At 39.9% G+C, this 57,671-nt stretch carries 44 protein-coding genes and 2 riboswitches (2 of these 46 cut by a window edge); of the genes, 21 read left to right on the plus strand and 23 right to left on the minus strand.

The window, feature by feature from the left end:
- Positions 1-315: the 5' portion of a Fe-Mn family superoxide dismutase gene (locus GQR54_RS11195; RefSeq protein ID WP_024611616.1), read on the minus strand. It extends 267 nt beyond the left edge of the window; 315 of the gene's 582 nt are visible here — the first part of the coding sequence; it begins with the start codon at positions 313-315; its stop codon lies off the left edge, out of view.
- Positions 316-581: 266 nt separating this feature from the next.
- Between GQR54_RS11195 and GQR54_RS11200 the strand changes: the two genes are divergently transcribed.
- The 4 genes from GQR54_RS11200 (at position 582) to GQR54_RS11215 (ending at position 9,016) form a co-directional block, all read left to right on the plus strand.
- Positions 582-920 carry a Grx4 family monothiol glutaredoxin gene (locus GQR54_RS11200; RefSeq protein WP_166377666.1) on the plus strand — a complete coding sequence of 113 codons (339 nt, stop codon included), beginning with the start codon at positions 582-584 and terminating at the stop codon, positions 918-920.
- A gap of 775 nt (positions 921-1,695) precedes the next feature.
- Positions 1,696-2,490, plus strand: a complete 795-nt coding sequence (locus tag GQR54_RS11205) for a 2OG-Fe dioxygenase family protein (RefSeq protein ID WP_166377667.1) — start codon at positions 1,696-1,698, stop codon at positions 2,488-2,490.
- Positions 2,491-3,133: 643 nt separating this feature from the next.
- Positions 3,134-7,591, plus strand: a complete 4,458-nt coding sequence (gene gltB, locus GQR54_RS11210; RefSeq protein WP_166377668.1) for a glutamate synthase large subunit — start codon at positions 3,134-3,136, stop codon at positions 7,589-7,591.
- Between the two features lie 9 nt (positions 7,592-7,600).
- Entirely contained in the window at positions 7,601-9,016 is a 1,416-nt protein-coding gene (locus GQR54_RS11215; RefSeq protein ID WP_166377669.1) for an FAD-dependent oxidoreductase, read from the plus strand.
- A gap of 60 nt (positions 9,017-9,076) precedes the next feature.
- Here the strand turns inward: GQR54_RS11215 and GQR54_RS11220 are convergent, their stop codons facing one another.
- A complete protein-coding gene (locus GQR54_RS11220; protein ID WP_166377670.1) occupies positions 9,077-9,613 on the minus strand; it encodes a hypothetical protein in 537 nt (178 codons plus the stop codon).
- Positions 9,614-9,880: 267 nt separating this feature from the next.
- On the opposite strand from GQR54_RS11220, the gene GQR54_RS11225 reads away from it, so the two are divergent.
- A complete protein-coding gene (locus tag GQR54_RS11225; RefSeq protein ID WP_346766084.1) occupies positions 9,881-10,900 on the plus strand; it encodes a GGDEF domain-containing protein in 1,020 nt (339 codons plus the stop codon).
- Positions 10,901-10,925: 25 nt separating this feature from the next.
- On the opposite strand, the gene GQR54_RS11230 is transcribed toward GQR54_RS11225, so the two are convergent.
- The 4 genes from GQR54_RS11230 to nadK form a co-directional block, all read right to left on the minus strand.
- Positions 10,926-11,246: a hypothetical protein gene (locus GQR54_RS11230; RefSeq protein WP_166377672.1), complete on the minus strand. Its 321-nt coding sequence runs from the start codon at positions 11,244-11,246 to the stop codon at positions 10,926-10,928.
- A 62-nt stretch (positions 11,247-11,308) separates the two neighbouring features.
- Positions 11,309-12,982 carry a DNA repair protein RecN gene (gene recN / locus GQR54_RS11235; protein ID WP_166377673.1) on the minus strand — a complete coding sequence of 558 codons (1,674 nt, stop codon included), beginning with the start codon at positions 12,980-12,982 and terminating at the stop codon, positions 11,309-11,311.
- Between the two features lie 75 nt (positions 12,983-13,057).
- Positions 13,058-13,615: a hypothetical protein gene (locus GQR54_RS11240; protein WP_166377674.1), complete on the minus strand. Its 558-nt coding sequence runs from the start codon at positions 13,613-13,615 to the stop codon at positions 13,058-13,060.
- A 271-nt stretch (positions 13,616-13,886) separates the two neighbouring features.
- Positions 13,887-14,771: an NAD(+) kinase gene (gene nadK, locus GQR54_RS11245; RefSeq protein ID WP_004335384.1), complete on the minus strand. Its 885-nt coding sequence runs from the start codon at positions 14,769-14,771 to the stop codon at positions 13,887-13,889.
- A 154-nt stretch (positions 14,772-14,925) separates the two neighbouring features.
- Between nadK and GQR54_RS11250 the strand changes: the two genes are divergently transcribed.
- Positions 14,926-15,891, plus strand: a complete 966-nt coding sequence (locus GQR54_RS11250) for an HrcA family transcriptional regulator (protein ID WP_166377675.1) — start codon at positions 14,926-14,928, stop codon at positions 15,889-15,891.
- Positions 15,892-15,949: 58 nt separating this feature from the next.
- Positions 15,950-16,561 carry a nucleotide exchange factor GrpE gene (gene grpE, locus GQR54_RS11255; protein ID WP_007375833.1) on the plus strand — a complete coding sequence of 204 codons (612 nt, stop codon included), beginning with the start codon at positions 15,950-15,952 and terminating at the stop codon, positions 16,559-16,561.
- A gap of 34 nt (positions 16,562-16,595) precedes the next feature.
- Here grpE and GQR54_RS11260 read toward each other — a convergent pair whose 3' ends face one another.
- Positions 16,596-17,798 (minus strand): Bcr/CflA family efflux MFS transporter, encoded by a 1,203-nt coding sequence (locus GQR54_RS11260; protein ID WP_166377676.1) that lies wholly within the window; start codon positions 17,796-17,798, stop codon positions 16,596-16,598.
- Positions 17,799-17,995: 197 nt separating this feature from the next.
- On the opposite strand from GQR54_RS11260, the gene GQR54_RS11265 reads away from it, so the two are divergent.
- On the plus strand, positions 17,996-18,793 hold the full coding sequence (locus GQR54_RS11265) for a M48 family metallopeptidase (RefSeq protein WP_166377677.1): 798 nt from the start codon (positions 17,996-17,998) through the stop codon (positions 18,791-18,793).
- Between the two features lie 72 nt (positions 18,794-18,865).
- Here the strand turns inward: GQR54_RS11265 and GQR54_RS11270 are convergent, their stop codons facing one another.
- From GQR54_RS11270 to GQR54_RS11280, 3 genes are all read right to left on the minus strand, one after another.
- Positions 18,866-19,882: an alpha/beta hydrolase gene (locus GQR54_RS11270; RefSeq protein ID WP_166377679.1), complete on the minus strand. Its 1,017-nt coding sequence runs from the start codon at positions 19,880-19,882 to the stop codon at positions 18,866-18,868.
- A gap of 161 nt (positions 19,883-20,043) precedes the next feature.
- The gene (locus GQR54_RS11275) at positions 20,044-20,832 is read right to left on the minus strand and encodes a nucleoside-binding protein (RefSeq protein WP_166377681.1); all 789 of its coding nucleotides are present in this window, start codon (positions 20,830-20,832) and stop codon (positions 20,044-20,046) included.
- Between the two features lie 135 nt (positions 20,833-20,967).
- On the minus strand, positions 20,968-22,281 hold the full coding sequence (locus GQR54_RS11280) for a Na+/H+ antiporter NhaC family protein (protein ID WP_024607544.1): 1,314 nt from the start codon (positions 22,279-22,281) through the stop codon (positions 20,968-20,970).
- Positions 22,282-22,653: 372 nt separating this feature from the next.
- Between GQR54_RS11280 and dapB the strand changes: the two genes are divergently transcribed.
- The 6 genes from dapB to ribB all read left to right on the plus strand — a co-directional run bounded on the left by dapB (position 22,654) and on the right by ribB (position 31,263).
- Positions 22,654-23,457, plus strand: coding sequence for a 4-hydroxy-tetrahydrodipicolinate reductase (dapB, locus tag GQR54_RS11285; protein WP_166377683.1), 804 nt, complete (start codon positions 22,654-22,656; stop codon positions 23,455-23,457).
- 362 nt (positions 23,458-23,819) lie between these two features.
- On the plus strand, positions 23,820-24,956 hold the full coding sequence (gene carA, locus GQR54_RS11290; RefSeq protein ID WP_166377685.1) for a glutamine-hydrolyzing carbamoyl-phosphate synthase small subunit: 1,137 nt from the start codon (positions 23,820-23,822) through the stop codon (positions 24,954-24,956).
- Positions 24,957-24,972: 16 nt separating this feature from the next.
- A complete protein-coding gene (gene carB, locus GQR54_RS11295; RefSeq protein WP_024610350.1) occupies positions 24,973-28,191 on the plus strand; it encodes a carbamoyl-phosphate synthase large subunit in 3,219 nt (1,072 codons plus the stop codon).
- Positions 28,192-28,239: 48 nt separating this feature from the next.
- A complete protein-coding gene (gene greA, locus GQR54_RS11300) occupies positions 28,240-28,716 on the plus strand; it encodes a transcription elongation factor GreA (protein ID WP_024610351.1) in 477 nt (158 codons plus the stop codon).
- Positions 28,717-29,050: 334 nt separating this feature from the next.
- Positions 29,051-30,109, plus strand: a complete 1,059-nt coding sequence (locus GQR54_RS11305; protein ID WP_166377687.1) for a S66 peptidase family protein — start codon at positions 29,051-29,053, stop codon at positions 30,107-30,109.
- A gap of 80 nt (positions 30,110-30,189) precedes the next feature.
- Positions 30,190-30,363: riboswitch (FMN riboswitch) on the plus strand.
- 246 nt (positions 30,364-30,609) lie between these two features.
- The gene (gene ribB, locus GQR54_RS11310; RefSeq protein WP_166377728.1) at positions 30,610-31,263 is read left to right on the plus strand and encodes a 3,4-dihydroxy-2-butanone-4-phosphate synthase; all 654 of its coding nucleotides are present in this window, start codon (positions 30,610-30,612) and stop codon (positions 31,261-31,263) included.
- 71 nt (positions 31,264-31,334) lie between these two features.
- Here ribB and GQR54_RS11315 read toward each other — a convergent pair whose 3' ends face one another.
- Entirely contained in the window at positions 31,335-31,988 is a 654-nt protein-coding gene (locus GQR54_RS11315) for a nitroreductase family protein (RefSeq protein ID WP_166377689.1), read from the minus strand.
- Positions 31,989-32,163: 175 nt separating this feature from the next.
- Between GQR54_RS11315 and GQR54_RS11320 the strand changes: the two genes are divergently transcribed.
- Positions 32,164-33,102 (plus strand): LysR family transcriptional regulator, encoded by a 939-nt coding sequence (locus GQR54_RS11320; protein WP_166377691.1) that lies wholly within the window; start codon positions 32,164-32,166, stop codon positions 33,100-33,102.
- Positions 33,103-33,114: 12 nt separating this feature from the next.
- Here GQR54_RS11320 and GQR54_RS11325 read toward each other — a convergent pair whose 3' ends face one another.
- The 3 genes from GQR54_RS11325 to GQR54_RS11335 all read right to left on the minus strand — a co-directional run bounded on the left by GQR54_RS11325 (position 33,115) and on the right by GQR54_RS11335 (position 38,566).
- Complete coding sequence (locus GQR54_RS11325) at positions 33,115-34,005, minus strand: dienelactone hydrolase family protein (RefSeq protein ID WP_166377693.1); 891 nt, start codon at positions 34,003-34,005, stop codon at positions 33,115-33,117.
- 230 nt (positions 34,006-34,235) lie between these two features.
- Positions 34,236-37,385, minus strand: a complete 3,150-nt coding sequence (locus GQR54_RS11330) for an efflux RND transporter permease subunit (protein WP_166377695.1) — start codon at positions 37,383-37,385, stop codon at positions 34,236-34,238.
- A 2-nt stretch (positions 37,386-37,387) separates the two neighbouring features.
- Positions 37,388-38,566: an efflux RND transporter periplasmic adaptor subunit gene (locus GQR54_RS11335; protein ID WP_166377697.1), complete on the minus strand. Its 1,179-nt coding sequence runs from the start codon at positions 38,564-38,566 to the stop codon at positions 37,388-37,390.
- 170 nt (positions 38,567-38,736) lie between these two features.
- Here GQR54_RS11335 and GQR54_RS11340 point away from each other — a divergent pair, with 170 nt between their 5' ends.
- Positions 38,737-39,000, plus strand: a complete 264-nt coding sequence (locus GQR54_RS11340; protein ID WP_166377699.1) for a YkgJ family cysteine cluster protein — start codon at positions 38,737-38,739, stop codon at positions 38,998-39,000.
- Between the two features lie 159 nt (positions 39,001-39,159).
- On the opposite strand, the gene GQR54_RS11345 is transcribed toward GQR54_RS11340, so the two are convergent.
- Complete coding sequence (locus tag GQR54_RS11345) at positions 39,160-41,025, minus strand: TonB-dependent receptor (protein ID WP_166377701.1); 1,866 nt, start codon at positions 41,023-41,025, stop codon at positions 39,160-39,162.
- Positions 41,026-41,213: 188 nt separating this feature from the next.
- On the opposite strand from GQR54_RS11345, the gene GQR54_RS11350 reads away from it, so the two are divergent.
- A complete protein-coding gene (locus GQR54_RS11350) occupies positions 41,214-41,711 on the plus strand; it encodes a peptide-methionine (S)-S-oxide reductase (protein WP_166377703.1) in 498 nt (165 codons plus the stop codon).
- Between the two features lie 676 nt (positions 41,712-42,387).
- Here the strand turns inward: GQR54_RS11350 and GQR54_RS11355 are convergent.
- The 4 genes from GQR54_RS11355 to GQR54_RS11370 form a co-directional block, all read right to left on the minus strand.
- Positions 42,388-42,939: a DUF4136 domain-containing protein gene (locus tag GQR54_RS11355; RefSeq protein WP_166377705.1), complete on the minus strand. Its 552-nt coding sequence runs from the start codon at positions 42,937-42,939 to the stop codon at positions 42,388-42,390.
- Between the two features lie 108 nt (positions 42,940-43,047).
- A complete protein-coding gene (locus GQR54_RS11360; RefSeq protein ID WP_166377707.1) occupies positions 43,048-45,825 on the minus strand; it encodes an ATPase in 2,778 nt (925 codons plus the stop codon).
- Complete coding sequence (locus GQR54_RS11365; protein ID WP_166377709.1) at positions 45,822-46,385, minus strand: hypothetical protein; 564 nt, start codon at positions 46,383-46,385, stop codon at positions 45,822-45,824. Before GQR54_RS11365 ends, GQR54_RS11360 begins: the two co-directional genes overlap by 4 nt.
- A 5-nt stretch (positions 46,386-46,390) precedes the next feature.
- Positions 46,391-47,662: a hypothetical protein gene (locus GQR54_RS11370; RefSeq protein ID WP_166377711.1), complete on the minus strand. Its 1,272-nt coding sequence runs from the start codon at positions 47,660-47,662 to the stop codon at positions 46,391-46,393.
- Between the two features lie 222 nt (positions 47,663-47,884).
- Here GQR54_RS11370 and nhaD point away from each other — a divergent pair, with 222 nt between their 5' ends.
- Both nhaD and lysC read left to right on the plus strand, forming a co-directional pair.
- A complete protein-coding gene (gene nhaD / locus GQR54_RS11375) occupies positions 47,885-49,132 on the plus strand; it encodes a sodium:proton antiporter NhaD (protein ID WP_007375803.1) in 1,248 nt (415 codons plus the stop codon).
- A gap of 101 nt (positions 49,133-49,233) precedes the next feature.
- Positions 49,234-49,406: riboswitch (Lysine riboswitch) on the plus strand.
- A 75-nt stretch (positions 49,407-49,481) separates the two neighbouring features.
- Complete coding sequence (lysC, locus tag GQR54_RS11380; RefSeq protein ID WP_166377713.1) at positions 49,482-50,885, plus strand: lysine-sensitive aspartokinase 3; 1,404 nt, start codon at positions 49,482-49,484, stop codon at positions 50,883-50,885.
- Between the two features lie 72 nt (positions 50,886-50,957).
- Here lysC and GQR54_RS11385 read toward each other — a convergent pair whose 3' ends face one another.
- On the minus strand, positions 50,958-51,716 hold the full coding sequence (locus GQR54_RS11385) for a 4'-phosphopantetheinyl transferase superfamily protein (RefSeq protein WP_166377715.1): 759 nt from the start codon (positions 51,714-51,716) through the stop codon (positions 50,958-50,960).
- 141 nt (positions 51,717-51,857) lie between these two features.
- Here GQR54_RS11385 and GQR54_RS11390 point away from each other — a divergent pair, with 141 nt between their 5' ends.
- On the plus strand, positions 51,858-53,180 hold the full coding sequence (locus tag GQR54_RS11390) for a sodium-dependent transporter (protein ID WP_166377717.1): 1,323 nt from the start codon (positions 51,858-51,860) through the stop codon (positions 53,178-53,180).
- A 94-nt stretch (positions 53,181-53,274) separates the two neighbouring features.
- Here the strand turns inward: GQR54_RS11390 and GQR54_RS11395 are convergent, their stop codons facing one another.
- Positions 53,275-54,255, minus strand: coding sequence for a 2-hydroxyacid dehydrogenase (locus GQR54_RS11395; protein WP_166377719.1), 981 nt, complete (start codon positions 54,253-54,255; stop codon positions 53,275-53,277).
- A 116-nt stretch (positions 54,256-54,371) separates the two neighbouring features.
- Positions 54,372-54,932, minus strand: coding sequence for a glutathione peroxidase (locus GQR54_RS11400; RefSeq protein WP_166377721.1), 561 nt, complete (start codon positions 54,930-54,932; stop codon positions 54,372-54,374).
- Positions 54,933-55,053: 121 nt separating this feature from the next.
- On the opposite strand from GQR54_RS11400, the gene GQR54_RS11405 reads away from it, so the two are divergent.
- A complete protein-coding gene (locus tag GQR54_RS11405; RefSeq protein ID WP_166377722.1) occupies positions 55,054-55,935 on the plus strand; it encodes an NAD(P)-dependent oxidoreductase in 882 nt (293 codons plus the stop codon).
- Positions 55,936-56,392: 457 nt separating this feature from the next.
- On the opposite strand, the gene sbcB is transcribed toward GQR54_RS11405, so the two are convergent.
- On the minus strand, positions 56,393-57,671 hold the 3' portion of the coding sequence (sbcB, locus tag GQR54_RS11410; RefSeq protein WP_166377723.1) for an exodeoxyribonuclease I. 167 nt of this gene lie beyond the right edge of the window; 1,279 of the gene's 1,446 nt are visible here — the last part of the coding sequence; its start codon lies off the right edge, out of view; it ends in the stop codon at positions 56,393-56,395.

Below are 57,671 nucleotides of genomic sequence, written 5' to 3' on the forward strand. Positions count from 1 at the left end.
ATCAAAAGAACCCCATTTAGCGTTGATTGCATCAGCAACTGCGCCAGTAGGCTCGCCGCCGCCGTTTGGAGATAAGCTGTTCCAGTAAAAAGTATGGTTCCAGATTTGTGCTGCGTTGTTAAATACGCCGCCTTCTGATGAACATACGATCTCTTCTAGAGATTTGTTTTCAAACTCAGTACCAGGGATTAAACCATTAAGCTTAACCACGTAAGTGTTGTGGTGTTTGCCATGGTGAAACTCTAGTGTTTCTTTTGAAATATGTGGCTCAAGTGCGTCGATTGCATATGGTAGTGACGGTAGTTCAAATGCCATTTTTTTATCTCCATCTTCTTTGGTTGATAGTCCATTTGGTAATACGTAATGCCTGTTGGAACAGACCAGTTACCTATACCAAGCGGTAATATAGTGTTACTATAATTGTTGAGTATTTTACTCAAGTTTAAGCAAACAGCAATGCTATTGCGAAAGACTATTTCAATTGCGGCTTTATTTGCCCATATTAAGTTATATATTTGTGGTCACGATGAGTTATTTTCAAGACCTAAATATATTTAGCTATCGTTACTTTGAGGTTGTAGATGGAAACCATTGATAAAATTAAACAGCAAATTTCAGAAAACCCAATAATCCTTTTCATGAAAGGGTCACCAAAATTACCAAATTGTGGTTTTTCTTCACAAGCATCGCAAGCGTTAATGTCATGTGGTGAACCATTTGCATACGTTGATATTTTACTTAATCCAGACATTCGTGCTGAGCTTCCAGCATACGCAAATTGGCCAACATTCCCACAACTTTGGGTAGATGGCGAATTAGTTGGTGGTTGTGACATTATTATCGAAATGTTTCAACGCGGTGAATTACAGCCGTTAATTACAGAAACTGCTGCTAAATATAAAGAAGCTGAAGCAGAGTAATTTATTAGTCAACCTGCTATCAGGTTATTAAGCTCTTTAAACACAAAGCCACTTTTTAAGTGGCTTTGTTGTTTTTATAAATGAGGTATTACCAGCACTATAATTTTTACTATAAACCTTTACTTAGCCCACTTGGTTACAAGCCTTACGCCGCAATTAAATCGCCCCTTGATTGAACAAACTCCAATCCACAAAGAACAACACGCTCTGGTAGCGTGCCAATTATTAAAGTATTGAAATTCAGACGGTTTTATTTTTTCGAGATTATTAATATGTACGCGGACATAAATAGTGTCCGTTGCAGTTAGGTTAGTAAATAAAATTCACTATTACAAGAATAACACGCTTAGTATCAATTTCATCTATACCCAAACCACACTCAAAGTGTAAGTTTTAACACCAATCCTTTGGCGTTTCACAGGCACTTACTTTCGGCGTTTTGCTTCTTAAAAGGATCACCTTGATATTAAGCCCCTGTGAGACGCTGCGCTCTGCATCTCTAGGTGGTTTCGGTATATGATGCTTTGCATAACTATCTATATACAACTTATTTTTTATCAACTTCTTATACCTGCTTGAATAAATATTTTGACAAACGAAACAGTGCTTTAATTGAATGAATTTTAACCCACGCAGAACATCAGATCTTACCGCTTTACTGTCGTTTTTTATTTTTTGTACCTTTTATGTAATAAAATTCACAGCGTTAATTTTAAGTTAACACTGTGAACTTTAGATAAGCAATGTTGCTTGTCATCTATATAAGTGGGAAAAAATGAAAAACATTAATTACGAACACGTAAGAGTAACAAGTGTACAACCTCTACCGAACTATTACTCATACTGGCCACAACATGTAACCCAAGATATTTTGCAAAGAAGTTGGAGTAAAGTAGATATCAATGAGCATATTAACTTAGCTGAATGGCAACGTTACCTAGAAGACTTACCGAGAGATAGTTATGTTGACGCGCGGTGGAAGAGGATGTCGTGGATTTACTTGGATCAATCAGGCGAAATTAATACCCTTGATGGTTGCCCTATGGCGCAAGGTGGAAGCTATAATGATGCACAAACAATGGCAGACAAATTACGGTATTATCCGGCTTTAGATAGGGGTTTTTTAGCGCGAAATGATGTGCAATCATTTGTAAAAGCATGGGCTGCGCTTTGGGGTATTAATCCCAAAGAACCAATTTTAATACAGATAAATGGTATAAAAGGGGCGACGTCGATTGATCCTCTTCAAGGTCAAGGCACTCACCAAGATGGTAGTCATTTTTTAAGCATACTGGTGGTAAGCAGAGAGAATGTAACTGGAGGGGAGAATACGCTTTATGAGGATAAAGCTGGACAGCGTAAAATAACCCACACAACCTTAGTACCGGGTGAAATAATGCACATTAGAGATAATGAAGTCTTTCATAATGTATCATCTATAAAGCCTTTAAAAGATGATATCCCTTTTGAACGGTTTGTTATTATTATAAATTGCCGTTTCAACGACTCTTTCCAAAATAAGATATTACGCCAATATTTCCCAGATGTTGTGCTTAATCAAGTTAGTTAAAAAGTTAGTAAAGTTGGCTAGTAAAGCTAAGCTAACGATCTCTAAATAGTGTATTTCTATTAATAGGGATACACTATTTAAATAGCATATTGGTCATGTGAATAATATCTCAACTTAGATTTGTGTGTTAAATAATTGAAATTTATTTTTAATATGAATTTAGGGCTATAGCTGAACTTTTTAAATTTACTTAGTAAATAAAAATTTATTATTAATAGATTAAAAATGCCGCAAATTACAGTAACTATACTCATCATCATCAAAATAGGGGGAGGTTAAACCTAAAATTTACAAAAAGAGAATAAAACTATCTAAATGTTAACTGAATAGCTTATCTGTAATTGAATACTTATTCACTTACGCCCTGCTTTACGTTTACGTAAGCTGTCACTATGAAGGCTCTTGTTTTTACAATATGTTAAACTTGACACCAGTGTCATGAAAAAATAGTGGTTAAAATAACGCTAAATGTTAAAAATAATGATAAAAAGAAATCTTGCTATGAAGTGAGAAATATTCAAGAATGTGAATATGTATTCAAAGTGCTATTGACTCTATTTAAGATAGAGGCTAGTTTTGTCCGTCTGTTAGCAAATCGTCGAGCAGTTCATCCACGCTAACAGTGCAGCAAGGGGAGGGGTCTATGTTATACGACTCAAAGTTAGAAAAAGAAAATTGTGGCTTTGGCTTAATTGCCCAAGTTAATGGCCAGGCTAGTCATAGGCTTATACGTACTGCTATTACAGGGCTGGATCGCATGCAGCACCGTGGTGGTATATCTGCCGATGGTAAAACAGGTGATGGCTGTGGTTTATTATTACAAAAACCAGATAGCTTTTTCCGTGCTATTGCTAGTGAACATAACTGGCACTTAGGCAAAAACTACGCAGTGGGAATGATATTTTTAAATTCAGACCCTGTCTTAGCACAGGCTGCAAAACAAATACTTAGCGAAGAATTAGAAAAAGAAACGTTAAATATTTTAGGTTGGCGCGTTGTGCCAACCGACCCATCTATGTTGGGTCCTATTGCTGTACAGCAATTACCAGGTTTTGAACAAATTTTTGTTAGCGCGCCAGAAGGTTGGCGTTCTAAAGACTTAGAGCGTCGCTTATATGTAGCACGCCGCCGCGCTGAAAAGCGCATTGTTGATGACGAAGCTTTCTATATTGCAAGTCTATCTGGTTTGGTAACTATCTATAAAGGCTTAATGATGCCTGCAGATTTACCAAATTTTTACCTGGATTTAGCTGATATTCGTATGACGAGTGCGATTTGTGTTTTCCATCAACGCTTTTCTACTAATACTCAGCCGCGTTGGCCTTTAGCTCAACCTTTCCGCTATTTAGCACACAATGGTGAAATTAATACTATTGAAGGTAATCGCCAGTGGGCACGCGCACGTTCATACAAGTTTGCGTCACCGCTTATTCCTGATTTACAAAGCGCAGCGCCGTTTGTAAACGAAACCGGTTCTGATTCATCAAGCCTAGATAATATGCTTGAACTATTTTTAGCTGGTGGCATGGATTTATTCCGCGCTATGCGTATGCTCGTACCACCTGCATGGCAGAAAAACCGTGCAATGGACGACGATTTACGTGCATTTTACGACTTTAACTCTATGCATATGGAACCATGGGATGGCCCGGCAGGTATTGTTATGTCGGATGGTCGTTTTGCGGCTTGTAACCTTGACCGTAATGGACTTCGCCCAGCGCGTTATGTAATTACACAAGATGGCTTTATTACGCTTGCATCAGAAGTGGGTATTTGGGATTACACTGCCGATGAAGTAGTTGAAAAAGGCCGTGTTGGTCCAGGTGAATTATTAGTTATTGATACTAAGCTTGGCAAAATTTGGCACTCAGATGAAATCGATCAAGATTTAAAATCTCGCCACCCTTACAAGTCATGGCTTGAAGAAAACGTTAAGCGTTTAGTTCCATTTGAAGAACTTACTGAGCAAGACGCCGGTAATCGCTCATTTGATGACGAAACGTTAGTTAAATATCAAAAAATGTTTGGTTATACCAACGAAGAGCTTGATAGCGTTATTCGTGTAATGGGTGAAAACGGCCAAGAAGCAACCGGCTCAATGGGTGATGACACACCATTTGCTGTGCTTAGTGAAGGGCATCGGTCGTTGTATGATTACTTCCGCCAAAAATTTGCGCAAGTAACAAATCCACCTATCGATCCACTGCGTGAAAACCATGTAATGTCGCTTGCGACATGTATTGGTAGCGAGCAAAATGTATTTAACGAAACAACAGGCCACGCTAAGCGCCTACAGTTTGATACGCCAATTTTAATGTACGCAGACATGCAGCAGCTATTAAATGCTGATGAAGCGCATTACAGCTACTGTAAAATTGATATTACCTACACAGTTGAAGAAGGTTTAGAAAATGCGGTAACGCGTATTTGTGACCAAGCACAAGAAAAAGCAGCCGCTGGTTGTATCATGCTTATTTTAACTGACCGTAACTTTGATGAAGCAAATTTGCCGATTCCAGCAGCTATGGCTGTAGGTGCGGTACAAAAACGATTAGTTGATAACAATCTTCGCTGTGAATCAAACATTATCATTGAAACTGGTAGCGTGCGTGATGCGCACCAGTTTGCTGTGTTATTAGGCTTTGGTGCTACGGCAATTTATCCATACCTTGCGTATGAATCGTTAGTTGCGATGAGCGACAGCAAAATTATTAATAAGTCGTATTGCGAAGTAACTCTTGCTTACCGTAAAGCCATTAACAAGGGCTTATACAAAATCATGTCTAAAATGGGCATAAGTACGGTTGCGTCATATCGTTGCTCAATGTTGTTTGAAGCGGTTGGTTTATCTGACGCTATTGTACAAATGTGCTTTAAAGGTGTGGCAAGTCGCATACAGGGCGCATGCTTTACCGACTTTGATGACGATCAGCAAAGCTTACACAAACTCGCTCTAAGTAAGCGTAAATTATTAAGCCACGGCGGCTTGTTTAAGTACGTACATGGCGGCGAGTATCATGCTTATAATCCTGATGTAATCCAAACCCTGCAAAAAGCAGTTCGTTCTGGTGAATACAGTGATTACAGTGAATATGCAAAACTTGTTAATACGCGTCCTATTGCCACTTTACGTGACATGCTTGCGCTTAAAATTCCAGAGCAAGGCATTAGCATCGATGATGTAGAGCCTGCAGAAAACCTATACAAGCGTTTCGATTCAGCAGCAATGAGTATTGGTGCACTATCTCCAGAAGCGCATGAGGCGCTAGCAATTGCAATGAACCGCTTAGGTGGTTGTTCAAACTCTGGTGAAGGCGGCGAAGACAAACTACGTTATGGTACCGAGAAAAACTCGCGTATTAAGCAAGTCGCTTCAGGTCGATTTGGCGTAACGCCTCATTACTTACGTAGCGCCGATGTTATCCAAATTAAAGTAGCGCAAGGTGCAAAACCAGGCGAAGGCGGTCAATTACCGGGTGAAAAAGTAACCCCATATATTGCTAAGCTTCGTTATTCGGTACCAGGTGTTACGTTAATTTCGCCACCACCACATCACGATATTTACTCAATTGAAGATTTAGCACAGCTAATTTTCGATTTAAAACAAGTAAACCCTAAAGCACTTATTTCTGTAAAACTGGTTTCAGAACCAGGCGTAGGAACCATTGCGACAGGTGTTGCTAAAGCGTATGCCGATTTAATCACTATTTCTGGCTACGACGGTGGTACAGGCGCAAGCCCACTTACTTCTGTTAAGTATGCAGGTAGCCCGTGGGAGCTAGGACTTGCCGAAACACAGCAAGCTCTTGTTGAAAATGGCCTTCGTCACCGTATTCGCCTACAAACAGATGGTGGCTTAAAAACAGGTTTAGATATAATTAAAGCGGCAATTTTAGGTGCAGAAAGTTTTGGCTTTGGTACCGGCCCAATGGTTGCGCTTGGTTGTAAATACCTACGTATTTGCCACTTAAATAACTGTGCGACCGGTGTTGCTACACAAGACGAAACACTTCGTCAAAAGCATTACCACGGCTTACCAGAAATGGCGATGAACTACTTTAAGTTTATAGCGCAAGAAGCACGTGAAATCATGGCAAGCTTAGGTGTTGTAAACTTAACTGATTTAATCGGTCGTTTAGATTTGCTTGAAGCAATTGAAGGCAAAACAGCAAAACAGAAGAAAATTGATTTATCGTCTGTAATTGCTCAGCCTAATAACCCAACAGGTGAAACACTTTATTGCAGTGCGCCTAATAGCTCGCATTATTTAGGAAAACTTAATGAGAGCCTACTTGCTAAGGCGCAAGAAGCAATTGATGCTTCAAGCGGTATTTCACTAGTAAGTCGTATTTGTAATACGGACAGATCGGTGGGTGCAATGCTTTCTGGCTATATTGCCGATAAATATGGCAATCAAGGTATGGCGGCTGACCCTGTAGCAATTGAGCTACACGGTACTGCGGGTCAATCATTTGGTGTTTGGAATGCCGGCGGCCTTGAAATGACACTGGTTGGCGATGCAAACGATTACGTAGGTAAAGGTATGGCGGGCGGTAAGCTAGTTATTCGTCCACCACTTGGCTCGTCGTTCGAAAGCCACAAAGCCACAATTGCAGGCAACACATGTTTATACGGTGCAACAGGCGGCAAACTGTTTGCTGCAGGTTGTGCAGGCGAACGTTTTGCAGTACGTAACTCAGGTGTGCAAGCGGTTGTTGAAGGTGTAGGTGACAACTGTTGTGAATACATGACCGGTGGCGTTGTATGTGTACTGGGCAATGTAGGTGTTAACTTTGGCGCGGGTATGACAGGTGGTTTTGCTTATATTTTAGATGAGCGAAATGATTTTGAAAAACGCATTAATCCAGAGCTTGTCGAAATAGTAACACTAGACGAATTAACGTCGCATCAAGAACATTTACGCGGCTTAATTGCTGAGCATTTAGAGCTTACGGGTTCGTGCCGAGCAGAAAGCATTTTAGCTAACTTTGAATTGTACTTACCGATGTTCAAATTAGTAAAACCAATATCAAGCGACGTAAAAAGTTTACTCGGGCATCGCGCTCGCAGTAGTGCCGAACTACGTGTTCAGGCGCAATAAGGGGGCAGTATGAGCGAAAATGTATATCAATTTATAGACGTGCAGCGTGTAGACCCACGCAAAAAACCAATCTCGTCACGTAAAAAATCTTTCGTAGAAATTTACGAACCCTTTTCAGAGAATCAGGTTAACTCACAAGCTGACCGTTGTTTAGATTGTGGTAACCCATACTGTGAGTGGAAATGTCCAGTACATAACTACATTCCACAATGGTTAAAGTTAATACGCACGGGCCGTATTATAGAGGCGGCTGAGCTTTCTCATCGTACAAATAGCTTACCAGAGGTTTGTGGGCGTGTTTGCCCACAAGACCGCTTGTGTGAAGGCTCGTGTACGCTCGATGAAGAGTTTGGTGCTGTTACAATTGGTAATATTGAAAAATACATTACTGATGAGGCATTTAAAATGGGCTGGAAGCCTGATATGTCTTATGTAACATGGACTGACAAAAAAGTAGCCATTATTGGTGCAGGCCCTGCAGGTCTAGGATGTGCTGATATTTTGGTGCGTAACGGCGTTAAACCAGTAGTGTTTGATCGTCACCCTGAAATAGGTGGACTACTCACATTTGGTATTCCTTCTTTTAAACTTGAAAAATCAGTAATGCAAAAGCGCCGTGAAATTTTCACTGAAATGGGCGTAGAATTTAAGTTAAATGTTGAAGTAGGTGTTGATATTACACTTGATCAAATTTTAGCTGATTACGACGCAGTGTTTTTAGGGGTTGGTACGTATCAGAGTATGCGTGCAGGCCTTGAAAACGAAGATGCGGCGGGTGTTCACGATGCATTGCCGTTTTTGATTGGTAACACGAATCGTGTAATGGGCTACGACGAGAAAAAACAACCGTGTATTGATATGGCTAATCAAAAAGTAGTTGTACTTGGCGGTGGTGATACAGCGATGGACTGTGTGCGTACGTCTATTCGACAAAATGCTGCAAAAGTAACGTGTGCTTATCGTCGTGATAAAGAAAATATGCCAGGCTCTAAACGCGAAGTTAAAAACGCGAAAGAAGAAGGCGTGATATTTACGTATAACGTTCAGCCTAAAGGCATTGTATTGAACGATAAAGGTAAAGTGACCGGCGTTAAAATGGTTAAAACTAAATTAGGCGAACCTGACGCAAAAGGCAGAAGCCGTGCTGAAGAAGTACCTGGTTCTGAACATGTTATCGAAGCTGACCAAGTTATTATGGCGTTTGGTTTCCAGCCTCATAAAATGGACTGGTTAGAAAAATACGATGTAGAAATAAACAACTGGGGCGGTATTAACGCACCAGAGCAAGGTGAGTTTACACATCAAACAACTAATCCTAAAATATTTGCAGGTGGCGACATTGTACGTGGTTCAGATTTAGTGGTAACTGCTATTTTTGAAGGACGTAACGCTGCAGAAGGTATTATGGATTACTTAAAAGTTTAATTGTTTGTATTGGCAAAATGATACTTGAAGCAAGCCAAGTGGCTTGCTTTTTCATTTGTTTTATTCGAATGTAATGTCAACGTAATTGGTGACAAATGGGACTATATTAATATCACCTGTTGCATAGCTTTCTTTAGCAACACCTTCCGTTCTTACCTTCATATAGTAACTACCAGAAGGAACTACCTTGTCATAGTGGGTTGTTCTTGTTTCGAGCCAAATACGGTTGCTTTGGGCATCTATTAACCAGCCTTGAGGGCTAATCTCATACATATAAGCTTTACATTTCACTTCACCTACACGAGGATGTAAACATCTATTTATAGCTACTCTAGTTTGCTTTTTTGGATTTTCAGCAGTGCTTGCTAACGAGATCTGACCAAAGTTTCTAGATTCTTTAGTTGCTTTATACGCTAAAACTTTTGTTTGCGTCGCTGTATAAGCACTTTGATTTGAGGAACTAATTGATTGGTTGCTAGAGCTAGACACACTATTTACTGCTCCGTTAATACCATCTTTAACTGCGCGAGTTATATCATTACTTTTACAGCCACTCAGTACTACTAGTGCAGGAACAAGAAAAGCAAGTTTATTCATTTTTAATCCTTAACGTTATTATTTTATCCTGGGCCTCATTACTTTCAATAAAGCGTATTAGCATCATGGAATCTTACATTGCAATAACCGTGTTCATCCCTGATAAAGGTAAATAATGACTAAAATATGAATTTTTATCAACCCTACATAATGAATATTAGTAGTTGATTTAAATATAAACTAGGTTCATTATTGCACGCTGTTTACGGTTTGCTTACTTTTTATCTATAAGTTGGCTTTTATATACAAATAAAATAAATAGAAATTATGTACGAATACTCAAACAATTCAGAAAGGAAGCTCATTGTTCGATTTTTCTCTTCAATAGGCTTTATAGCAACGTTTTCGATGGCTAGCTTGGCATTTATTAATAGCGGCTACTTATTAGCGTTTACTTTGGTTGTTTCTTCGTTTGTTTATGTGTCTGCATTTAATATAGCTAGAGGTCTAGAGAAGTCAGCAACTGTAATTTTATATAACCTATATGCACTCATGTTTTATTTGGTCCTTACTGGTGGAGCGCAAGGGACAGGGCCTATATGGATATTTATAGTGTCTCCCGTTACTTATTCAATACGCGGACTTAAGCGTGGGACTTTTGATATCGTTTTATTTTTATTGGCGATTATTTTAGGTTTTTATTGTGCTGATACATTTAATATATATGACTATAGCCCGGAACAATTCCCAATTAGAATTCTCCTTGCTTTTATAATTGTCGCATCACTGAGCGGCTATTATGAATTCTCAAAAGAAAAATACAGCAGTAAAATAATTGCTTTAAGTCAAAAAAATGAATTTTTAGCAACTATAGATCCACTTACTAACCTGCCAAACCGTCGTTTTACTATGAATAAGCTTGTGACTTTTAAAAATGAGCTTAAAAATAATAATATTCCGTTTGTAATTTTATTAGCTGATGTAGATAATTTTAAAAAAATCAATGATCAATACGGTCATGATTTTGGCGATGAAGCACTTATTCATTTAGCTAAAGCGTTTGAGAAAAGTATCCCGCAAAATGCGATTGCATCACGTTGGGGCGGTGAAGAGTTTTTAATTGTTATTCCAAATGCAACAGTTGATGAGGGGGAACAAATTGCAGAAAAAATTCATAACCTCCTTAAAATTTCAGCTGTAAGCTTATTATCAGATAGTATAAATATAACGCTAAGTATTGGTATCACATCAGCAAATGCTGAGCGATCTATCGACCTTGATATTAAGTGTGCTGATGAACTACTTTATAAAGCAAAAGAGCAAGGAAAAAACAGAACTTGCTCTTAACAATGATTTTATTCTATAGCTAACATTAATCCATAGAAAAGAATTCCAGAGATGGCCTTATTCTAGCTGTACGACGTTTTACACTTATATAGCAAAACAAAATACAGAGCACTTGTATAGCTAAAAGAATCCAGTAACTTCTACTTATATTACCAGTATTATCTGGAACACTGACTGCAAATAATGTACCTACCAATACTTGTACTATAAAAACCAAATTTAAAAAACGAAATAAATGTTGTTTAAATTTAGTGTGTTTAAAACGGCTAAACAATGTAAAAACAATACTTATTACTAATAATAACCAACTCACACCTAAACATATGAAAAGTATATTATCTTGCATTTTATTCATCCTTAGTAATTACTGAGAAACAAAAGTAAGTTAGCCAGTAACAATATTATACTTTAAGCGTGAGCCATTATTAGTTCTTTAGCATTTGCTTTAGCTGTTTTGCTTATATTGTCGCCGCCAAGTAAACGGGCTATTTCATTAATACGGCCATCTTTATTTAAAGGCAGCATATGAGTAAACGTTTCGCCTTGTGCTATTTCTTTAGCTACAAAAAATTGCTGATGTGCACTACTGGCAACTTGCGGTAAATGAGTAACGCAAATCACTTGAGTCGACTTACCTAATTGACGTAATAACTTACCTACAGCAGATGCCGTTGGGCCAGAAATACCTACATCAACTTCATCAAAAATAAGAGTTGGGGTTGTTACTTTTTGGGCAATAATTACCTGTATAGCAAGACTTATACGAGAAAGCTCACCACCAGATGCTACTTTAGCTAATGGCTGAAGTGGCTGCCCCGGATTAGTTGATACTAAAAACGACACGGTATCAAAGCCTAAGCTGTTTGGTGTACGATTACTCTCTTGAGTTAGGGCTATTTCAAATACGCCGTTTTCCATTGATAAATTAGCCATGCTTTCACTTATTAGTGTGTTAAGTGTATTGGCATACTCGCAGCGGCTTTTACTTAATTCATCAGCAGTTTGCTTATAGCTAATTAACGCGTTTTCTATTTCTGACTCAAGTTGCTCCAGACGATTACTATTATTACTTATTGATTCAAGCTCTTGAGCAATCGATTGATGAAACTCAACCAACTGCTGTGGTTTTATATGATGCTTACGCGCTAAATCCATCGCACCACTTAGCCTATTCTCTACTTCAACTAAGCGGGCCGGGTCTAAATCTGCTTGCTCAGTATAGTTTCTAACTTCTCGGCTTGCTTCTTCAACTTGCACAGCGGCTTCGCTAAGCAGTGCGGCGACGCTTGCTAAGCTCTCGTCGTATTGAGCCAGCTCAGTAAATTGTTGAGCACTGTGTTGCAGTAAAGAACAAGCATTTTGCTCATCACTTTCATACAAGTGTTGTAACTCACGTTGGCACGATTCTAATATCGTTTGGCTATTACTAAGTTTGTAATGCTCAACCTCAATTAAATCAAACTCATTTTCTTGTAACGCAAACTCATCAAGCTCAGCAACTTGATACTCTAACAATTGTTTTTGCGCTGCTTGTTGTTGCTGTTGTTGTTCTAAGTGTTTAAATTCTTTTTGTAAGTTAGCAAACAGTTTATAGTTTTTATTTACTGAGTTTACTAAGTGGTGATGCCCTGCATAGGCATCTAAAAGCTGTAACTGATGCTCAGCTTTCAATAAATGTTGGTGGGCATGTTGTCCATGAATAGATATTAAATATTGACCAAGTTCTTTTAATTGTGATGCAGTAACCGCGCTACCATTAATGTAGCTTTTACTACGGCCATTTTTGCAGACAACACGACGTAACAAGCACTCGTTGTCAGAAGTGCTTAGCATATGTTGCTCTAAAAATGCTTGAGCAAGTGGTAGATCTGTTAAGTCAAATTGTGCACATACTTCTGCTTTATCAGAGCTTGGGCGAACTGCTGACGCTTCAGCGCGCTCACCTAAGCATAGCGATAGGGCGTCAATAGCAATAGACTTACCAGCACCAGTCTCACCTGTGATCGCGGTCATTCCACTGCACCATTCAGTGCTTAAATTACTTACGATTGCAAAATTTTTAACTTCTAAACCAATTAACATACTGTTTATCCATCCAGTCAATTAACTGTTAATTTATACAGTGTTTTCGATTTTTGCAAATTAAATTTTTATTATCTACACAACGCTTACATCATGGTTTAATGTTGTATCGGAGATTATATGCAAGTTATTTTTATTGTTTTTATCAATATCAAAGGGTTGCGTGTAACTTTTGGATTCAAGCAGAGCTATCAGCATAGGTAATGTATTTATATAAAACTCTCTATTATAGTGGATTCCTTGCTGAGGTAGTTCTGCTACAAAACGCTCCATGTTATCAATTAATGGCTGAATAAAGCTTGTTTGATTAGTTTTAATTAACTCATTAGATAAAGTATTTATTAGTAACCTTGTTGTATCTTCAAGCCGCTGTAAGTTTTCTTCTGTATATGTTTGAACAACAAAAAAATTATTTACAATAGCTTGGATGCGAGAAATGTATTTAGGACGAATCAATTTAGCATCCAGCAATTCATTAAGCTTTGCTTTAAGGTTGAGGTTCACGTGAGTAGCACGTTCATGAAAGAGTTTTCTTTTTGCTTCGATTACCTTTTTACGATTACTTTCGATTTTTATATAACTAGCTAAAAGTGTAATTAATAGTAGTAAAGCAAAGAATACGGCATAAGCCATTGCTATTTGTTCCGGAAACAGTTCATTATTGTTTTTAAGTCAGCATTTTGCTCTATTGCTTAACTTTTGGCAATAAAGTTAGAGGAATTTGCATTTCAGGTTGAATTTTTCGTTGTGTATTTTCTCTTCATATTAGGCATAACGTAAATAGCGCGGTGCCCATCAGTAATCGGTTTAACGGTAAGCATGTGCTGCTAACTATTTTTCGGAGACGATTATCTTTATGTTGACTGTCTAAATATAAGCCGGCCACCGAGCTTGTTGAAGAAGTCTAATATAAACGACTACCCCAATTTAGTTTTGTACGTAAAACGTTGTAGTAAGAGTAATTTTTTGGATGAATTAAGCGCAATTGTTTATCGGCTTTTTTAATTACTACCTCATCGCCGGGTAATACGGCAAGCACGACATGGCTGTCGCAACTTACCTGTAGGCTATCTGTATTTTCTAGGCTTAGCTTTAAACGAACTTCATTATCGGCATCTACCACTAAAGGTCTACTAGATAAGGTATGAGGAAACATAGGTACTAACGATATTGCATTTAGTTCTGGCGTTAATATTGGACCGCCACCTGAAAGTGAATAAGCCGTAGAGCCTGTCGGGGTTGATACTATTAAACCGTCAGAGCGCTGAGAAAACACAAAGTCATTATTTATAAAAGCTTCAAATTCAATCATGTGCGCTACTTTATCAGCATGAAGTACCGCTTCGTTAACGGCTGAGTTTGCACTCTTTAATTCGTTGTGGCGATATACTTCTACTTCTAATAAAAAACGTTTTTCTTCAAGGTATTCACCACTGAGTACTTGCTCTAAGCTCGCTTCAAACCCTTCAGGGTTTAAATCAGTTAAAAAGCCAAGGTTGCCTCTATTTACACCAATTACAGCAATGTTAAAGCGCGCAAGTACGCGTGCTGCGCCAAGCATGTTACCGTCACCACCTACAACAATGGCTAAATCGGCTTGTTCACCTAAGTCGACTAACTTAACAAGTTTGTCATGCGGAATATCGTCTAACTGACTCCCTGTACGTTTTTCTACTATTACCTCAAAGCCAAGCGCAAGTAAAAAGGTATGTAAACGCTGCAGAGTAGCCGCTGCTCCCGGGTGATTAGGTTTGCCAATTAGGCCTATGGTGTTAAAAGGAGAGTCCATAATGTACGCACAAAGAGATTTAATAATAGTAGAGTAACTCAAAACAGAAGTGTTTGAAAATACAGATTATAGCAATATTATAAACCTTCAATTTTATTCGCAGTGAGTTAGCTGCACGACTTGAAAAAGAACTAAACGCCCCGATATCTCTTTCATGCAACAAGATGTAGATACCATGAAACTAAACCCACGAGATCAGCAAATTTTTTCAGCTGTTATGAACATGTACTGTAATGGTGAAGGCTTGCCTGTTCCATCAACAAAAATTGCCAAGCTCAAAGGCATGGCAGTGTGTTCGGCTACAGTTCGTAATGCTATGGCTCGCTTAGAAAAAGTGGGCTTATTGTATTCACCTCATACATCTGCAGGGCGAGTGCCGACAAATGAAGGGTTTGATTATTGGTTTGACGAATTTTTTGTGCTTGCTGATATTGCTAATTATTGGCAACCACAGCAGTCACAACTCGTTGAGCTAGCGCATGGCTTGAGCCAGAAATATCAAGTGTGTTGTTGTGTTGGTTTACCTCAAGCCAGTTCACAGCAAGTGTTTAGAGTAGAAGTACTTGATTTTGATTCTACCGACTGGCTTATTTTATTAATAGATAGGGCAGGGCAGAGTCACAATATTTGTATTGATAAACCTCATGATTCGTCAGACTCTGTTCGTTATCAATTTGCCACGTGGTTGAATACTGTATTTAGCCAACAAACCTTAATGGAAGGTTTGTACCGTATGCAAGCTATGGCAAATACAGCGCCTAGAAATTGTCATGATTCGCTTAATCAATGGACGCGACAACTAAGCCAAAAATTAGGCTCAGATAACAGTATTGTTGTTGGTGAAAATTACCTTTACAAACAAATCGATTGTGAACAAAGTTTAAATATTGGTGTTTCGTTTTTAAATTATGTAGAAGATAAGCTTGCTTTTAAAAATGGTGTATCGGTACTTAATAGCGAAAAATTACCTTTTACTGAGTGCGATGAATTAATTGTAATAAGCGTGCCGTACTTTCAAAATCAAGAATATCAAAGCCGTTTTTGTATAATTTGTCCTAAATCAGCGCAGATTGAAGAAATAATTCAAGAATTTAAATTAATTGAGACATCTAACTCTTGAATCTTTTTATTCAATCCCCATAATTACCGCAGTTGAAAAGAATTGGAGCACGTATTTTATGTCTGAGCAGACACAAAACCCTGAGCAAGAAGTAGAATTAAACGAAGAAATTTCTAAAATGCAGGCTGATGTAGAAGCAGCAGTAGAAGCCGCTGATCAGCATGCAGAACAAGAACAAAGCCCTGAAGCAGAAATTGCGATGTTATATGCAGAACTTGAAGCTGCAAAGCAAACAATTGCTGACCAAAAAGACGGTGTTGTTCGCGCTGCAGCAGATGTAGATAATATTCGTCGTCGTGCAGCACAAGATGTAGAAAAAGCGCATAAATTTGCACTAGAAAAATTTGCTAACGAATTACTACCTGTAATTGATAACCTTGAACGTGCTATTGAATTTTCTGATAAAGAAAATGAGACACTAAAGCCGTTGCTTGAAGGTATCGATATGACGGTTAAGAGCTTTAATGACGCTGTTTCTAAATTTGGTGTTGAAATTGTAAACCCACAAGGTGAGCAGTTTAATCCAGATTTTCATCAAGCAATGTCAATTCAACCAAGTAACGATGTAACACCTAATACAGTACTTGCTGTTATGCAAAAAGGTTACACATTGAATGGTCGTTTATTACGCCCTGCAATGGTTATGGTTTCTAAAGCTGCTGACGCTTAATTAATTTAAGATTATTAGCTTTGATAAAAATGCCTCATATTGAGGCATTTTTTTTGTCTTTTTTATAGTGAATTAGCTGTACGAGCATAGTGAGTAACACAGCACTAAACATTAAACTTGAAAATGGCACTGCGCTTTTTGCATGCATAATGGCGAGTAGCGGGCCAACTAATGCACCACTACCAAAACGAAGTGTGCCAATTACGGCCGTTGCTGTACCTGTGTTTCTTTCAAACTTCATCAATATTAGCGAATCAGCATTACTTGCAGTGACACCTAAGCTCATCATTAATGGCGCAATAGCAGCCACAATATAATAAAGTGATAAGTGCAATAAGCTAAATGTTAACAGCGCAAGCCCCGATAAAAACCCACATACAAGCCCAATATAGAGCATTTTTCGAGATCCCAGCCTTGGTACAATTCGCGTATTTAAAAAGTTACCAAACATCAGCGCCATTACATTAAATGCAAATAACACACCAAATAATTGTTCTGATACTTCATATAAATCCAAATATATAAAAGGTACTGAGGTTAAAAAGCAAAAAAATCCAAACGATACAAACATAGAACTGAGTATATCCGCACGTGCGTCTTTATTACTCAGTACAGTTTTATAGCTGTCAAAAAACAGAGCGAGGCCTTTTTTCTCATTTTTATGAATAGGAATATCGATTAGATACACTTGTACAAACGCTAATATTAAAAAGCTATATCCAGCAAGAACCAAAAATATGGTTGACCAAACAGAAAATCCTAAAATAAACGAACCAACAGAGGGGGCTACTAACGGTGCTACCATCATGATCATCGACACATACGACATTCCCTTAGCTGTATTTTGCTGATAAATATGGCGAATAATACCCGGTACGACTACGGTTGCTGCCGCTCCGGTAAATGCTTGCACTGCTCTAAGAGTCCAAAACGCATGGATTTCGGTTGTAAATGCGAGTGCAAGTGAGCTTGCGCCAAATAGGGTTAAGCCAATACGTGCGAGCTTACGGCGGCCAATTTGATCGGCAATAGGGCCAAAAAATAACATCCCCAATGAATAACCCGCTAAGTAAATACTCAACGATATTTGTACATTTGGCATATTAGTTTGTAAATCGCTTGCAATTACCAGCATGGCAGGCAAATACATATCAATAGCCAAAGGAGTAATCGCCACGATACTGGCTAATAAAGGCAATAAAATACGGGTATTAAAAGACGAGGCTGAGGCGTCCATGTGTAAACTCAACAATCACTAAAAACAAGGGCTATAGTGTAACAGGGCATTGTATTTGGATAAACTTAGTTTGCCTGCTAAGTTTATCGTCTTATCGTATCCTTTTAATATAAAGGTATATAAAGCAAATATTTTAAATTGATACTGTGTTTGCTATTCTACAAGCAATAAAAAATTCATTACTTAAGAGAATTATCATGAAAAAACTAGTACTTGCAGTATTAGCGACAGCCGTTTTAGCCGGTTGTAAAACGTCACCAACAGGACGCACTCAAATAGCGCTTTACTCAGATCAACAAATGAGTGAAATGGGCACTGCTAGTTTTGCAGATATGAAAAAAAGCCAACCAATTAATAAAGATGCAAAAACAAATGCATATGTAAATTGCATTGCTGAAAAAGTAGTGGCTGTCTTACCAAAAGAATACGCGTCGCAAAATTGGGAAGTAGTTGTATTTGAAGATGAATCTGCTAACGCTTTTGCACTACCTGGTGGTTACATTGGGGTTCATACGGGCTTATTAAAAATAGCCACCAATCAAGACCAACTAGCAACCGTACTTGGACACGAAGTAGGGCACGTAATTGCTGAGCATTCTAATGAACGTGTTTCACAGAGTTCTATTTTAGATACCGGTATGCAACTTGGTAGTGCAGCACTTGAAATGGGTAACATTCAATACCGTAATGAAATTATGCAGGGTCTAGGCTTAGGCGCACAGTATGGTGTTGTTTTGCCATTTAGCCGTTCGCACGAGTCAGAAGCTGATGAAATTGGCTTAGATTTAATGGCGGAAGCAGGCTTTAATCCACAAGAATCAGTAACCCTTTGGCAAAATATGAGTGCAGCAAGTAGTGGTACAACACCTGAGTTTTTATCAACTCACCCAGCGCCAAGCAGTCGTATTAAAGACTTACAAGCACAAATGAGTAAAGCACTTAGTGAGCAAAGTACAGCTAAAGCACAGGGTAAAAACCCACAATGTAAGTTGTAATCTAGTTTAATTACTAAATAAAAGCCCCTGAGAGTAATTACTTACAGGGGTTTTTGTATTCAGTACTCACCTTTATTTAGTTGTAAGCGCTTTTTGTAATACATTTTTAAAGCGTTCAAAATCTTCAATGTGCGGCAGGTGCCCTAAGTTATCTAGTTCGAATAATTGTGCGTCAGGAATTAGTGTTGCAGCGTGTCTGCCTAATTTATCGTATCGACCAAGCTCGTAATCAACACCCTCTTTTTTCCAGTTACGGCCTGGGCCGGTTCTGTCGCGTGTACCAATAATTAATTTAACCGGAACAATTAAATCTTTAAATTCGGTTATTACAGGTTGAGTGAAAATCATGTCGTATGTTTTAGCATTTACCCATGCCATTTGTTCTTTATCTGGGCCTTGTATTTGCCCTGTTATAAAGTCAGTTAAGGCTGAATATGTTGTATTCCACTTACCATCGTAGTAATTTTTTTGTTGATAACGTTTAACGCCTTCCGGTGTTTTTGAAAGCTCGTTTTTATAGAAAAAATTAGTATCTTTGTAATCAACATACTGCAGGTAGTTTTCAAGCCCAATAGGGTTTAATAAAATTAGCTTTTTAGTTGTATTTGGATACATTAATGCAAAACGACTCGCTAGCATCCCGCCCATAGAGTGCCCAAGTACAATCGACTCTTTAATATTAAGTGAATCTATTAACGCGTGAGTATGATGAGCAAGCGTCGCAAACGAATACTGGTAATTAGTTGGCTTAGACGACTTGCCAAAACCAATTTGATCAGGGATTAATACCCCATAACCTAAAGATTGCAGATATTGAGCGGTTGTAGTCCAGTAGTCAGCATTAAAATTTTTGCCGTGCATAAGTGTAACTGTAGGCATACCGGCTTTAGTAGGCTTTAAGTAAATATAAGCCATTTTTAATGATTGTTTTTGCGACTCAAGTGCAAAGTAATTTACCTTAAAATCGTATTCGTAATTGCTTAATAGTGCATCATAAGAAAGGGCGGATGTATCTTGAGAAGTGCCAGCTAAGGCATTGTTTGTTAGTACTAATAAAGTAGAGAAACAAATAACTTTAATCGACGACATTCAGTTACTCCTATTAAAGGCGAACGCTTGGCTTAAAAAGAAGTACAACAATAACTAAGTATTTAAACCTGTTCAATTAAATGTTTTACGTGGACGAAAAAAAGCGAAGCTAAAATTGTGCTTCGCTTATTATTACTGAGTAAAGAGCTGATTGTAAAAGTTTAAAATGTCCACTCAATATGGATTTGAGGTACCGATTCAGTGACTTCAGTACCTAATTTATTGTGCCAGTATTGTAATTCCATACCCAGCAGTAATGTGTTCTCTTTCATTTGAAGGGCGTTACCCATATCCCACACTAAAATAGGTTGAGCGAGTATCCACGCCTCTACATTATTGCCAAACTCATCTTCACGCTTTGCAATGTACTCAGCGTGGCCTTTAAAGCTAAATTTTTGCGAGCCAATAGTGAAAGGGTATTCAAAAGCTACATCAAGCATCCAGCTATTAGTTTCAATAGGGGCGCCGCCTTTTGCTACACCTTCGCTGTCGTCAATATAGGCAGTTATTAGTGTTTGAAAAAAGTTAAACCCTGGTACATCCCAGCTTAATTTAACGCCGGGTAAGTACTTAACCATTTTTGCATCGTGGGCAACATTAATACCGGCTGTTAAACCAATATCTAATAAATTGCCAGTACCCACTTTTTCATCATAAAGAGCAGACATGCTAACTGTAGTGTAAAATTCGCCATAAAAGTCATCGTCTTGGTAACCATCGTCTTTAAGATCATTACTGTAATCAATAAAGAAAAAGTTATCACCAAATTCATAACCGGAAGCATGCTGAATAGAATAAACGGTTGTATTTGATTTCTTTTCGGTAAACGGGTTTTTTTGAAAACCATTATTAAGGTGTAGCGCTGTACTGCTCCAGTTTGCTGCAAAAGCAGATGACGATAAAGCAATTGACGCAAGGCTAACGAGGGAAAGTGATTTTTTAAATTTCATAACTGTTTAATTAACTATAATTTTAATGACAGGCGGAAGCAGAGATTATAGCAGGAGTAATTGATTTATAGAGTGTTAATTTTAACAAATGTTGCAGCCTACTTAATAAGCTGCAACATGTAATGACTCAATTTATTACGCTTTATTACGGCGTAAACAAATAATAGTAATCGCCGTAAATGCTAAAATAAAACAGTAATAAGAAGACGTTGATACTTCCCACGGGCTAATTTTAAACGTAGCACCTAACAGTAGCGCTTGTGCGCCATAAGGAAGTGAACCTTGCGTTACACAAGCAAATATATCAAGCAAACTTGCAGAGCGTTTACCGCTTATTTCACCATCATCTGCCAGCTTTTTAGCAATAGGGCCAGCAACAATAATAGATACTGTGTTATTAGCAATACACATATTACTTGTCATAACTAATGCTGCAATACCTAATTGATCAGCCACTTTGCGATGCCATTTTGCAATGATTTTTGTAATTGCCTGAATCTTATGAGCAATATAATCAAGGCCACCATTAATGCGAATAAATTCAGATAATCCACCAATAAACATAGAGAGTAAAAATATCTCCTGCATGTCGGTAAAGCCTTTGTAAATATCTTTTACAAAGCTTGCGCCTTCATAACTTCCTGTAAAGCCCATAAGTGCAGCAAAAATAATACCGCTAAATAACACTACAAATACGTTTAAGCCAGCAACGGCTAACACTAAAATAAAGGCATAAGGAAGTACTAACCAAATATCGTAATCTTTGGTTTCAACTACTTGTGCTGCAGGTGTTAAATAAAACAACAAGCCAATAGTTAGTATTGCAGCGGGTACTGCTATTTTAAGATTCTCTTTAAACTTGTCTTTCATTTCACAGCCCTGCGTTCGCGTAGCTGCAATAGTGGTATCTGAAATAATAGATAAGTTATCGCCAAACATAGCGCCAGATACAATCGTACCGGCCATTAACGCAGGGTCGATACCTGTTTTGATGGATACTGCATATGCAATAGGACCAATAGCACCAATCGTTCCCATCGACGTACCCATTGCAGTAGATACAACCGCTGCAATTAAAAATAAACCAGGAAGTAATAACGAAGGTGGAATAAGTGATAAGCCAGCATTTACTACCGCATCTACACCACCGGTTGCACTGGCAACGGCAGAAAACGCACCTGCAAGTAAGTAGATTAAACACATGGTAATAATATTGTTGTGTCCGGCACCTTTAATAAAGGTCTCTACACACTCGTTTACCGTGCCTTTATTTAAAATAAACGCAAGCATAATGGCAGGTAATATAGCCACTGGAGCAGGAAGTTGATAAAAAGCGTAATCAACCCCTTGAGATTGCAAATATAAACCTGAGCCTAAAAATAGTGCTACAAAGGTTAAAAGGGGTAGTAAAGAAAGTATTGCTTTGTTTTTGTTAAATGATGGCTGCATCATAATCCTCGAAACCAGTTAATTTACAACAGCCAAAAATTCCTCTTTTAGCTGAATTTAGCAAATCTACCTACTATGTTAATCATTAACAAAATTAGGAGAGTGCAGCGCCCGCAAGCCAAAGACCAAATCGACGCGAAAGAGAAGTTTAAATGTATAGATGGCTAAAGTAAACTGGTATTGTTATTATTATTAAATTAAAAGGTCACCTGACTATTGCATGACTTTTAGATAATATCTACAAAGTAACGCTATTTTCAGCGATTAATATTTGTCCAACTGCATAAAAATGCCTAAGCGCGTATTTGTAATGCACCGGATATATACACAGATTAGTAAAAAACGGATTCAAATTTAAATTAGGTAAAAACAATGACTACAAATCGAATAGGCGTTTTTGGTGCTAATGGCAGAATGGGCTTAGCTCTATTAGAAGCAGCGACAATTAAAGAGCAAACACAACTTACAGGTGCATACGTTCGTAGCAGTTCATCGTTATTAGGTATTAATATAAATCAAGTAAATAGCGCAGCCGATAACAGTGTTAGCTTTAGCGAAGAAACCACAATAGATAATGTAGATGTTTTAATCGACTTTACGCTTCCCGCTGGTATGAAAAACCATTTAAAAACCGCTGTAGCACAAAAAATTCCTATGGTTATTGGCACGACGGGCTTAACAAGCGACGATATGGCACTTTTACACGATGCCGCTAAGCATATTCCTATTGTATTTGCGCGAAACTACAGTGTTGGCGTAAATGTATTATTAAACCTAGTACAAACCGCAGCGACCAAATTTGGTGACGATTTAGATATTGAAATATTTGAAGCGCATCATCGTCATAAAATCGATGCGCCATCGGGCACAGCATTAGCCATTGGCGAATCAATTGCACAGGCTAAAGGCTGGGACCACGACGAGGTTGCTGTATATGACCGCAGCCAAGTGGAGACAGCTAAATCGCAAAATGAAATTGGTTATTCGGTACTAAGAGGGGGCGATATAGTAGGTGAACACACCGCATACTTCGCCACAATGGGCGAAAGACTCGAATTAACCCATAAAGCAAGTTCAAGAATGACATTCGCTCTAGGTGCTGTAAGGGCTGCAAGCTGGTTGAAAAATAAACCTGCAGGACTTTATGATATGCAAGATGTACTAGATCTGAAGTAGTTTAGTTACTTTTTTAACTGTTTGGGTCTAATTTTGCCTACAGTGACTTGTTTGTAACGATTTACTAAATAATATTAGACCTAAAAGCTAACTTAATGTAATATGCAGCCAATTTGCCAAAAATTACTAAATGCGTGTTTCCAATTATACCCAAGTGGCTAGTAAATCCGGGGTTTCAGTGGGAATAAAAATAGTTTTAGGCAAGAAAAAATGATTGAAGGTTGAATGCTTTACATCTGCATCATTTAATATTGCGTAAAACAATTTAAGCTCACAGAAATCTGGTTTTGACGATCCCTCTGGGTATTGGCGGGGTGTTAAGCAATTGCTTACTCCCGTTTTTTACTGTTAGGAGGTTTAACTTGACTAAATCCGCTCTGTTAGTCCTAGAAGACGGCACAGTGTTTCGCGGTACTGCAATCGGCGCTGACGGCATGTCAGTCGGTGAAGTAGTATTCAATACGTCTATGACTGGTTATCAAGAAATTTTGACTGATCCATCATACGCGGAACAAATCGTAACTTTGACGTACCCACATATCGGTAATACGGGTACCAACAGCGAAGACGAAGAAGCGAATCAAATTTGGGCTAAAGGCCTAGTGATCCGTGATTTGCCACTGCTAGCGAGTAATTTTCGTAACGAGCAATCGTTAGATGATTACTTAAAAGAACGTAATATTTTAGGTATTGCGGACATCGACACCAGAAAGTTAACTCGAATTTTGCGTGATAAAGGCGCACAAAACGGGTGTATTATTGCTGGCGACGAGCTAGACGAAAATAAAGCGCTACAAGCCGCGCAAGCCTTCCCAGGCTTAAAAGGTATGGATTTAGCAAAAGTTGTCTCAACCAAGGAAAATTTTGAGTGGCGCGAATCAAGCTGGACATTAGGCGAAGGATTTAAAACCCTTGATGCTGCTGATGAAAAGTTTCATGTTGTTGCCTACGACTTCGGTGTAAAGCGTAATATTTTACGTATGCTTGTAGACCGTGGTTGTAAACTTACAGTAGTACCAGCGCAAACCTCTGCCGCTGACGTACTGGCTTTAAACCCTGATGGTATCTTCCTATCTAATGGCCCTGGCGATCCTGAGCCATGTACTTACGCTATTGATGCAATTAAAACCTTTTTAGAAACCGACACACCAATTTTTGGTATCTGTTTAGGCCATCAGTTATTAGCCCTTGCCTCAGGTGCTAAAACAGAAAAAATGAAATTTGGCCACCACGGCGCTAACCACCCAGTTAAAGACCTAGACCGCGATGTAGTTATGATCACAGCTCAAAACCATGGTTTTGCAGCTCAAGAGTCAAGCCTGCCAAGTACGCTTCGTGCCACGCACAAATCGTTATTTGACGGAACGCTTCAAGGTATTCATCGTACAGATAAACCTGCGTTTAGCTTCCAGGGTCACCCTGAAGCAAGCCCTGGTCCGCACGATGCAGCCCCATTATTTGACTACTTCATCGATTTGATGCAAGCGCGTAAACACTAATTTAACTGGAGTAATAATGCCAAAACGTACCGACATAAAAAGCATTCTTATCTTAGGCGCAGGCCCAATTGTAATTGGTCAAGCGTGTGAATTTGACTACTCTGGTGCTCAAGCGTGTAAAGCACTTAGAGAAGAAGGCTACAGAGTTATATTAGTTAACTCAAACCCTGCAACTATCATGACCGACCCTGATATGGCCGATGCAACATACATCGAACCAATTCACTGGGAAGTGGTAGAAAAAATTATTGAAAAAGAAAAGCCAGATGCAGTACTGCCTACAATGGGTGGTCAAACGGCATTAAACTGTGCGCTTGAACTAGACAAGCACGGTGTATTGGCTAAACATGGCGTTGAACTAATTGGTGCAACGGCTGATGCAATCGACAAAGCAGAAAACCGCGAACGTTTCGATATCGCAATGAAAAATATTGGTCTAGAGTGTCCTCGAGCTGAGATTGCTCACTCTATGGATGAAGCCAAAGACATCATAACGCGCATTGGTTTACCATGTATTATCAGACCTTCTTTTACCATGGGCGGCACCGGCGGCGGTGTAGCGTATAACTTAGAAGAGTTTGAAGAAATTTGTGAACGTGGCTTAGATTTATCGCCAACGAACGAATTACTAATTGATGAATCACTGATTGGTTGGAAAGAGTACGAAACAGAAGTTGTACGTGATAAAAACGACAACTGTATTATTGTTTGTACCATTGAAAACTTTGACCCTATGGGTGTTCACACTGGCGATTCAATCACCGTTGCACCAGCGCAAACGCTAACCGACAAAGAATACCAAATTATGCGTAACGCCTCTATGGCAGTATTACGTGAAATTGGTGTAGAAACCGGTGGTTCGAACGTACAGTTTGGTATTAATCCAGAAGATGGCCGTATGGTTATCATTGAGATGAACCCACGTGTATCACGTTCATCTGCACTAGCATCAAAAGCAACGGGTTTCCCAATTGCTAAAATTGCAGCAAAACTAGCAGTAGGTTACACGCTTGATGAACTTCAAAACGATATTACTGGTGGCAAAACACCCGCGTCTTTTGAGCCTTCAATCGATTACGTTGTTACAAAAATTCCTCGCTTTAACTTTGAAAAATTTGCCGGTGCTAACGACCGTTTAACTACGCAAATGAAATCAGTTGGCGAAGTAATGGCAATTGGTCGTAACCAACAAGAGTCGTTGCAAAAAGCATTACGTGGTCTTGAAGTGGGTGCAACGGGATTCAACCCGATAGTTGCGCTTGATGACCCTAAAGCAAAAGAAAAAATAATTCGTGAACTACGCGAGCCAGGCGCTGAGCGTATTTGGTACATTGCTGATGCAATGCGCCATGGCATGAGCGTTGATGATGTTTACGAACTGACTAAAGTTAACCGCTGGTTCTTAGTACAAATAGAAGACATTTTAAAAGACGAATCAAAAATAGCGAAAGTAGGCATGGCGGGTTTAAATGCTGACTTCCTACGTAAACTTAAGCGCAAAGGCTTTGCAGATCCGCGTATAGCAGAAATTGCAGGTGTATCTGAAGCTGAAATTCGTAAAAAACGTCATTTATTAAACATCGTGCCAGTATACAAACGTGTTGATACGTGCGCTGCAGAATTTAGCTCAGACACTGCTTACATGTATTCAACTTACGATGAAGAGTGTGAAGCTAATCCAACAGATCGTGATAAAATCATGGTTATTGGTGGTGGTCCAAACCGTATCGGTCAAGGTATTGAGTTTGACTACTGTTGTGTACATGCCTCGCTTGCGCTTCGCGAAGACGGTTACGAAACTATTATGGTTAACTGTAACCCTGAAACGGTATCTACCGATTACGATACATCTGACAGGTTATACTTTGAACCAATTACGCTTGAAGACGTACTCGAAATCGTACGTGTTGAAAAGCCAAAAGGCGTTATCGTGCAGTACGGTGGTCAAACACCACTTAAGCTAGCGCGTGAGCTTGAAGCAAACGGCGTACCAGTGATTGGTACTTCACCTGATGCGATTGACCGTGCAGAAGACCGCGAACGTTTCCAACAACTTGTTGAGCGTTTAAACTTACTTCAGCCAGAAAATGCAACAGTAACTTCAACTGAAGAAGCCTTACTTAAGTCAGTTGAAATTGGCTTTCCATTAGTTGTACGCCCGTCGTATGTACTAGGTGGTCGTGCAATGGAAATTGTATACGACGAAGATGATTTACGTCGCTACATGACCGAAGCTGTGCAAGCATCAAACGAAGCACCTGTATTACTGGACCGTTTCTTAGATAACGCGATTGAAGTTGACGTCGACGCAATTTGTGACGGCGAACAAGTAATCATCGGCGGTATCATGGAGCACATTGAGCAAGCGGGTGTTCACTCAGGTGACTCAGCATGTTCATTACCTGCACATTCTTTATCACAAGAAGTGCAAGACGTAATGCGCAAGCAAGTAACCGACATGGCGCTTGAACTTGGTGTTGTTGGCTTGATGAATACACAGTTTGCAGTAAAAGAAGACAAAGTGTACTTAATTGAAGTTAACCCGCGTGCTGCACGTACTGTACCGTTTGTATCTAAAGCAACCGGTGTGGCGCTTGCAAAAGTAGCTGCACGTTGTATGGCTGGTCAGTCTTTAGCAAGCCAAGGTATTACTAAAGAAGTGATCCCTCCTTACTACAGCGTTAAAGAAGTTGTACTGCCGTTTGCTAAGTTTCAGGGTGTGGATCCAATCCGTGGTCCTGAGATGCGTTCAACAGGTGAAGTGATGGGTGTTGGTGATACTTTCGCCGAAGCATTCGCAAAAGCACAATTAGGTGCAAGCAATACTTTACCACGCGGTGGTCGCGCGTTATTATCTGTTCGTAATAGCGATAAGCCACGTATTGTTGAATTAGCCAAAATTATGACCGACTTAGGTTTTGAACTTGACGCAACTGGTGGCACGGCACAAGCTCTTGAAGAAGCTGGCATTGAAGTACGACGTGTAAACAAAGTATATGAAGGCCGCCCGCATATTCTTGATTATATCAAGAATAAAGAGTACAGCTATATCGTCAATACCACCGAAGGTCGCCAAGCGATCGAAGATTCGAAGGTGTTACGTCGTGGTGCATTGCAAAATAAAACCAACTATACGACAACCTTGAACGCGGCATTCGCTAACTGTACTGCTAACAAAGCAGATGACCGTAGTAAAGTGACGTCAGTTCAAGAGCTACACCTGCGATTGAACTAAGGAAATGTGCCAAGGCCAACTAAGGCCTTGGTGTAAAGTGAGAAAAGTATGCAATCAATTCCGATGACAGTTCGTGGCGCAGATTTACTGCGTAAAGAGCTTAACGAATTAAAAACAGTTACCCGTCCAAAAATTATCGCCGACATTGCTGTTGCGCGTGAACACGGTGACTTAAAAGAAAACGCTGAGTACCACGCTGCGCGTGAGCAACAGGGTTTTTGTGAAGGTCGTATTCAAGAAATTGAAGCTAAACTTTCAAATGTTCAAATAATTGACGTAACTAAAATGCCAAATACCGGTAAAGTTATTTTTGGCACTACGGTAACTATTGTAAATGTAGAAACCGATGCTGAAGTAAAATACCGTATTGTGGGCGATGATGAAGCAAGTATTAAAAACAACTTAATATCTGTTAACTCACCGATTGCACGTGGCTTAATTGGTAAACAAATGGACGACGCAGTGTCTATTCAAACGCCAAAAGGTATTGTTGAGTTCGAAATCATTGAAGTTGAGTATCTTTAACGTATAACTCACTTTAACGTTTTAAATAAAAACCGATGTAATTACATCGGTTTTTTTATGTCTGTAATTTAACCTTTAATGGTAAACGCGCACGTACAGTATTCATATTCTATAAATATGGTCTATGTTGGTATAGTAGGTACTTATACCGATATTGTTAAAGACGTATATATTCTAGCGCATTGAATAACTCACTAGCGGCGATAAAAATTATTTATATTGAACAGCTATATGTCATGATTTTCGCCTTGTTAATGAGCTATTTTCTTTTCGCTAAAATAGATCACTAATCTAACGTAATTGGTATTAACGTATTCTCTAAAAAGGAAAATATATGGCTAATATACTTTACCCAGCGCCTTTAAAAGTAGGATCAAAAATAGCAATTTGTTCACTTTCATCAGGCCTCAAAGAAAAGTACCATGCACGGTTAGACATTGTTATTAATGGATTAAAACATCGAGGATATGATGTTGTTGAAGGAGAGTTTTTACGCCAAAGCAAACCGCATGGACAGCTTAACGCTAAAGCGCACGCTCAGCAGTTAATGGGTTTTTTATTAGATGATGAGATAGATGCAATTATGCCTCCATTTGGTGGCGAGCTTGCAATGGAAATACTGCCCCTACTTGATTTTAATGCAATTAAAGAAGCAAAGCCTAAATGGTTAGTTGGGTTCTCTGATGTAAGCACCATTGCATGCGCACTCACGGCAAAATGCCAATGGGCCACACTACACAGCGCTAATCTTATGCAGTTACATCCTGACGAAAAAAGTCCTTATTGCCTGCAAATATTTGAAACACTAAGTTATGAAGCAGGTAGCAAATTTGAGCAAGCACCGTCATCGCATTATCAAAAAAATAGACCTGATTACGTACAAAACCCAAATGCATTGTTTGAACACACAGAAGTTACTCAGTGGCAGTGTTTAAATTACTTTGATTCACGCACTATTGAAATGTCGGGTCGCTTATTTGGTGGGTGTTTAGATACAGTTGGCTTATTGCTCGACTCTCCATTTTTGGCTCTGCATGAATTTAAAAAACACAGTGCACCCGAAGGGCTTATTTTATACCTAGAAAACTCAGAGCTGACGCCAACAACCGTTGCACGGTTTTTACTTTCATTAAAATTAGCAGGTATATTTGACGATATAAACGGTATTATTATTGGTCGCAGCGTGATCACTCAAGGTCAAGATGCTTCTTTTGATTACCGCCACGCGCTTGATGTTGCACTAGGTGGGTGTTTATTTCCTGTGATTATTGATGCCGATATTGGTCATGCTCCACCTAACTTAAATTTAGTAAACGGTGCTACTTGTACAATCACCGCTGACATAAATGAAGGTAAAGTAGTCAAAGCCTCATTAAATACCGAGCTTTGTTAGAAGTTTATTCACTTACCTTTGATAAGTAATTAAGTTAAAGGGTATAATAAGCCCGCTTTTATAGCGCTTTAGTTATAAAAGTACATTCTCAGGGCGGGGCGAAATTCCCCACCGGCGGTATGTTTAATGTTATTTATAACTTAAACGAGCCCGCGAGCGCTTTATTTAACTAATTTTCTCGGTTAAGTAAAGGTCAAGCAGATCTGGTGAGATGCCAGAGCCGACGGTTACAGTCCGGATGAAAGAGAATATGGCTTATTATACTAATACCAATTTTATTAAAGACATGATCATTATATCGCGTTAAGTGAGCTATTTTTTAGCGCTATAATAGGTTACTAATTTAATGCCGTTGGTATAACAGTGTGCGCTGCTTTTTGCTGCGTGCATTTTGTTATTTTATTTAAGCTATTTTGGTAGTGATCGTTTTAAATTTAAAGCGATATATTACTGATCCTTTCACAGTCCTGAATCTATTATTTTTTATTTGGAATATAATGATGATTCAGTCTCTACTTACTCAATTCGGCGAAAGCCATATCCGCGTACAAAGCGCAATTGCTGCACTACAGCAAGGGCAAGGCGTACTTGTTGTTGATGATGAAAACCGTGAAAATGAAGGCGACTTTGTATTTTCAGCTGAGCATTTAACGACTTCTCAAATGGCCGAAATGATCCGCGAAGGCAGCGGTATTGTTTGCTTGTGTATGGGGGAGGAGCGCATTAAACAGCTCGACTTACCGCAAATGGTAACCCACAACACAAGTCAAAATAACACCGCTTATACAGTCACTATTGAAGCTAAGCATGGCGTTACAACAGGCGTGTCTGCTGCTGATAGAGTAACCACTATAAAAACAGCGACAGCCGATAACGCCAAACCAAGTGATTTATCGCGCCCTGGCCATGTATTTGGTTTAAAAGCACAAACTGGCGGTGTGCTAGTTCGCCGTGGTCATACCGAAGCATCGGTTGATTTAATGCAACTTGCAGGCTTAAAACCATTTGGTGTAATTTGCGAACTTACCAACCCCGATGGTTCAATGGCACGTTTACCTGAAGTTAGTGATTATGCTAATAAGCATAATATGACCGTGGTTTCTATTGAAGATCTCGTGCAATACATTCAAGCTGCGCAGCTTAAAGTGAGTTAAGCCGCTTTAAAAGCAAAAAACCACTTATTTGAATGCAAATAAGTGGTTTTTTAATGTAATAAAAATATAACTTATAAAACTTGAATTATTTGCTCTTTAGCTAAACGCGATTTAGGTAATTTAGCATTATAATCTTCTGCGTCATCATGGTAGCCAAGTACTAAAGCTACATCACAAATGTAACCATCTAGCTCTTTTTCAAAAACTTCGCCAATCAACTGTGCATCAACGCCTTCCATAGGAGTTGAATCAATACCTAAGCGTGCTGCTGCATGCATTGTGTTACCAAGCGCTATGTAAGTTTGCGCTTTAGTCCACGTTGCGTTATTGCCTTGCTCATCAGTATTCATATCAACAAACGCGAAAGCACCAAATGATTGTTCGCGGTTTTCTGCTTTAGTACGACCGTTTTTAATGTCTGCATCAATTACTTGTGCGTAATCGTCACGTGTATATTTAGGGTTGTAAGCAAATAAAATAACGTGCGACGCTGTTTTAATATGAGGCTGATTAAATTGAAACTTATTAGCAAAGGTAGTATGCATACGTTCTTTTGCTTCATCAGATTCAATTACAACAAACTTCCAAGGCTGCGAGTTAATTGATGAAGGAGAAAGACGCATAGCTTCATATACTACGTCTAGGTCATCTTGAGGAATACGCTTAGTTGTGTAACGTTTAGTTGTGTAGCGTTTTTCTAAATCACTAATAATTGGGTGAGTCATTATTTTTCCAAATAAATAAATTGAGCGAGTTGTTATTAATTGGTTTGAATTTAAATAATTCAATAGTGACCAATCAGTTTTAAATAAGAATATTTTACGGATTTGATAATAGCGCTTGCTTTGCATTTAATAAACATCATAATCATTGAAACATTATCAAATATATATAGATAATATGAACATAGAAGATTTAAAACTTATTCTAAAAGTAGCTGAGTTTAGAAGTATTACGCTTGCAGCTGCTAAATTAGATATGCGCACAGCAACTGCGAGCGCGGTAATTAAGCGTGTTGAATTAGAACTGGGCAGTGAACTGTTTGTACGTACTACACATCATTTAAGGTTATCAGCCGCTGGGGAGCGCTATATACCTCAGTGCGAACAAGCTTTAGCAATACTTGAGCAAGCAAAGCATAACCTCAAAGGTGAGCATGACGAAATTGAAGGCGAATTACGTGTTGCTCTTTCATCCGATTTGGGGCGAAATTTAGTTATCCCATGGATTGATGAGCTGATGGATAATTATCCTAAGTTAAGCCTCCGAGCGCATATAAGTGACAGTAATATTGATTTTTATCGTGATTCAGTTGATATAGCACTTCGTTATGGCTCGCCAAGTGACGCTAGCGTTTACGGTTTTAAAATTTGCAACGTACCGCGCTTATTATGTGCAACTCAAGAATATTTATTACAAAATGGCTCTCCTGAACATCCAGACGACTTAGCTAATCACCAAGGCTTATTTTATCAACTACAAGATATTATAAATAACACATGGGAGTTCACCGATGGTGAGTCAAAATATAAAGTTAAAATGGATGGTCGGCGCGCGTCTAACGATGGTGACCTAGTGAGGCGATGGTGTGTTGCGGGTAAAGGCTTAGCAGTAAAGTCAGCACTCGATATAGCCGATGATTTACTCAATGATAGGGTGGTTACTGCTTTGCCAGGTTATCAACACACTAATGGCGAATTATGGCTTATTTGCCCAAGTAGGCAGTCAATAACGCCTGCGGTACGTTTACTACGTGATGCATGCAGAGCAAAATCCCAAACTATTCTGCAGCAGTTGGTAAATAAAGGAATTATTGATAAAAGCGTATTAAAGGATTAATACGCAATCTGATTAACTTAGTTTTTTATTAAAAAACTCAATAGTACGCTGCCATGCAAGTTCTGCTTTTTTCTCATCATAACGCCCAGTAGAGTCGTTATGAAAACCATGATTTGCCCCTTTATACATATGCATAGTGTATTCAACGTTATTGGCTTTTAAATCTTGCTCGTACTGTGGCCACGATGCGTTTACACGTTTATCAAGCTCACCTAATTGAATCATTAACGGCGCTTTAATATTTTTACGTAAACTCTCACTTGCAGGAGTGCCGTAAAAAGGCACGCCTGCGCTGATTAAATTACTATCTACTGCGGCTAAGTAATTAACAATGTAGCCACCAAAGCAAAACCCAACAGCGCCTAGCTTACCGTTGCTGTTAGCATGCGATTTTAAAAAGTGTGCAGCGGCTACAAAATCGTTTTGAATTTTAGCGCGATCCATTGTTTTTTGCATGGCACGACCCTCATCGTCGTTACCAGGATAGCCACCTAGTGGAAACAACGCATCGGGTGCAAACGCAATAAAGCCTACCTTAGCTAAGCGCCTTGCTACATCTTTTACGTACGGGTTTAATCCACGGTTTTCGTGTACCACTAGCACAACAGGGAGCTTACCTTCTACGTTTTTAGGTACGGCTAAATATCCCTTGCCCTTACCATATCCGTCTGGTGAATCGAATTCTTCGTACGTTGCCGTAATATCGTCATCATTAAACGAGACTTGCTCAGCAAACGCGTAATTAGGTAATAGCGCTGATGTAAGTACAGCCATCGAAAAACCAAGTGCAGCAAGGCCACCGAGTTTTTTCATAAACGTACGGCGGTCCATTAAATCGTGGGCGTATTCATCATACCAATCAAAGGCTTCTTGCGGGATGTGATCTGATAGCGGGGTATTCATGGCTGTTCCTTAACTTTATTATGTATATTTATTATTTAAATACCATAACGTATTAGGGATAAAAAACGAGCAATATTTCTTTCAATTATTAGGACTGTTGATGGAGTCTATGTGTTAAAAAATGAGTAGTAGAAGTAATATTAGTAAATAGTTAAATATTATTTTTAAGCTTAAAATAAAAAGCTCGGCATAGAGTATGCCGAGCTTTTTTGGTTGGGATATTACTTAACTTAGCTATTAGTAGGCGCTGGTTGGGCATCTACAAGTGGCGGCTTGCCACGCATTTTACGTACTAATCGCTTAGCATCTTCTAGTGCAACGTACTGGCACGGTATAAGTATTAGTGTAATTACGGTGGCAAATAACACACCAAAGGCAAGTGATACAGCCATTGGTATAACTATTTTAGCTTGTAAACTCGTTTCAAAAATAATTGGCATTACACCAATAAAGGTTGTGATTGAGGTGAGTAGTATCGCTCTAAAGCGGCGTGCACCGGCTTGCATTACAGCATCTTTAGTCGCGACACCTTCAGCGCGTGCTTTGTTTACAAAATCGACCATAACGAGGGAGTCATTTACAACCACGCCCGCTACAGCAATTATGCCAAACATCGATAAGCTACTCATGGTCATACCTAAAATCATATGCCCAAACATCGCGCCAACTACACCAAACGGAATAACCGACATAATAATAAGTGGCTGCGAGTAAGAGCGAAGTGGAATCGCTAATAAGGCAAATATAATCATCATTGATATACCAAAATCACGAAGCTGCTCTGAAGCGCTATCCATTTCTTCTTGAATGCGCCCAGCTACATCACTTGTAACCCCAGGGTAGCTTTTAAGTAATGTTGGTAAGTATTCATCACGAATTTCTTCTGCAATCGCAAAAGGTTCGGCTTGGTCGGTATTTACCGCAGCCCATACGTTTACAGTACGTTTAGAGTTTTCGCGGCGAATACGGTTTACACCGTCAACTAGTTTAACTTCGGCTACTTCACTTAGCGGAACTTCAGCGCCAGTAGGTGTAATAATACGCACACTTGCTATGTCACTTATTGAGTTACGTTCGTCTTCTGGGTAGCGGATCATGACTTTAATTTCTTCGCCTTCACGCAATATTCGCTGCGCTTCTAAGCCGTAGTAACTAAAGCTTACTTGCGATGCGACATCAGCAAGCGTTAAACCCATGCTGTAAGCCAGTGGTTTTAAATCAAGTTGTACTTCGTCAGTGGCGCTTTGCATTGAGTCGTTTACGTCGCCAACACCTTCCATTGTTTGTAATTTAGCTTTTAATTTACCTGCTACTTCTTTTAGTACGTCAGCATTTTTGCCTTCAAGTTTAAAGCTAACGTCGCCATCATCTCGGCCACCATTCATTATACTGTCTTGAATGGTCATGGTTTTAACACCAGGTAAAGCGGGCATTTGTTCGCGCCATAATGCACTTAGGGCAAAGGTATCGATAGGGCGTAAATCAGGCTCTACCAAAATGGCCATAATGTTTGCTTGCGTTCTGCCGCGCAGACTTACCGATAAATCGCGGATCATCGGTTTACCGTATTGCTCTTGTAATTGTTGATCGACCTTTAACAAAACGCCTTCTATTTTGCGTGCGGTTTCAAGCGTTGCTTGCTCAGACGAAGCAAGGTTCATTTCAATATCAATACGCGGAAAGTCGTGCGGTATTTTAGGGTTTGGTACAAATTTAACTAAACCACCTGCAAACATACCTGCGCTTACAATAAGCAAACACATAAAGCCAACAATTACGGTATAGCGATAGTGAATACAGCGGCCAACAAAAGGAAGGTAGTAGTTGTTCACAAAGCCTTTTAAGGCACTATCAATTACCATACGTAAGCGGTGTAATAGATTTTTAGGGTTTGGTTTACGTGGGTTCATTGCTGCAATGTGCGCAGGTAAAATAAGTTTTGATTCTATGAGTGAAAAAATCAAACATAAAATAATAACGCCACCAATTGCCTTAGAAAAAGCAGCGCCAGGGCCTGTTGCCATTGTTTGCGGTAAAAATGCCGCAATGGTCGTTAGTACACCAAAGGTTGCTGGCATCGCAACACGTTTAACACCACGTACAACATTATCAAGCGTGTGGCCGTACTTTTCAATTTCGGCACTGGCTGATTCGCCCACAACTATGGCGTCATCAACAACAATCCCGAGTACAAGTATAAAGGCAAAAAGAGAGGCTAGGTTAATTGTTACATCTAAAAAGCCAATAGGCATAAACAAAAAGGCGCCCAGAAAAGACACCGGTAAGCCCATCATTACCCAAAATGCTAAGCGTAGCGGTAAAAACAATGCTAGTACTATCATTACTAACAAGCCACCCCAAATCATGTTATCGACCATCATATCGAGTCGACCTTCAAGGTAGTAAGTTAAATCAACAATAGGAGAGAGCTTAACGCCTGCAGGTAAAAGTGGCTCTTTAGCGGCCATGTAGCTTTTAAGGACTTTTGCTACATCGGTAATATCTTGATCTTTTGATGCGTTTACTTCAAACGAGAGTGAATTTTTACCGTTATATTTTGAATACTGTAAGCCTTCTTCAAAGCCATCGTTAATGGTTGCTACATCGCCTAAGTAAATTTGTGCGCCATCAGCAAGAGTAATAAGTGGGAGCCTTTCAAATTCAAAGCCACGGTATGCTTGTTTTTCAACACGCATCGAAATATAACCGTTTTCAGAGCGTATTTGCCCCGCCGACATATTTGCCGAAAAGCTTTGCACAGCGCCTGCAATATCTCTAAATGTTAAGCCATATTCGCGCAGTTTATCTGGGCTGACTTCTATACCAATTTCGTACTCTAAACCGCCGTTAAAATTAACCAGGTTAACGTGAGGCAGCGCTTGTAACTCATCTTTTATATCGTTGCCAAGCTCTTTTAACTGGTAGTTACTCATGTCGCCATAAAGCGCGAGTATCATTACCTCTTGCTCAAACTTATCACGGCGAACAACAGGGCGTTCCATTCCTGCAGGAAAGGTATTTATTGAATCAACTTGTACTTTAATTTCATCAAGTACTTCTTGTGGATTGTATTGCTCTTCTATTTCAATCCACGCTTGAGAAAAACCACGATTAGAGTAGGTAATTAGGCGTTTAATGCCTTCAAGACCTTCAAGGTTTTCTTCAACTTTAATCGTAATTCCTTCTTCAACCTCTTGCGGGGCAGCCCCAGGATAAACTGCTTGTACGCTTATCCAGTTGCTTTCAAACTGTGGGAACATTTGTTTGCGAATAGTCATGGCCATTAAAAGACCGCCCACTAATATAAATATCATTAGCAGGTTGGCAGCAACGGGATTTCGGGCAAACCATGCTATTAACCCTGTTTCACGAGTGTTCATGGCTATTCCTCTTTCAGCGCAAGTTGAGTTACATCAGTTTTATCAGGCGCAATATCTTCAATTTTTACAGCCATACCTTCGGTTGGATATTCAAGGGCGGAGGTGACAATTTGCTCGCCATTTTTTAACCCTTGGCTGGCTATAATCATGCCGTTTTGTTCGCGTATAATATTTAGCGTTTTAAATGACAAGGTTAGATCGTCATTTAAAATCACAATTTTATTATCTTTAACTAAATGGTGCGCAACAATAATCGCGTTATCAAGCGGGCGACCTTCAATTGTCGCGTTAATGTACGAACCAAAACGAAGTGGGCGTGTTTTATCGCCGTACGGTGTTGCAAGTTGTGCTACCAAATAGCTCATGCGGCTTGTTTGATCAACCACACCTTCAGTGCGAATTACTTTGGCTTGCCACATTGTTTGCTTACCCGCATATTCAGCGTTAAATGTAACGTTTGAACCTACGCCGCCATTTTTTAAATATTGCAGTTCTTGATCGGCAACCGGTAAACGAACCTCTGCAACCGAGGTTGCGCTCAGTGCACCAAAGCTATTACCTGGGTTTACTACTGAACCTAAGCTAATTGTGCGCTCGTTAATAATGGCATCGTACGGGGCTTTAATATAAGTACGTTCAAGGTTGCGGCTTGCACGTTTAACACTTGCTTGAGCAGAGCGGTAACGCGCGAGCTTTTCGGCTAATTGTGGTTTACGTAAATAAAGCTCTGATGCAATAGCATCGCTAGAGTCGGATTTAATACGCTCCCATTCTGCTTTTGCTACATGCGCTTGTGCGCGTTCTATTTCAAGTGCTGAGCTTGCTTGTGCTAAACCCGCTTGAGCTTCAATAAAGTCTGCCTCGTAATCATTTGCATCAATTCGTGCTAAAATATCGCCTTGCTTTACAAACGCTCCTTCAACAAATTGATCTGACACCAAAATAACTTGCCCACTTACTTGTGCTATTAATTCGGTACGGTCTTTTGGTTTTACTATGCCGTACGATTTAACATCGAGCGTTATAGAATCTAAAAGTATGCTTTGAGTCGCAACTAAAGGGCGAATGTCTTGCTCCGGCTTTTCTTCTGGCGGCTTTTTCATGGCCATAAAGGCGAAAGCTAAAGCAATACCGCCTGCTAAAACTGCAATTGGGAGTATTATTTGTTTTGTAGTAGCCACAAGGCATTCCTTCATAATTGGTGGTGACAGAGCAATAATACGCAATAAAGTGTTTACAAGGCGTTTTAAGATGTAACAAAGCATTACATATGTGTATTGCAACTTCGCGTGTGGGCTAATTACGTTCCTAAAAAGGAATAAAAGTAAGTGTTTTTTATACAGAGGATATTATGAAAACCGAATCAATGACTTGCAGATTAGGCTGCGGTGCATGCTGTATTGCGCCAAGTATTAGCTCCCCAATACCAGGGATGCCAAACGGTAAAGAAGCCGGAGAGCGCTGTATTCAGCTGGACGAACGTAATTTATGTAAGTTATTTGGTGATTCAAGTCGGCCTAAAGTGTGTAGCGATTTTAGCGCCACGTTTGATGTGTGCGGCTCAACAAATGCGCAAGCTCTAGCGCTTATTACCGAGCTCGAAGAGCTAACTTAGTGAGCTATTAAAATACACATATATTTACACTTATCTATTAGTGAGTATTTATTTTAAGTAATTAAAAGCTGTGCTTTTCACGTGAGCAAGCTCTTCGTCTACCGACAAAGTGTCGATTTGTGGTTGTTTTGTAGACGTGAAGCTTGCTTACGTTACTGTTTACCAGCTATACGTTGCGCTTAACGTATATTGCTCACCTCGCCCTGGTGTACCAGGTATCTCTTCAAACGATTCACCCCATAAGTTATCTGCAGCTAAAGTAATAAATAAGTCTTTCACCATAGGTGGTGTAATTTTTAACGTTAAATGAGTAAATAAAGCATCGTCGTCACTACCGCGCAGCGCATTTTCGTGCTGTTTGCGCCACTCGTTATCTATTCTAAACTGCAATATATCAGTAGGATTCCACACTGCGCCGAGTGTTAGGCGGTGATCAGGAAAGTTTAATGCGTAAAAACTAGCATCAATATCTGCCGCACCGTAATTTTCTGATTTATGAAGGTAGGTGTAACTCGCTACAATTTCGGTTGTTTCAAAGTGTTTAGTTGCTAAGAACTCAATGCCCGTCGTATTTATATCTACAGGGTTTGCAAAGCGCGCAGAGCTTGAATCAAAATTAAACGTCCAATCGGTTAAGTTGTCATCTTTGCGATAAAAAATAGCCGAATTAAGTTGCCAAGTTTGCTCATCAACTAATAAACCCAGCTCTAGGCTTTTAGTCGTTTCGCGCTCAAGGGTGTAATTACTTCTAAATAACCCGCCTGAATCACTTCCGCCAATGGCGGTATAGCCTGCCACTTGGCTCGCCTCTGCGTACGATAAATAAAACGTGCGCTCAAAACCTTCGCTGTTTTGTGTTTTTAAGGTTACATCACCAATAAGTGACGTTTCAGAGTCGTCTCTGTTAGTGTCGTCAAAAGCAGCACCTAAACGAATAGTAAGTTGCTGGTTGTCCTCAAGCGCTATTTTGTACTCTGGTAGTACACTAATTTTATAATAGTTTCGAGATGTAAAGTTGTTTTCAAGCGTGGTTGATTCAATAGAATCTTCAATAAACTGTGTTGAATAATTTACTGCAAATACATCACTTTGAGTATGTCGACCTGACAATGCTAACGATTTAACCTCGGTTTCGTGAAAGGCTTCAAATGAGCTTGGGTTCTCGCGCGAGAAAATATAATGATCGTTATGCTTACGATAATAAGCAGACACTTCAAAATGACTATTATCTGCGTAGTTTTGCTTATGGTTTAGCATTAATAAGCGCGTTTCTAGCTCTTCTGTTTCGTTAACGCCAAATGGTGTGTACAAATTTGGCCAGCCAAAAAACTTATTTTGTGAGCCAAAAAACAAATCTGTTTGAGAATCAGCGCCAGCTAATTGAACGCGACCCGATGCACGCGTAAAGTCGTGATCGCCGTTATCAATAGTGCCATCGCTTTGTGAGTGAGAAATCTCACCTTCAAAACCAAGCTTCCAATCCTTTGCGCCTTCTAGGGGCATACTCACACCTGCATGTAAGCTTTGTAAGTTAAAATCGTTTGTGCCAGTACCTACCGATACACTGCCGCCCGTGCTAATTGGTTTCCAGCCAAACGATACAGTGCCTACAGAGCTATTAGCACCATTAAGTGCATTGTCTGCGCCTGTTAAAATATAAGGGCCGGTAAGCATTTGCGGTGCAATAGGAATTTCAGCAAAGTAATGACCAGACTGTGGGTCAAGTAAAGTAGCACTACCAACTCTAAAGCCGGTATTTTCAAAAATACCACCGCGTATAGTTACATCGGCTTGCGCTTCAGCCATATTACGTGATTGTAAATCAACACGTGGGTCATACTCTAAATTAGATACCGGAGAGTCAAATGTACCTACAGGTAATGTGTTTGCAGTGGGCGATGCCTCAACCGTTATTTTTTCGATTGCCGGTGATGCTTCAGTTTTATCAGTTATAGCTTCGCCGTAGGCAAAACTGCTCACGCTGCATAGCAATGCAGGGAGTATAAAGTGCGGTGACCATTTCATGTTGTGTGTCTCATTTTTTTATATGCAATTACGGTAACAATTAAATTCAGAACACACTTTTAAGGCGTGATAAAATAATTCAATTAAACAACTGCGATTTTGGCGCGATTGTACATTAATTCATTAAAAACTGCATTTGATAATCATTTGCAAAGTTAATGTATCTAACAAACTTGGTCACATTTATTATGAATATAAAACAGCAAGATACTATTTACTTTGCAGGTGGCTGCCTATGGGGCGTGCAAGAGTTTTTAAAGCACTTACCTGGTGTAATAAGTACTGAAGCAGGGCGGGCTAATGGAAAAAACGATAATACACAAGGCGAATACGACGGTTATGCTGAGTGTGTAAAAGTAATATTTAGTACAAAAGAGGTTAGCTTAAACGAGCTGTTTGGCTTCTTTTTTGAGATTATTGATCCGTATAGCGTTAACAAACAAGGGGATGACGTAGGCCCTAAATATCGCACTGCCATTTATAGCAAAAGCCAAGATCATTTAAAGGTCGCTAGCAATTATATAAGCCAGCGAAGTGATGCTGATAAAATTGTGGTAGGGGTAGAGCTGCTAACTAACTATGTGCCAAGCGATCCTGAGCATCAAGACCGTTTAACTAATCACCCAGATGATTACTGTCATATACCGCTTGAGCTTTTACATAAATATAAAACACAAGATACGTAGGCGGGAGTTTATCTCGTGCATTTATTTGTATGTATTTATCTAAAACCGCGCGGCATAAAGCCCCGCCTACAAAATATAAAACGTGAGATGCGTAGGCGGGAGTTTATCTTGCGCATCTATTTATATGTATTTATCTAAAACCACGCGGCATAAAGCCCCGCCTACAAAGTATAAAATGTGAGATGCGTAGGCGGGAGTTTACCTCGCGCTTTTATATGTATTTATTTAAAACCGCGCGGCATAAAGCCCAGCCTACAAAGTATAAAACGCGAGATGCGTAGGCGGGAGTTTACCTCGCGCATCTATTTATATCTATTTATATGTATTTATCTAAAACTACGCGGCATAAAGCCCCGCCTACAATATAAAGCGTGAGATGCGTAGGCGGGAGTTTACCTCGCGCTTTTATATGTATTTATTTAAAACCGCGCGGCATAAAGCCCAGCCTACAATATAAAACGTGAGATGCGTAGGCGGGAGTTTACCTCGCGCTTTTATTTGTATTTATTTAAAACCGCGCGGCATAAAGCCCAGCCTACAAAGTATAAAATGTGAGATGCGTAGGCGGGAGTTTACCTCGCGCTATTTTTATTTCCATATGTTATCCCTAACCGTAATATTTCTTTTCCACAAAAAAAGCTCACATACTGTGAGCTTTTTCAAAGCGAACCAAAACTTACTGCTGTTTTTGCGGCGGGAAGTTACTTAAAATTTCGCTCACTGTTTTATTAATTGATGCTTCACGTTGTTCTGGCGATTGATTTTTCTTTAATCGACCTTCTTTTGCGCCGCGCCATACTAGCTGGTTAGATTCACGATCTACAATATCAATAATCAGTGTACCCACTTCGTATTCACGCGCGGTTGTATCTTTTTGAAAACCACTTCCCCAGTAACCCCAATTATGGCGGTAACCCGTGTTAAACGTGTCTATTTCAAGCTCTTTATCAACCGATGCATGATAGTTAACAAGCACATCAGCATTTGCTGCATCAACTAAGCTCATACCTAATTTTTGGCTCAGCTCTGCGTTAACGGCGGTGCGAACACGTTTTTCCATTAGGCCATTAATTTGATAGTTGGTTGTGTCTTTAGTTAGGCTAGCGTTTTCTACCCAAGCAAATGTTTTAAAATTACTAAAGTTAGCTGATTTATCGTAATCCCAATCTGGGGTTTGTGTACAAGCTGTAAGAAGTGCTAGCGCTGCAACAATAAGTATATTTTTCATTACGTTTGCTCCAATAAAATGCATTAATTTAAAATAACACACATAGTTTAAATGTGTATTATTTAAACGTCCTATATTTTAGTTTAGTTGGTTTGCCTTAACGGCCAATTAATTGTGTTCAACTTCAATCCAATCTTTTTCATCTACCCAGTTTTGTGCACCGTCTTTTACTGAACGAATAGGCACAATGTAGTCACAACTTATTTGTGGCTTAACTGAAGCAAATATAGGCACAAAACCAAAGCTTAGTGCGGTTTCTATAATTGCTTTTTGATTTTGCGGATCGATATCGGCCGCTTCATCTATATAAATTGGTATACGGTATAGGTTTTGTTCCTGGTCACTTAATAAGTAGCGAATAAACAACATGCCACACAATAACTTAATAGTAATTCGTGTGCCGTTTGAACCCGCCGAATCTATTTTCTCAAAGTGCTCTGTTTCACCTGCGCGGTTAACCACTTCAAATCGAATATCAAATAAATCGGTAAGTGTTAAGCCCGCTTTATCTGAGGCGAGTTTAATTAAGTGATCTTTCGCTTCGTTTACCGCACTTTCGCTGTACGGTTCTTGGCTAAGTAAATCAAGTGTGTCACCTTGCTCAAACTGATGCGACGTGCTGATAATGGTATCTATACTATCAACCAGCATTTTGCGCGGTATGACGTTAATTTTAAACGCTTGCAGATTTGAAATACGGTGCTGGCTTATGCCTTTATTAAAGCTGTTCATTTCGCGGCGAAGTCGGTCTAAATCTTCTCGCAAGCCTTTAATAGTTGCGGCCACTTCGGTAAGCGCAACGCGTGCTTGGCGTTCAACAGCATCGCGTTCGTTATCAATATTATGAAATGCGCTAATTAGCTTTTGGTATTTAGTAAATTCGTCGTTTTCGTTATCAAATTTAGTAATACCCGCGTTGTACACATGCAAATAGGTATTACGCACGTTTATGTCAAAATTACGCAGCTCTTGGCAGTCTTTATTAAAGTGATGAACAAGGTCGCTTAAGTTATCAAAGTCGACTGTAATATCAATCATGTACGGGGTTACTTTACCGCTGTATAAATCAAGTGTGTGATCAATTCGCTCACTTTTAACTTGGCGCAAGCGCTCTGTTTGGCGATTGATTTGGTCTTGTTTTGATTTAATTAACGAGCGGCGGTCGGCAATTGAGCCACTATTTTTTTGAATATCTTGTAAGTAGTCGTCAACTTGCTCACGCTCAGCTAATAATTGCTCTTTTAGCATAGCTTGCGCTTCGACTGACTGCTGCATTACATCAAACTGTTCTAAGCGTTTTAGCGCGCCCTCTGCGCTCATTAGCTCATCGTATAATTCGTCTTTTTCTTTTTGCTTGTCGGCAACGTTTGCTGCAACGTCGCGTTGTTGCTTAAACTCTTTAAGAGAATGCTCAAGTGCGCTCAGCTGAGCGGTTAATTGCTCTTTGTTTTCACCGCTTTGCATTTGCACTGGGGATAGCTTTTTAAGCTTAATGCTCGCGCCTGGTAGCGTTAGTACACCGCCTTTAACGTTTTCACTCAACAGCGATAAAAATTCCCCAAACGCGTCTTCGTCATCAATGGTTATATCGCCATTAGTGGTAGTCGCAAATGAGAGAATATCTGGGTTTAAAATGCGCGATATTTCTTCTACTTCTTTTAACGAGAGGTCTTCGCGCATACGGGTGAACAAATTAAACTCAAGGTTTTTAAGTTGCAGCTTTAAGCTCTTAATCTGTTTTTGAGTTTCGCTAATGCGGTAGTCAAGCGTGTGTAGGCTTTGCCCTTGTGCGCTGGTTATAGAGTGCGAAAGCGACTCGTAATCTTGCTTTAACTGAGTCAGGCTGGTTTTAAGGGTGGCTTTATTTACCAGCTCAAATTCGCTTTTAAGCGCATCGTAATCTAAAAACCACTGCTCAATTTGTGTTTGTCTGCGCTCTATATCGCGCGATTGCTGCACGTATAAGCTTTGCTTTTGCTCAAACTCGTGTTTTTCGTGCTCTATATCTTCAAGGGCGATGCCCAGCTCGTTAAGTTGCGACTCTTGATAGGTATCAAAATCAATCAGTGCTTGGTCAATTTTAGGTGCGTACGCCGCTAATTTACCTTTAAGCACGGTTTGGTTTTCAAGCATTGATTCAAGCGCGGCTATTGGTTCTTGCATAGATTCAAGCGCTTTTAATTCGCGTTTTGAGCGATTTACTTTATCAAACGAGCGGCGCCATACTTCATAAAAGTCGACCTTAGAGTTCGACATATGGCGTTCAAACACGCGTAGCATAAAGCGTTTTACATCGCTTGCGCCTAATTTATGTAAGTTAAGAATGCGGCGGAATATTTCTTTATAAATAGAGGAGTCTTGCACATTATTAAGCGGAATCATTTTTAAGTTAATGTCGCCGTCAAAAGGCGTTGCACCGCCAGTCAATAGCGCGTTTAGCTCTTGTGCTTTGAGCTCAATAGGGTTGTAGTTAAGCGATTTTAAATGGTTGAACAGCTTGGTAAATTTAATAATTGTTTTACCTTGCGTGTACTGCTCTAAATCAAGCTTTCCTTGATAACAAAAGTATTGATGCGCGTAACCGGCAATTTTACCAAGCCCGGCAACGCCAATCACTACCGAGCCATGAGGCAAGTTAGCTTCTAGTAAAATGTACGACTGATCGGATGAAAAATAAAACTTACGGGTTTCATCTAAGTCGTGTCCATCCCATTCGGTTAAGCGTAAATCGTTAATAAGCGGAAACTGCAGGGCGTTAATAACCGAACTTTTACCTGTGTTATTTGGCGCGCAAATAGAGCTGCTTTTATCAAGCGGGATCACACATTTTGCATAGCCTGCGGTGTTAAGTAGGGCGAGTTTACTCAGTCCGTATAGATTTTTCATTCCTCGTCCTCTGTAATGTAGGTTTCTTCGTTTACTTCCATGAGTGCATCTATATAGCGGTGAATCGGCGCTTGTAGCATAAAGCCGCCTTCTACTTCGCGGGCTAAACCTAAGCGCACCATGCGCAGGTATACGTCTTTACGCAGGTCCGATCCCGAAAATATCTCAAGCTGATCAAACAAGTGTTTGTTAATTTGCACCAGCGTTTGCATAAGCTCTAAATCGTTTACTTCGTCAAACAATGCGCGCATTGGGTCTTTACCCGTATTGGCGTAGTGTTCAATTAAAATGTAAATAGTGAGCGCGATAGCGCGAGATATCTTGCCCATATTTGGCGTGCTTTCGTCGCTACCAAAATAATAAAAGCCACGGCTGTCGCGTTTTAAATCGTTGCCTAGGGCTGTAAATAAGGCGCTGTAGCTTTCTATGTGTTGGTCAAGCTCTTGCCACATTACGTTGTCTTGCTCGCAAATATGGTAACCCGCTACTAATTTTTTATTAATGGCTTGTAGATGGGTTAGCTCGTCTAAGTTTATGTGTGTTGTGCTAGTTTCTATCATAAGAGTTACTTATCTGCCTTTGTATCTGGCTGAGGCTCTGAATTAAATGGGTATAAAGAAAAGTGCTGACCGGCAATTTTTACGCGGGCTTTTTCATCGCTTTGAATTATTTTAATATCGCTGTCGCTGACTAATTTTTGATACAAAAATAGCATTTCGTCGGCATCGAGATCTGGGTAGCTTTCGTCTAAAAATTGCAGCAAGGGCTGCGGCTTTTTGCGTTTTTTATTAAAGCGCTTAGCAAAGCTGGTTTTAACATCGTTGTAGTCAGGAATATTAGGCGTAACAAATGCAGGCACATCTTGCTGATCTGGCAGTTGGTATTCTTCGTGTTCAAATTCAACCAAGCTTGCCATGTAAGCCACAATATGGCGCTGCTGACCAAGCGAGTATCGCTGCGCGTCGCTCACAAAATGTGGTTGTACCGCACTTAGCATATTGTCTACGCCATTTTTACGCACAAGCCCAAGTACTTTGGCTGCTTGGCGAGTTATTAAGTTATTACGGCGAAGCTCTTCGCGCAGCGGCATAAGCATATCGGCACTTTTACGTAAGCTTTCTCTGCCCACTAAATGCATCTCTAATATACGGGTACGTAATTGCTCTAACATACGTTTGTCATTGTAGGCTTTACCCGATCGCTCAATATGAATAATTTGCTTACTTATTTGTTCTTCAATGAGGGTAAAGCACGCATGAAATTCGCCATGTATATCAACCATTTCAAGCATTGGCTCTATGTATTCGTCAAACGCTTCTATTACCGCTTTATAACGCTTTTGCAGCGATTGCACCGCATTATTAGATTTAGCTTGTTCAACAATATTTAAAATAGCGTTTTCGTTGTGTGCGTATAGCTTCATTATTTTACGCACCCGATCATCCATAATGCGGCTGTAGCGGCGTAAATCGTCAAAGTCTTCTATCTCGCCAGCGTTATCTAGGCGGTTACCTAAGCGTGCTAGGTCGTCTACTAATACGCTAATTTCTTGCGCTAAGCCTAAATGTTCTTCTTGCAGTAAAAACGTAGCAAAGTCGGCAATGGCACGATTTATTTCAAGCTGCGATGATTTAGCCAGTGGAATTAAAATATCTTGGTTTAACAAGCGATTTGTTTCTTTATAAATACGCTCGTTTGACCATGTAGGCTGTTTTTGTTTAATGGCGTTTTGTACGTCTTTCAGGCTAAAGTCAGCCATTTTAAAACGTTTAAATAATAGCTCTAATACACCCCAATGTTCGGTTATGGTGTTTAGTAGCTTTTTAGCTGGGATCATAAGAGGTTACAACATCCTAGTATTTTATTATTGAGTATTGTGTTCATACTCATTATTACGTATTTTTAATTAACCTTGTCTGTATATAGTATTCGTTTTTAAGACCATTTAATAATAGTTTTTGCATAGAGGCAGTGCTAAAATTCGCGCCGAAAATAGGCACATGAAATGGAATGTTATTTGTGTGTTCTTTAAAACTATATCAAAGGTTGTTTAACTACCATGGTTTCCTCGATTATTCTAACCCTGATAGCGATTGCATTTTTACTGATCGTTATAGAAGATATAATCCATGTTAATAAAGCTAAAACCACGCTGTTTTTTGGTACGCTTTGCTGGATTCTTCTTTTTATATACCCACTTCACGGGCAAAGCCCCGATACGATTCAACACCTTTTAAATGAAAATATTTTAGAAATTGCATCTCTATGGCTATTTTTAATGGCTGCGATGACCTTTGTAGCGTATTTAAATTCAAAGGGGTTTATAGAAAATATTGTGCACCGTGTTATGCCAAAAAGTATTAGCGAAAAAAAGCTGATGTTTTTGGTGGGTGGTTTTGCATTCTTGTTTTCGTCGATTTCAGACAACGTAACAGCCACGCTTATATCGCTTGCGGTTGTTATGTCGTTAAAACTTGAACCTAAAAAACTCATTAAATACGCCACGCTTATTGTGTTTGGGGTTAACTCAGGCGGGGTATCGTTAATAACCGGTGACGTAACCACACTGATGATATTTTTAGATGGCAAAGTAACCATAGCTCATTTATTGCTGCTTATAGCGCCAGCACTTGCAAGCGTTATGCTGTTAGCTGCGCTACTGTCTATCGGTATGAAAGGGCGAGTTGAATTTGCCGGTGCGGGTAAAACCCGCATCGAAAAAACCGACATTACCATTGCTGTTATATTTTTATCTACCGTAGTGAGCACACTTATGCTGAGTGTAGTTTACAGCGTACCGCCTTTACTCACCTTTTTGTTTGGCTTATCAGTGATGTTTTTAGTGGCGCAATTTTTAATGCGCAAAAAAGACATCAACAAAGACATAATCGATTTTGTTCGCGATATAGAATACGACACATTATTGTTTTTTGTAGGTGTGCTTTTACTTGTAGGCGCACTTAAAGAAATTGGTATGTTGAGTAAATTTACCGACCTATATACGGTAATGGCACCCGAGTACGCAAACTACTTAATGGGCATATTATCAGCAGGGGTCGATAACGTACCGCTTACTGCTGCTTTATTAAAAGCCGATATAGTAATGAGCCAACAACACTGGTTGTCGTTTACGTATGCAACGGGCGTGGGCGGTTCAATGCTGATCATTGGGTCGGCTGCGGGCATTATTGCCATGAGCAAAGTTAAAGCGCTTACCTTTATGAGCTACTTGCGTTTATCGCTGCATTTATTAATTTGCTACACCGTAGGTTATGCAGGCTCGTATTACATGGGCAGTTTTATTTGATGCATAAATTATTAAATGCTTGACAGCTAGACGTCTAAACGATAACTTTCAAAGCCCCGCTACTTAGTGGGGTTTTGTTTTATTAGCCACTGGTTAATAAAGCATTCAGAAGAGGTGCGATACTTAGGTACTTAATGTTAGGCGACGAAAGCCGATGATCATTAAGGAGGGAAGTACTCGCCGAGGAAAATAATGGTACGTCGTCATTGTTTTTCGGTTTATGGGGCTGAATCCTCAAAACTGTCACCAATATAGGTGGAGAGCTTCTGGCAGTGGACTTATCTTCAAGCATTCCTTTGCCAAGTTCTTCTTGTTTTATTGCGGTTTGGATACCGCGAAAGGAGACTAAATGACTACCCAATCAGCGCCACAAACAGTGCCTCAAACAGAGTTAAGCGCAAAATCAGATTACATCGTTGCCAAGTTTGGCGGAACAAGTGTTGCAAACTTTGAAGCGATGAGTCGCTGTAGCGAAATTATTGTTGCAGATAAAAGCGTACGTATTGTTGCCGTGAGCGCCAGTGCCGGCGTAACTAACCACTTAGTTGCACTGTGTAAATCAAGTATTACCTCAAGTGAGCGCCAAGAACACATAAACGGCGTGCTTGCTATTCAACAAACTATTTTAGATGAGTTATCGCTAGATGCCGATTTAGCGGTTGGCTTTAACGAAACCCTAAAAGCATTTCAAACATTGGCTCAAGAGTCACTAACAACCGATCAGCAACACGATGAGCTACTGAGCTTTGGTGAGCGTTTATCGTCGTATTTGTTTGCTCAGGTGCTGCGTTTAAATGGCTTAAATGCCGATCGCTTTGATGTGCGCAAGGTACTTAAAACCGACAGCCAATTTGGTAAAGCAACGCCTAATGTTGCAGCCACAGCGCAAGCCGCTAAAGAGCATTTAATTCCGTTATTAGACGCTCAAGTAATTGTGACTCAGGGCTTTATTGGCAGCGACGAGTACGGTCAAACAACAACGCTTGGACGTGGTGGTTCTGATTACAGCGCTGCATTATTAGCTGAAGCAATTAACGCTAAAAGTGTGCATATTTGGACCGATGTAGTGGGCATTTTTAGCACCGACCCGCGTTTGTGCGCAAAAGCGACGCCAATTGCACGCTTAAGTTTTGACGAAGCCGCTGAAATGGCAACCTTTGGCGCAAAAGTATTGCACCCAGCAACTATATTACCAGCAAGCCGTAGCCACATTAACGTATTTGTTGGTTCTAGCCGAGAGCCAGAGCGTGGCGGTACGTGGATTGAGCGCGAAAAATCGCAGCAACCGGGTATACGCGCAGTAACGCAACGTAAAAACCAAATATTGCTTACGCTTAAAAGCCCAGAAATGCTCCTAGCAAGCGGCTTTTTAGCACGCGTATTTACACTATTAAGTGAATACAATATATCGGTAGATTTGGTAACCACATCAGAAATCAGCGTAGCTATAACGCTTGATAACGCGCAAAACGCCTCGCGCCCAGAGCTCGATCAAGAATGCCTAGATAAGCTTGCAGAGTTTTGCCATGTGTCGGTAGAAAACAACCTAACATTGGTGGCACTTATTGGCTCTGAGATTCAATTACGCCAACACGAAATGAACTTAATGAGTGTACTAAAAGACTTTAACATTCGACTAATTTGTCACGGTGCTAGTAAGCACAACCTGTGCTTTTTAGTAGAGCAAACTGAGTCAGATAACGTAGTACAGTCTATTCATAGCCGTTTATTAGAAAACGATTTTGCTGCATAAGTAATCGTTATTCAGGATAATCACCTAGTAAAGTTACCTAGTAAAATTAACTAGTAAAGTTACTTAACAAAATTAATTAATAAAGTCAGTTAATAAAAAGCATCGCCAGTCGATGCTTTTTTTATGCACCACACTTACATCAAAACAAACATTGCTGTTATTACTATCAGCTACAGTAACGCGATTACTGCTAGCACTCAGCTTTGCACTATGTAATTCGTCAAACACATTGGGGCTAAGTAATTTTGCAATAGGGCGGCTGGTGGCTTTAGCAAGTGACTCTTTTAATGTCCAAATTCTAAAAAACGTATCTGCTTGGGCTTGGGTATTAGTAGGCTCAGTGATAAGTGTAATTTCATCATTATGATAAAAATGCTTAGCAAGCTTTTCAAACGGGCGCTTTAGGCTTACTTTTTCAATATCAAAACCAAACTCACTTTTATCAAGATTTAGCGCAACCCCAACTAAACCATGCGAGTGCGAAATACAGGTATTAATAACATCACCACTTACATGTATTTGCAGCTTTGAGCTTTCCTCGTCAAATTCGGTACTCATTTTATTAAGGGCTACGTGCGCATGTTGCGGCTGCGTTATTTTAATAAGGTGTTTTAACAATAACCGCGTCGCTAAATACTCTTGCTTAGCTTGAGGGCTTTTGCGACGGTTTATAATGGTTAACTCAAATAGGCTTAAGCAATCGGGCAAATTAAAGTCACTAAGCTCAAGTGTTTTAGCATTAAATAATAAAATACTGTTACTCGCTAAAGACAAATTTGCCAATTGAGTTGAAGTAATACTCAAGGTGTTTTTAAAATAGTGTTCAGTCATAAAAGCCCTAAAGCAAAAGAAGTCGCTGATATTGTGAGCGGTTAGTGCCACTAATAAAGGCTGGGTACAATTTTATTACTCAGCTGGCATGAAATATGGTTTAATTCACAATAATCAAAATAATAACAGATTTGTAGATGTATGGCACAAGTGCGTGATGGGTTTCAAAGCCGACTTGGTTTTGTTTTAGCCGCTGCTGGCGCAGCAGTGGGTTTGGGTAATATTTGGGGTTTTCCTACGCAAGCGGCCAACCACGGTGGCGGTGCATTTTTACTGGTTTACTTTATTGTTATATTTTTTCTTGCGCTTCCTGCGCTGTATACCGAACTTTATTTAGGCCACAAAGCACAAGCTAATCCGGTAAAAGCATTGGGCGATGCGTGGCAAAACACTAACCGTAAGGTAGGCGCAGCAGCAGGTTATATTGGCCTTGCGGGCGCGGTTGTTATGCTAAGTTTTTATTCAATAGTGGCTGGTTGGATGCTCTCGTACGCTATTGAACCCATAACAACCTTTTTTGGGTTTACAGGCGCAAGCGAGTTTTTACATAGCGACTCAGTGCTGCGTAATTTTGTATTTACGCCGCTTATGCTTATTTTAACTGCCAGCATTATTTTAAAAGGGGTTAAATCGGGAATCGAAACCTGGTCGCGCCGTTTAATGCCACTGTTGCTCGTATTGCTTGTTGGTTTAATTGCCTACATTGCAACACTTGATGGCGCAAGCGAAGGCTTTGCCGCGTATTTAATTCCTGATTTTAGCCAAATACTCGACCCTAATTTAATTATTGCTGCAATGGGGCAAGCGTTCTTTTCGTTATCACTAGGTGTGGGTTGTATGATGATTTACGGCTCGTATTTACAGCCAGATGCTAATTTACCAAAGCTCACCGCAGGTGTTGCATTACTTGATACCAGTGTCGCCTTTTTAGCAGGGTTACTTATTATTCCTGCTATTTATGTGGCGCAGCACAACGGTGTTGAAGTATTTAGTGGCGGTAAACTGATTGGCGAAGGGCAGCTTATTTTTGCTATTTTACCTGAGCTATTTAGCACCATGGGCGAAATTGGCTTATTAGTTGGTTTATTGTTTTTTGTATTAATGTCTATCGCATCGGTTACGTCAACTATATCGACCACCGAAATTCCGGTAGCGTTTTTAGTCGAAAACCACAACGTTAGCCGCACCAAAGCAACATGGGCAGTAAGCGCCGTTGTACTTGTGTGTGCAAGCGCGATTATATTAAATTTCGATTGGTTATTTGGCTTAGTTATTATGCTATTTACTCAATACCAATTACCGCTTATGGGTTTATTTTATTTTATTACCGTAGGATGGATGTGGCAGCGTGGTAATAAATTACACCAAGCAACAACCGGCGTACATTACTGGTTTGCTCAGTACATTCGCTTTGTTTGCCCAATATTAATGACCTTGGTATTTGCAAACGTCGCGTTTGGTTAATTTTATCTAAGCCCTAAAATAGATTAATAAAGCGAAGTGAGCTTAAAGTGCACTTCGCTTTTTTGTGCCTGTTATTTAGGTATAGCCAAGGTCTTTATAAAACCTCATTAGTTAAGGATTTACCTTCTTTTACTTCAAGCGCGTTAAGTAGGGTTGTGTTTGCTATTTCGGTGAGCGCTTCTTGGGTAAAAAAGCCCTGATGCCCCGTTACCAATACATTTTTAAAGCTCACTAAGCGCGAGAATATATCGTCTTGGTTTATTTCGTCACTGTGGTTTTTAAAAAACAGCTCCGACTCTTGCTCGTAAACGTCGAGCCCTAAATATCCTAATTTTTTAGTTTTAAGTGCATTAATGCACGCTTTGCTGTCAAGCAGTGCACCGCGTGACGTGTTAATAAGCATTACACCGGTTTTCATTTTACTAAATGCCTCGTCATTTATTAAATGATGAGTCTGCTCGGTAAGTGGGCAATGCAAAGAAATTACATCGCTTTGGCTAAGCAAGGTATTTATATCGGTAATAGTATAATTGCCAGGTTGTGCGTATGGGTCGCACACTAATACATTAGCATCAAAGCCATTTAAAATGTTGCACAGCGCCAGGCCAATTTTTCCGCAGCCTACAATACCCACGGTTTTATTATGCAAGTTAAAACCGAGTAATCCGTTTAAATCAAAATTGTCTTCGCGTACGCGGTTATACGCTTTATGGGTTTTACGGCTAAGCGTTAGCATAAGTGCTATACAATGCTCAGCTACGGCTTCAGGGCTGTAAGCAGGTACGCGTAATACCTTTAAGTTATGTGCTTTTGCTGCAGGTAAATCAACATTATTAAACCCTGCACAGCGCAGCAAAATAGTATTTATGCCTTGGCTTGCCAGTTGCTCAATAACTGTTGCGTTTACGGTATCGTTTACAAAAACACATATGGCATCAAACCCGTTAGCTAAAATAGCCGTTTGCTCGCCCAGAGCTTGCTCAAAATACGTTATTTTTATATCACGCTGATCGCGTGTACTTTGTTCAAAAAAAGGCAGTTCGTACTTTTGAGTACTAAAAAAAGCAATATTCATGGTAATAGCCTCGATGCTTAAGTGTTTGTAGGGTAGTTAACCTTTAATACATTAAACTACTTTATAAGTAAGCGCCCAAGTAACACGCATTTTATTGATTTAAATTAAGCTTTAATTTATGCCTTAACTGACGTAAACAAAGGTATTTTTGACGCTACTTTATTACCATCTTTAGCTGCGCTTAACTTTGCGGCTTGCAGTAGGTTGCTTTCGATTACTTGTTTAAGTGTTTCGGGCTTAGTACGTGGTGCATAGCGTGCAACAAGTTGCCCTTGTGAGTTAATTAAAAACTTAGTGAAATTCCACTTAATTGCACGATTTTGCGAAATACCCCGCGTATGCGATTTTAAATAATTAAACAACGGATGTGTTTCTGGCCCGTTTACCATTACCTTACCAAATACCTCAAACGAGGTATTAAATTGATCTTGGTAAAAGTCTTTAATGGCTAAATTATCAAGCGGCTCATTTTGGCCAAACTGGTTACACGGAAACGCAAGCACAGTAAAGCCATGACTTTTGTATTGCTGATAGAGCTTTTCGAGCGCGCTTAATTGCACCGAAAAATTACACTTACACGCTGTATTAACAATAAGGATGGTTTTGCCCTGTAACTGGCTAAGAGGGAAATTTTCGCTGTTAAAAAGTGGTGCATTAAATTGATAAATACTGTCCATAGGTTACCTACTTACCTTTCCCGCTAAGGAAATTTTATAAAGACTTTCATTCGCTTTTTTATCGACCGGTTGACATAATCGAGGTCTAGTTTCTAAGTTATCAGTTTAATAGGTCATTTTTATGTCAATGAAAGTCGCATTTATAGGTTTAGGCGTAATGGGTTACCCAATGGCGGGGCATTTAGCAAAAGCAGGGCACAGCGTATGCGTTTATAACCGCACTCAAGCTAAAGCACAAGCGTGGACTGCAGAACATTCAGGAAGCTTTGCAGCAACCCCGCGCGAAGCTGCCAACAATGCCGACATCGTATTTATGTGTGTGGGTAACGATGACGATTTACGCTCAGTTGTATATGGCGATGACGGCGTGTTAGCGGGCATGTTACCGCACACTGTTTTGGTTGATCACACAACAACCTCAGCTGAAGTAGCCCGCGAAGTGGCGGCAAAAGCGGCATTGCAAAACGTCGACTTTATAGATGCGCCTGTGTCGGGCGGACAAGCTGGCGCCGAAAACGGTGTGCTAACCGTAATGGCGGGCGGTAGTGAAGCTGTATTTGCTAAAGTGCAGCCCGTTATGGCGGCGTTTAGCCGTTTTAGCCAATTGTTAGGCGGCGTTGGTTCGGGCCAATTATGTAAAATGGTTAATCAAATTTGTATTGCTGGCGCGGTGCAAGGTTTAGCCGAAGGATTACACTTTGCCAAGCAAGCAGGGCTTGATGGTGAAAAAGTAATAGAGACTATTTCTAAAGGTGCAGCCGGTTCGTGGCAAATGGAAAACCGCTACAAAACAATGTGGGCGGGTGAATACGAGTTTGGTTTTGCCGTAGATTGGATGCGTAAAGATTTAGGCATTGCACTCGATGAAGCTAAAAACAATGGTGCAACACTACCAATGACCGCAACGGTCGATCAATATTACGCCGACGTACAAGCACTCGGCGGCGGCAGATACGACACCTCAAGCTTACTAGCACGTATTGAAGCGCTGCATAAAAAGTAACAACGTTGCACATGTTAAAAATTAAAAGCTGCGCTTTCGCGTGAGCAAGCTCAACGCCTACCGCCGGGGTATAAATTTACGCTTGTTTTGTAGACGCTAAGCTTTCTTGCGTATAAAAACGTAGTTTTTAAAATGGTAAAGATATTAAAAGCTTCGCTTTTCGCGTGAGCAAGCTCTACGCCTACCGCCGGAGTATAAATTTACGCCTGTTTTGTAGGCGCTAAGCTTGCTGGCATATAAAAGTGGAGTTTTTAAAATGGTAAATATATTAAAAGCTTCGCTTTTCGCGTGAGCAAGCTCTACGCCTACCGCCGGAGTATAAATTTACGCTTGTTTTGTAGACGCTAAGCTTGCTGGCGTGATGGGCGAAGCCCATAAAAATACAAACAAAAAACGCGACACTTTATCGCTAAAGCGTCGCGTTTTTAATGCGTTTTACAAACAAGCTTAAAGCAAATTACATGCTTTGAGCGTAATTATACAGCGCCTTTAAAATTGTAAGATTTTTTTCGCTGTCGTCATGTTCATGCGCTAGGTTTTCAAGCGTGATCATAAAATCTTGCGCGTTAATCGACGGTTGATCTTCCCCGTGCATTAACTTGTTTTGGCAATACTGACGCCATTGGTCAAGCTCTTGCTGGTTTAGCGTTTCAGGCCAGTTACGGGCGCGGTATCTAAACAACAACGTATTAAACTTTTTATCTTCAAAATCTAAATTCAATCCAGCTAAATCATCTGGCTTTGCATCACGAATAATCGCAAATTTAGCTTTGTCTGCATGGCTTGTAAACCCATCGTAAAGTAAGTAATCAACGTTAGTAGTTGCGCTGTAATCACCTTGCTCGTTAAACACCTCAGTTACTTTATCGCGTAAGTCGGTATTGGCTTTTAAAATAGCTAAGTTAGCTAAGCACTGCTCACGGTCAATCCCTAAACGAGCGGCGTTTTCAGGCAATAACGTTTTAGCAGGGGCTAAAATAGGGCACTTGTTTAAATGCACCAGCTTTAAGCCAACAGGTAAATCGCCCTCGGCTAAATCTACACGTTTGGTGTATAAACGTTTACGTAACTCTTCTACGTTTAAATCAATAAGTACTTGCGGGCTTTGGGTTAAATCAAAACAAATAACCGCGTTTTTATTTACCGGATGAAAGCTCATTGGTGCAACCCAGCTTGTACAGCCTTGCGTTGCAGGTATACGCGACGTGGTATGCACCAGCGGCGTCATGTTAAATACATCAACCAACTCAGCAAGCGCTTTTTTACTACGCAAACCAAAAAAGAAGTTATAAAGCTTTGGCTGTTTTTCTTTTATTAATTTAGCTAGTGCAATAGTGGCGGTTACATCGCTTAGCGCATCGTGCGCTGCGGCGTGTTCAATACCATTAGCTACGGTTAAATGTTCTAACTTAAAGCTCGGGCTGCCGTCTTCTTTTAACGGCCATTCAATGCCTTCAGGGCGCAGCGCGTAACAAGCACGTACTAAATCAATAATATCCCATCGGCTATTGTTATTTTTGTATTCGCGCTCGTACGGGTCGTAAAAATTACGGTAAAAACTGTAACGGCTTACTTCGTCATCAAACCGAATACTGTTATAACCGGCAACACAGGTGTTTGGCACACTAAATTCGGCATGAATTTTTGCTATAAACTCAGCCTCAACTAAGCCTTTTTTCATCGCAACTTGAGGGGTAATGCCCGTAATTAAACACGCCTCAGGGTGAGGTAAGTAA

Source organism: Pseudoalteromonas sp. Z9A4 (genome assembly GCF_011378845.1).
GTDB lineage: Bacteria > Pseudomonadota > Gammaproteobacteria > Enterobacterales > Alteromonadaceae > Pseudoalteromonas > Pseudoalteromonas arctica.

What these genes read in the sequence shown, in the direction of transcription:
- GQR54_RS11200 (WP_166377666.1), top strand. Translation starts at nt 582, where the DNA reads ATGGAAACCATTGATAAAATTAAACAGCAAATTTCAGAAAACCCAATA.
- GQR54_RS11205 (WP_166377667.1), top strand. Translation starts at nt 1,696, where the DNA reads ATGAAAAACATTAATTACGAACACGTAAGAGTAACAAGTGTACAACCT.
- gltB (WP_166377668.1), top strand. Translation starts at nt 3,134, where the DNA reads ATGTTATACGACTCAAAGTTAGAAAAAGAAAATTGTGGCTTTGGCTTA.
- GQR54_RS11215 (WP_166377669.1), top strand. Translation starts at nt 7,601, where the DNA reads ATGAGCGAAAATGTATATCAATTTATAGACGTGCAGCGTGTAGACCCA.
- GQR54_RS11220 (WP_166377670.1), bottom strand. Translation starts at nt 9,613, where the DNA reads ATGAATAAACTTGCTTTTCTTGTTCCTGCACTAGTAGTACTGAGTGGC.
- GQR54_RS11225 (WP_346766084.1), top strand. Translation starts at nt 9,881, where the DNA reads ATGTACGAATACTCAAACAATTCAGAAAGGAAGCTCATTGTTCGATTT.
- GQR54_RS11230 (WP_166377672.1), bottom strand. Translation starts at nt 11,246, where the DNA reads ATGCAAGATAATATACTTTTCATATGTTTAGGTGTGAGTTGGTTATTA.
- recN (WP_166377673.1), bottom strand. Translation starts at nt 12,982, where the DNA reads ATGTTAATTGGTTTAGAAGTTAAAAATTTTGCAATCGTAAGTAATTTA.
- GQR54_RS11240 (WP_166377674.1), bottom strand. Translation starts at nt 13,615, where the DNA reads ATGGCTTATGCCGTATTCTTTGCTTTACTACTATTAATTACACTTTTA.
- nadK (WP_004335384.1), bottom strand. Translation starts at nt 14,771, where the DNA reads ATGGACTCTCCTTTTAACACCATAGGCCTAATTGGCAAACCTAATCAC.
- GQR54_RS11250 (WP_166377675.1), top strand. Translation starts at nt 14,926, where the DNA reads ATGCAACAAGATGTAGATACCATGAAACTAAACCCACGAGATCAGCAA.
- grpE (WP_007375833.1), top strand. Translation starts at nt 15,950, where the DNA reads ATGTCTGAGCAGACACAAAACCCTGAGCAAGAAGTAGAATTAAACGAA.
- GQR54_RS11260 (WP_166377676.1), bottom strand. Translation starts at nt 17,798, where the DNA reads ATGGACGCCTCAGCCTCGTCTTTTAATACCCGTATTTTATTGCCTTTA.
- GQR54_RS11265 (WP_166377677.1), top strand. Translation starts at nt 17,996, where the DNA reads ATGAAAAAACTAGTACTTGCAGTATTAGCGACAGCCGTTTTAGCCGGT.
- GQR54_RS11270 (WP_166377679.1), bottom strand. Translation starts at nt 19,882, where the DNA reads ATGTCGTCGATTAAAGTTATTTGTTTCTCTACTTTATTAGTACTAACA.
- GQR54_RS11275 (WP_166377681.1), bottom strand. Translation starts at nt 20,832, where the DNA reads ATGAAATTTAAAAAATCACTTTCCCTCGTTAGCCTTGCGTCAATTGCT.
- GQR54_RS11280 (WP_024607544.1), bottom strand. Translation starts at nt 22,281, where the DNA reads ATGCAGCCATCATTTAACAAAAACAAAGCAATACTTTCTTTACTACCC.
- dapB (WP_166377683.1), top strand. Translation starts at nt 22,654, where the DNA reads ATGACTACAAATCGAATAGGCGTTTTTGGTGCTAATGGCAGAATGGGC.
- carB (WP_024610350.1), top strand. Translation starts at nt 24,973, where the DNA reads ATGCCAAAACGTACCGACATAAAAAGCATTCTTATCTTAGGCGCAGGC.
- greA (WP_024610351.1), top strand. Translation starts at nt 28,240, where the DNA reads ATGCAATCAATTCCGATGACAGTTCGTGGCGCAGATTTACTGCGTAAA.
- GQR54_RS11305 (WP_166377687.1), top strand. Translation starts at nt 29,051, where the DNA reads ATGGCTAATATACTTTACCCAGCGCCTTTAAAAGTAGGATCAAAAATA.
- ribB (WP_166377728.1), top strand. Translation starts at nt 30,610, where the DNA reads ATGATTCAGTCTCTACTTACTCAATTCGGCGAAAGCCATATCCGCGTA.
- GQR54_RS11315 (WP_166377689.1), bottom strand. Translation starts at nt 31,988, where the DNA reads ATGACTCACCCAATTATTAGTGATTTAGAAAAACGCTACACAACTAAA.
- GQR54_RS11320 (WP_166377691.1), top strand. Translation starts at nt 32,164, where the DNA reads ATGAACATAGAAGATTTAAAACTTATTCTAAAAGTAGCTGAGTTTAGA.
- GQR54_RS11325 (WP_166377693.1), bottom strand. Translation starts at nt 34,005, where the DNA reads ATGAATACCCCGCTATCAGATCACATCCCGCAAGAAGCCTTTGATTGG.
- GQR54_RS11330 (WP_166377695.1), bottom strand. Translation starts at nt 37,385, where the DNA reads ATGAACACTCGTGAAACAGGGTTAATAGCATGGTTTGCCCGAAATCCC.
- GQR54_RS11340 (WP_166377699.1), top strand. Translation starts at nt 38,737, where the DNA reads ATGAAAACCGAATCAATGACTTGCAGATTAGGCTGCGGTGCATGCTGT.
- GQR54_RS11345 (WP_166377701.1), bottom strand. Translation starts at nt 41,025, where the DNA reads ATGAAATGGTCACCGCACTTTATACTCCCTGCATTGCTATGCAGCGTG.
- GQR54_RS11350 (WP_166377703.1), top strand. Translation starts at nt 41,214, where the DNA reads ATGAATATAAAACAGCAAGATACTATTTACTTTGCAGGTGGCTGCCTA.
- GQR54_RS11355 (WP_166377705.1), bottom strand. Translation starts at nt 42,939, where the DNA reads ATGAAAAATATACTTATTGTTGCAGCGCTAGCACTTCTTACAGCTTGT.
- GQR54_RS11360 (WP_166377707.1), bottom strand. Translation starts at nt 45,825, where the DNA reads ATGAAAAATCTATACGGACTGAGTAAACTCGCCCTACTTAACACCGCA.
- GQR54_RS11365 (WP_166377709.1), bottom strand. Translation starts at nt 46,385, where the DNA reads ATGATAGAAACTAGCACAACACACATAAACTTAGACGAGCTAACCCAT.
- GQR54_RS11370 (WP_166377711.1), bottom strand. Translation starts at nt 47,662, where the DNA reads ATGATCCCAGCTAAAAAGCTACTAAACACCATAACCGAACATTGGGGT.
- nhaD (WP_007375803.1), top strand. Translation starts at nt 47,885, where the DNA reads ATGGTTTCCTCGATTATTCTAACCCTGATAGCGATTGCATTTTTACTG.
- lysC (WP_166377713.1), top strand. Translation starts at nt 49,482, where the DNA reads ATGACTACCCAATCAGCGCCACAAACAGTGCCTCAAACAGAGTTAAGC.
- GQR54_RS11385 (WP_166377715.1), bottom strand. Translation starts at nt 51,716, where the DNA reads ATGACTGAACACTATTTTAAAAACACCTTGAGTATTACTTCAACTCAA.
- GQR54_RS11390 (WP_166377717.1), top strand. Translation starts at nt 51,858, where the DNA reads ATGGCACAAGTGCGTGATGGGTTTCAAAGCCGACTTGGTTTTGTTTTA.
- GQR54_RS11395 (WP_166377719.1), bottom strand. Translation starts at nt 54,255, where the DNA reads ATGAATATTGCTTTTTTTAGTACTCAAAAGTACGAACTGCCTTTTTTT.
- GQR54_RS11400 (WP_166377721.1), bottom strand. Translation starts at nt 54,932, where the DNA reads ATGGACAGTATTTATCAATTTAATGCACCACTTTTTAACAGCGAAAAT.
- GQR54_RS11405 (WP_166377722.1), top strand. Translation starts at nt 55,054, where the DNA reads ATGTCAATGAAAGTCGCATTTATAGGTTTAGGCGTAATGGGTTACCCA.